The 57,671-nt window shown below is 61.1% G+C and carries 48 protein-coding genes (1 of these 48 running past the window's edge); 25 read left to right on the forward strand and 23 right to left on the reverse strand.

Annotation, left to right across the window (positions count from 1 at the left end):
* Positions 1-102: 102 nt before the first annotated feature.
* From ACRQEC_RS08550 to gatC, 4 genes are all read right to left on the reverse strand, one after another.
* Positions 103-1,287, reverse strand: a complete 1,185-nt coding sequence (locus tag ACRQEC_RS08550) for an NAD(P)-dependent malic enzyme (protein WP_284890515.1) — start codon at positions 1,285-1,287, stop codon at positions 103-105.
* Between the two features lie 144 nt (positions 1,288-1,431).
* The gene (gatB, locus tag ACRQEC_RS08555) at positions 1,432-2,931 is read right to left on the reverse strand and encodes an Asp-tRNA(Asn)/Glu-tRNA(Gln) amidotransferase subunit GatB (protein ID WP_301575442.1); all 1,500 of its coding nucleotides are present in this window, start codon (positions 2,929-2,931) and stop codon (positions 1,432-1,434) included.
* Between the two features lie 3 nt (positions 2,932-2,934).
* Positions 2,935-4,464, reverse strand: coding sequence for an Asp-tRNA(Asn)/Glu-tRNA(Gln) amidotransferase subunit GatA (gene gatA, locus ACRQEC_RS08560; protein ID WP_026429254.1), 1,530 nt, complete (start codon positions 4,462-4,464; stop codon positions 2,935-2,937).
* A complete protein-coding gene (gene gatC, locus ACRQEC_RS08565; RefSeq protein ID WP_301575443.1) occupies positions 4,465-4,761 on the reverse strand; it encodes an Asp-tRNA(Asn)/Glu-tRNA(Gln) amidotransferase subunit GatC in 297 nt (98 codons plus the stop codon).
* An 80-nt stretch (positions 4,762-4,841) separates the two neighbouring features.
* On the opposite strand from gatC, the gene ACRQEC_RS08570 reads away from it, so the two are divergent.
* Complete coding sequence (locus tag ACRQEC_RS08570) at positions 4,842-6,083, forward strand: phospholipase D-like domain-containing protein (protein ID WP_087069777.1); 1,242 nt, start codon at positions 4,842-4,844, stop codon at positions 6,081-6,083.
* 125 nt (positions 6,084-6,208) lie between these two features.
* Here the strand turns inward: ACRQEC_RS08570 and ligA are convergent, their stop codons facing one another.
* Positions 6,209-8,827 carry an NAD-dependent DNA ligase LigA gene (ligA, locus tag ACRQEC_RS08575; protein WP_301575444.1) on the reverse strand — a complete coding sequence of 873 codons (2,619 nt, stop codon included), beginning with the start codon at positions 8,825-8,827 and terminating at the stop codon, positions 6,209-6,211.
* 236 nt (positions 8,828-9,063) lie between these two features.
* Between ligA and ACRQEC_RS08580 the strand changes: the two genes are divergently transcribed.
* Positions 9,064-9,324, forward strand: coding sequence for a WhiB family transcriptional regulator (locus tag ACRQEC_RS08580; RefSeq protein WP_016441656.1), 261 nt, complete (start codon positions 9,064-9,066; stop codon positions 9,322-9,324).
* Positions 9,325-9,435: 111 nt separating this feature from the next.
* On the opposite strand, the gene ACRQEC_RS08585 is transcribed toward ACRQEC_RS08580, so the two are convergent.
* A complete protein-coding gene (locus ACRQEC_RS08585) occupies positions 9,436-10,893 on the reverse strand; it encodes a sensor histidine kinase (protein WP_301575445.1) in 1,458 nt (485 codons plus the stop codon).
* A 150-nt stretch (positions 10,894-11,043) separates the two neighbouring features.
* On the opposite strand from ACRQEC_RS08585, the gene ACRQEC_RS08590 reads away from it, so the two are divergent.
* From ACRQEC_RS08590 to ACRQEC_RS08605, 4 genes are read left to right on the forward strand one after another with little or no spacing between them, the layout of a single operon-like run.
* Positions 11,044-12,690, forward strand: a complete 1,647-nt coding sequence (locus tag ACRQEC_RS08590) for an amino acid permease (RefSeq protein WP_301575446.1) — start codon at positions 11,044-11,046, stop codon at positions 12,688-12,690.
* A complete protein-coding gene (locus tag ACRQEC_RS08595) occupies positions 12,671-12,886 on the forward strand; it encodes a hypothetical protein (protein ID WP_301575447.1) in 216 nt (71 codons plus the stop codon). The genes ACRQEC_RS08590 and ACRQEC_RS08595 overlap by 20 nt, the downstream gene beginning before the upstream one ends.
* A 3-nt stretch (positions 12,887-12,889) precedes the next feature.
* On the forward strand, positions 12,890-14,122 hold the full coding sequence (locus tag ACRQEC_RS08600) for an MFS transporter (RefSeq protein ID WP_301575448.1): 1,233 nt from the start codon (positions 12,890-12,892) through the stop codon (positions 14,120-14,122).
* A complete protein-coding gene (locus tag ACRQEC_RS08605) occupies positions 14,119-14,622 on the forward strand; it encodes a hypothetical protein (RefSeq protein ID WP_301575449.1) in 504 nt (167 codons plus the stop codon). The genes ACRQEC_RS08600 and ACRQEC_RS08605 overlap by 4 nt, the downstream gene beginning before the upstream one ends.
* A 25-nt stretch (positions 14,623-14,647) precedes the next feature.
* Here the strand turns inward: ACRQEC_RS08605 and ACRQEC_RS08610 are convergent, their stop codons facing one another.
* Positions 14,648-15,142, reverse strand: coding sequence for a hypothetical protein (locus ACRQEC_RS08610; RefSeq protein WP_301575450.1), 495 nt, complete (start codon positions 15,140-15,142; stop codon positions 14,648-14,650).
* Between the two features lie 243 nt (positions 15,143-15,385).
* Here ACRQEC_RS08610 and ACRQEC_RS08615 point away from each other — a divergent pair, with 243 nt between their 5' ends.
* The 7 genes from ACRQEC_RS08615 to ACRQEC_RS08645 all read left to right on the forward strand — a co-directional run bounded on the left by ACRQEC_RS08615 (position 15,386) and on the right by ACRQEC_RS08645 (position 19,587).
* Positions 15,386-15,817: a hypothetical protein gene (locus tag ACRQEC_RS08615; RefSeq protein ID WP_435730495.1), complete on the forward strand. Its 432-nt coding sequence runs from the start codon at positions 15,386-15,388 to the stop codon at positions 15,815-15,817.
* 58 nt (positions 15,818-15,875) lie between these two features.
* Complete coding sequence (locus ACRQEC_RS08620; protein ID WP_301575452.1) at positions 15,876-16,121, forward strand: type II toxin-antitoxin system RelB family anti-toxin; 246 nt, start codon at positions 15,876-15,878, stop codon at positions 16,119-16,121.
* Positions 16,114-16,503, forward strand: coding sequence for a hypothetical protein (locus ACRQEC_RS08625; protein ID WP_301575453.1), 390 nt, complete (start codon positions 16,114-16,116; stop codon positions 16,501-16,503). Before ACRQEC_RS08620 ends, ACRQEC_RS08625 begins: the two co-directional genes overlap by 8 nt.
* Positions 16,504-16,602: 99 nt before the next feature.
* Complete coding sequence (locus tag ACRQEC_RS08630; RefSeq protein WP_301575454.1) at positions 16,603-17,061, forward strand: DUF2505 domain-containing protein; 459 nt, start codon at positions 16,603-16,605, stop codon at positions 17,059-17,061.
* A gap of 111 nt (positions 17,062-17,172) precedes the next feature.
* Complete coding sequence (locus ACRQEC_RS08635) at positions 17,173-17,973, forward strand: thymidylate synthase (RefSeq protein WP_284897313.1); 801 nt, start codon at positions 17,173-17,175, stop codon at positions 17,971-17,973.
* A 9-nt stretch (positions 17,974-17,982) separates the two neighbouring features.
* The gene (locus ACRQEC_RS08640) at positions 17,983-18,549 is read left to right on the forward strand and encodes a dihydrofolate reductase (protein ID WP_301575455.1); all 567 of its coding nucleotides are present in this window, start codon (positions 17,983-17,985) and stop codon (positions 18,547-18,549) included.
* Positions 18,550-19,587, forward strand: a complete 1,038-nt coding sequence (locus ACRQEC_RS08645; RefSeq protein WP_435729930.1) for an SGNH/GDSL hydrolase family protein — start codon at positions 18,550-18,552, stop codon at positions 19,585-19,587.
* A gap of 33 nt (positions 19,588-19,620) precedes the next feature.
* On the opposite strand, the gene ACRQEC_RS08650 is transcribed toward ACRQEC_RS08645, so the two are convergent.
* Entirely contained in the window at positions 19,621-20,994 is a 1,374-nt protein-coding gene (locus ACRQEC_RS08650) for a class II fumarate hydratase (RefSeq protein ID WP_301575467.1), read from the reverse strand.
* 315 nt (positions 20,995-21,309) lie between these two features.
* Here ACRQEC_RS08650 and ACRQEC_RS08655 point away from each other — a divergent pair, with 315 nt between their 5' ends.
* Positions 21,310-22,056, forward strand: a complete 747-nt coding sequence (locus ACRQEC_RS08655) for a hypothetical protein (RefSeq protein WP_301575457.1) — start codon at positions 21,310-21,312, stop codon at positions 22,054-22,056.
* Between the two features lie 47 nt (positions 22,057-22,103).
* Here ACRQEC_RS08655 and ACRQEC_RS08660 read toward each other — a convergent pair whose 3' ends face one another.
* A complete protein-coding gene (locus tag ACRQEC_RS08660; protein WP_301575458.1) occupies positions 22,104-23,513 on the reverse strand; it encodes an MFS transporter in 1,410 nt (469 codons plus the stop codon).
* A gap of 2 nt (positions 23,514-23,515) precedes the next feature.
* On the reverse strand, positions 23,516-24,457 hold the full coding sequence (locus ACRQEC_RS08665) for a nucleoside hydrolase (protein ID WP_301575468.1): 942 nt from the start codon (positions 24,455-24,457) through the stop codon (positions 23,516-23,518).
* Between the two features lie 130 nt (positions 24,458-24,587).
* Between ACRQEC_RS08665 and ACRQEC_RS08670 the strand changes: the two genes are divergently transcribed.
* Positions 24,588-25,697, forward strand: a complete 1,110-nt coding sequence (locus ACRQEC_RS08670; protein ID WP_301575459.1) for a hypothetical protein — start codon at positions 24,588-24,590, stop codon at positions 25,695-25,697.
* Positions 25,698-25,712: 15 nt separating this feature from the next.
* Here ACRQEC_RS08670 and ACRQEC_RS08675 read toward each other — a convergent pair whose 3' ends face one another.
* Complete coding sequence (locus tag ACRQEC_RS08675) at positions 25,713-26,729, reverse strand: LacI family DNA-binding transcriptional regulator (RefSeq protein ID WP_301575460.1); 1,017 nt, start codon at positions 26,727-26,729, stop codon at positions 25,713-25,715.
* A 232-nt stretch (positions 26,730-26,961) separates the two neighbouring features.
* Here ACRQEC_RS08675 and ACRQEC_RS08680 point away from each other — a divergent pair, with 232 nt between their 5' ends.
* The 4 genes from ACRQEC_RS08680 to ACRQEC_RS08695 all read left to right on the forward strand — a co-directional run bounded on the left by ACRQEC_RS08680 (position 26,962) and on the right by ACRQEC_RS08695 (position 31,942).
* Complete coding sequence (locus ACRQEC_RS08680; RefSeq protein WP_301575461.1) at positions 26,962-28,260, forward strand: ABC transporter substrate-binding protein; 1,299 nt, start codon at positions 26,962-26,964, stop codon at positions 28,258-28,260.
* A gap of 66 nt (positions 28,261-28,326) precedes the next feature.
* On the forward strand, positions 28,327-29,310 hold the full coding sequence (locus ACRQEC_RS08685; RefSeq protein ID WP_301575462.1) for a carbohydrate ABC transporter permease: 984 nt from the start codon (positions 28,327-28,329) through the stop codon (positions 29,308-29,310).
* Positions 29,307-30,185 (forward strand): carbohydrate ABC transporter permease, encoded by an 879-nt coding sequence (locus ACRQEC_RS08690; protein WP_301575463.1) that lies wholly within the window; start codon positions 29,307-29,309, stop codon positions 30,183-30,185. Before ACRQEC_RS08685 ends, ACRQEC_RS08690 begins: the two co-directional genes overlap by 4 nt.
* Before the next feature lie 2 nt (positions 30,186-30,187).
* Complete coding sequence (locus tag ACRQEC_RS08695; RefSeq protein WP_301575464.1) at positions 30,188-31,942, forward strand: glycoside hydrolase family 32 protein; 1,755 nt, start codon at positions 30,188-30,190, stop codon at positions 31,940-31,942.
* Between the two features lie 100 nt (positions 31,943-32,042).
* Here ACRQEC_RS08695 and tal read toward each other — a convergent pair whose 3' ends face one another.
* The 4 genes from tal to nrdD form a co-directional block, all read right to left on the reverse strand.
* A complete protein-coding gene (tal, locus tag ACRQEC_RS08700; RefSeq protein WP_301575465.1) occupies positions 32,043-33,143 on the reverse strand; it encodes a transaldolase in 1,101 nt (366 codons plus the stop codon).
* Positions 33,144-33,178: 35 nt separating this feature from the next.
* On the reverse strand, positions 33,179-33,589 hold the full coding sequence (locus tag ACRQEC_RS08705; protein ID WP_026429197.1) for an OsmC family protein: 411 nt from the start codon (positions 33,587-33,589) through the stop codon (positions 33,179-33,181).
* Positions 33,590-33,729: 140 nt separating this feature from the next.
* On the reverse strand, positions 33,730-34,359 hold the full coding sequence (nrdG, locus tag ACRQEC_RS08710; RefSeq protein ID WP_301575466.1) for an anaerobic ribonucleoside-triphosphate reductase activating protein: 630 nt from the start codon (positions 34,357-34,359) through the stop codon (positions 33,730-33,732).
* A 162-nt stretch (positions 34,360-34,521) separates the two neighbouring features.
* On the reverse strand, positions 34,522-36,681 hold the full coding sequence (gene nrdD / locus ACRQEC_RS08715; RefSeq protein WP_026429199.1) for an anaerobic ribonucleoside-triphosphate reductase: 2,160 nt from the start codon (positions 36,679-36,681) through the stop codon (positions 34,522-34,524).
* Between the two features lie 542 nt (positions 36,682-37,223).
* On the opposite strand from nrdD, the gene ACRQEC_RS08720 reads away from it, so the two are divergent.
* The 5 genes from ACRQEC_RS08720 to ACRQEC_RS08740 all read left to right on the forward strand — a co-directional run bounded on the left by ACRQEC_RS08720 (position 37,224) and on the right by ACRQEC_RS08740 (position 45,742).
* Positions 37,224-39,695, forward strand: a complete 2,472-nt coding sequence (locus ACRQEC_RS08720; protein ID WP_284890535.1) for a carbon starvation CstA family protein — start codon at positions 37,224-37,226, stop codon at positions 39,693-39,695.
* 12 nt (positions 39,696-39,707) lie between these two features.
* Positions 39,708-39,905 (forward strand): YbdD/YjiX family protein, encoded by a 198-nt coding sequence (locus tag ACRQEC_RS08725; RefSeq protein ID WP_051278537.1) that lies wholly within the window; start codon positions 39,708-39,710, stop codon positions 39,903-39,905.
* Positions 39,906-40,606: 701 nt separating this feature from the next.
* Complete coding sequence (locus ACRQEC_RS08730; RefSeq protein WP_284890628.1) at positions 40,607-41,683, forward strand: IS110 family RNA-guided transposase; 1,077 nt, start codon at positions 40,607-40,609, stop codon at positions 41,681-41,683.
* A gap of 424 nt (positions 41,684-42,107) precedes the next feature.
* Entirely contained in the window at positions 42,108-44,717 is a 2,610-nt protein-coding gene (locus ACRQEC_RS08735; RefSeq protein WP_284890596.1) for a sodium-translocating pyrophosphatase, read from the forward strand.
* The gene (locus ACRQEC_RS08740) at positions 44,714-45,742 is read left to right on the forward strand and encodes a glycosyltransferase family protein (RefSeq protein WP_284890598.1); all 1,029 of its coding nucleotides are present in this window, start codon (positions 44,714-44,716) and stop codon (positions 45,740-45,742) included. Before ACRQEC_RS08735 ends, ACRQEC_RS08740 begins: the two co-directional genes overlap by 4 nt.
* Positions 45,743-45,963: 221 nt before the next feature.
* Here the strand turns inward: ACRQEC_RS08740 and deoC are convergent, their stop codons facing one another.
* Genes deoC through ACRQEC_RS08765 form a run of 5 tightly spaced genes read right to left on the reverse strand, consistent with a single transcriptional unit; the run spans position 45,964 to position 51,930 of the window.
* On the reverse strand, positions 45,964-46,671 hold the full coding sequence (gene deoC, locus ACRQEC_RS08745) for a deoxyribose-phosphate aldolase (RefSeq protein WP_284890600.1): 708 nt from the start codon (positions 46,669-46,671) through the stop codon (positions 45,964-45,966).
* Positions 46,672-46,702: 31 nt separating this feature from the next.
* The gene (locus tag ACRQEC_RS08750; RefSeq protein ID WP_284890601.1) at positions 46,703-47,722 is read right to left on the reverse strand and encodes a glycyl-radical enzyme activating protein; all 1,020 of its coding nucleotides are present in this window, start codon (positions 47,720-47,722) and stop codon (positions 46,703-46,705) included.
* A 46-nt stretch (positions 47,723-47,768) separates the two neighbouring features.
* On the reverse strand, positions 47,769-50,180 hold the full coding sequence (locus ACRQEC_RS08755) for a glycyl radical protein (RefSeq protein ID WP_284890602.1): 2,412 nt from the start codon (positions 50,178-50,180) through the stop codon (positions 47,769-47,771).
* Entirely contained in the window at positions 50,177-50,941 is a 765-nt protein-coding gene (locus ACRQEC_RS08760; RefSeq protein ID WP_284890603.1) for a YczE/YyaS/YitT family protein, read from the reverse strand. The genes ACRQEC_RS08755 and ACRQEC_RS08760 overlap by 4 nt, the downstream gene beginning before the upstream one ends.
* A 2-nt stretch (positions 50,942-50,943) precedes the next feature.
* Positions 50,944-51,930 (reverse strand): carbohydrate kinase family protein, encoded by a 987-nt coding sequence (locus tag ACRQEC_RS08765; RefSeq protein WP_284890604.1) that lies wholly within the window; start codon positions 51,928-51,930, stop codon positions 50,944-50,946.
* A 326-nt stretch (positions 51,931-52,256) separates the two neighbouring features.
* On the opposite strand from ACRQEC_RS08765, the gene ACRQEC_RS08770 reads away from it, so the two are divergent.
* Positions 52,257-53,048, forward strand: a complete 792-nt coding sequence (locus tag ACRQEC_RS08770; RefSeq protein WP_284890606.1) for a DeoR/GlpR family DNA-binding transcription regulator — start codon at positions 52,257-52,259, stop codon at positions 53,046-53,048.
* Positions 53,049-53,056: 8 nt separating this feature from the next.
* Here ACRQEC_RS08770 and ACRQEC_RS08775 read toward each other — a convergent pair whose 3' ends face one another.
* From ACRQEC_RS08775 to ACRQEC_RS08785, 3 genes are all read right to left on the reverse strand, one after another.
* Positions 53,057-53,791 carry a YczE/YyaS/YitT family protein gene (locus ACRQEC_RS08775; protein WP_284890607.1) on the reverse strand — a complete coding sequence of 245 codons (735 nt, stop codon included), beginning with the start codon at positions 53,789-53,791 and terminating at the stop codon, positions 53,057-53,059.
* A 255-nt stretch (positions 53,792-54,046) separates the two neighbouring features.
* Positions 54,047-56,530: a DEAD/DEAH box helicase family protein gene (locus tag ACRQEC_RS08780; RefSeq protein ID WP_284890608.1), complete on the reverse strand. Its 2,484-nt coding sequence runs from the start codon at positions 56,528-56,530 to the stop codon at positions 54,047-54,049.
* Between the two features lie 175 nt (positions 56,531-56,705).
* Positions 56,706-57,671, reverse strand: part of the annotated coding region (locus ACRQEC_RS08785; protein WP_435734870.1) for a hypothetical protein (this coding region is incomplete at its 5' end). 1,254 nt of the annotated region lie beyond the right edge of the window; 966 of its 2,220 annotated nt are in view.

Consider the following 57,671-nt stretch of genomic DNA (forward strand, 5'->3'; position numbering starts at 1 on the left):
GGCTCTCGGCGACGGATAACAAGCTTACAAGCCCACCCCGCTAGACGCAAATCAAACCAAAGAGACACCCACCACACACCCGAGAGAACCGGGCTGAGTCTCCTAGGCCACCGCCACACTCTCGCGAACCGCCTGCGCCACCGCGGCGGCAGCCCGCTCGTCGAAGGCGGAAACGATGATGTAATCCGGATCGGCATCCTCCCCGACCAAGTCGGCAAGAGCCTTCGCCGCAGTCAGCAGCATCGTGTCGCTGACTTCGGTGGCATGAGCGTCGAGCAAACCGCGGAAGATCCCGGGGAAAGCCAGCACGTTATTGATCTGATTCGGGTAGTCTGAACGCCCGGTTGCCACCACCGCGGCGTGCTCGCGCGCGATTTCGGGAGCGATTTCCGGGGTGGGATTGGCCAGGGCGAAAACGATGGCATCTTTGGCCATGGTGTCCAGAGCTGCGCCGTCGAGAATATTTGGGCCGGAAACGCCGATGAACACATCCGCACCGTGCAGGGCCGCACGCACATCGCCGTCGATCTGCCGGGGATTGGTACGGCTCGCAACCCAGGCGTGACCGGGGTTAATTTCACTGCGGAAGGGACCGAGCGTACCGGCGCGGTCCACGGCAATGATGTCCCGTACCCCGTATTCCAGCAGTAGGCGAATAATCGCGGTGCCGGCGGCGCCGATTCCGCATACCACCACGCGTGCGTCTGCCGGTTTTTTCCCGACCACACGCAGCGCGGTGATGAGGGCTGCCAGCACCACAACGGCGGTGCCGTGCTGGTCGTCGTGGAAGACCGGGATATCGAGTTCCGCGCGCAGGCGTTTTTCGATTTCGAAGCAGCGCGGGGCGGAGATGTCTTCCAGATTGATGCCGGCATACGCGGGTGCGATGGCGCGCACCGCCGCGATGATTTCCTCGGTATCGGTGGTAGCCAGGGGCACCGGCCAGGCATCCACGCCGGCGAAACGCTTGAAGAGCGCGGCCTTCCCCTCCATAACGGGGAGGGAGGCCAGCGGACCGATGTCGCCCAGGCCGAGCACCGCGGTGCCGTCTGTCACCACGGCCACGGTATTGGATTTCACCGTGTAGCGGCGGGCCAGTTCCGGCTGGGCGTGAATCGCTTCGCAGACTTTCGCCACCCCGGGCGTATACACCCGGGCCAGGTCCTCGCGGTTCTCGATGGTGGACGTCGCGTGGGTTTCTAATTTGCCGCCTTCGTGGGCCGCAAAAATCTCGCGTTGGGAGGGAGGCGGCGCGAACTGCTGGGCCGCACCCGAAGGTGATGCCACGTCAGATTGTTGCTCTGTCCCTGCTTGTGTTCGCGCCACCTGCGCCTCCTTCACGAGATATGTCCGGTTTCGTCCGGGTTCGTTGCCGCGCTTTTACCGGGCCAATTCACCGCCGCGCCTTTATCGGCCCGGTTCACCGCCGCTTTACTCGGCCGCGGCGCGCTCCATAATGAGAGCGCGCACGGCACCGGCGTCGGCCTTACCGTGGGTCGCCTTCATGACGGCACCGATAATGGCACCGGCGGCCTGCACCTTTCCGCCGCGAATTTTTTCGACGACGTCAGGGTTGGCAGCCAGGGCTTCATCCACAGCCTTCTCCAGGGCCCCGCTATCGGAAACGATCTCCAGATTGCGCGCGGCAACAACCTCCTCCGGGCTGCCTTCCCCGGCGAGGACTCCCGCCAGCGCCTGGCGGCCCAACTTGTCATTGAGGCGCCCGCTCTGGATCAGGCCGTCCAGCTCGGCAACCGCCTCCGGGGTAATGGGGGCGTCCTCGAGTTCGACGTCGTTATCCTTGGCGTAACGGGCGATATCGCCCATCCACCATTTGCGGGCGCCGGCGGGCGTTGCCCCGGCCCGGACGGTGGCGTCCACCAGATCCACCGCGCCGGCGTTGATAAGATCGCGCAATTCCTCCGGGGAAAGCTGCCATTCCTCGGTGATACGGGCGCGCTTCGCGGCCGGTAGTTCGGGCAGCCCCGCGCGCACCTCCTCCACGTACGCGGGAGTGCAGATCACCGGAACCAGATCCGGTTCGGGGAAGTAGCGGTAGTCATCCGCGTCGGACTTCACGCGCCCGGCAATGGTGCCCTGGATTTCTTCCTTGTAATGGCGTGTTTCCTGGAGAATCGTGCCGCCGGCAGCCAGGATGGCCGCCTGGCGGGAGATCTCGTAGCGAATGGTGTTTTCGATTCCGCGGAAAGAATTGACATTCTTCGTTTCGGTACGGGTACCGAAAGGAGCATCCGGGCTTTCCCGCAGGGACACATTGACGTCCGCGCGGATATTGCCGCGTTCCATGCGACCCTCGGAAATGCCGAGCGCCCGCACCAGTTCGCGGATCCCGCGCACGTACGCACCGGCGATCTCCGGGGCGTTCTTCCCCACTCCGGTAGCCGGATCGGAAACGATCTCAATGAGCGGCACCCCGGAACGGTTGTAATCCACCAGTGAATAGCGCGCCCCCTGGAGGCGCCCATCGGCCCCACCCACGTGGGTGTTCTTCCCGGCGTCTTCTTCCAGATGCGCGTGTTCAATGGGGAAACGGTAGGGGGTGCCGTCAGCCAGCTCGATATCCAGGTAGCCGCCCAGGATAATCGGCTGGGCGTTCTGGGTGATCTGGTAGGCCTTGGGCAAATCCGGGTAGAAATAGTTCTTGCGTTCGAAACGCGAGAGCTCGTTAATGCGGGAATTGAGGGCCAGGCCCAGCTTGACCGCGTATTCCACCGCTGCCTCATTGACCACCGGGAGCGAACCGGGAAGCCCGAGGGAGACCGGCTGCACATCGGTATTGGGTTCAGCACCGAAAGCCACGGGTGCGGCGTCGAAAATCTTGGTGTGTGTGGACAGCTCCACGTGCACTTCCAAACCGATCACCGGGTCGAAACGCGCGACGGCGTCCTCGTAATTCATGAGTTCATCCATGCTTTATTCCTCCCAATCCCGCGCGGGGCAGGCAGCGGGGACGTTGTGGCCGAGCGCGGCGTCGATGGCCGCGGCCACCCGGTACATGAGGGCGTCCGCCCGGGCCGGGCTGAGAATTTGCAAGCCCACCGGCAGCCCTTCCGAGAGTCCGGCCGGCAGCGAAATACCCGGAATTCCGGCCAGGTTGGCGGGAATGGTGGCGATGTCGTTGAGGTACATGGCCAGCGGGTCGTTCGTTTTCGAGCCGAAGGGGAAGGCCACCGTGGGCGAGGTGGGCGATACGATCACGTGGCACCGGGAGAAGGCCTGCTCCAGATCACGCTGGACCAGGGTGCGTACCCGCAGCGCCGCGCCGTAGAAGGCATCGAAGTTCCCGGCGGAGAGCACGTGGGTGCCCAGGATAATGCGGCGCTTGACTTCCTCACCGAAACCGGCCGCGCGGGTAGCGCGCATCACGGTTTCCGCGGTGACCGGCCCTTCTTCGGGTTCCACCCGCAGGCCGTAGCGCATCCCGTCGAAACGAGCCAGGTTGGAGGAAACTTCGGCGGGCATAATGAGGTAGTAGGCGGCCAGCGAATAGTGGAAACTGGGGCAGGAAAGCTCCACCGTTTCCGCGCCGAGTTCGCGCATGCGCGCCACCGCGTTTTCGAAAGCCTCGAGCACGCCGGGCGCGTAGCCCTCCCCGTGCATTTCTTCCACGAGCCCTACCTTGAGGCCCGCGAGCGGGCGCTCCGGATCGCTTCCGGCACCGTCCCAGCTGCCGGCTTCGCCGTGGCAGGCCGCCACCAGGCCGGAAGGAGTATCGGGAAGCGAGGTGGAATCGTGGGGATCGTGCCCGCTGAGCAGCTCCTGGAGCAGCGCGGCATCTTCCACGGTGCGGGTCACCGGCCCGATCTGGTCCAGCGAGGACGCCATGGCGATCAAACCGAAGCGGGACACCGCCCCGTAGGTGGGTTTCGTTCCCACTGTTCCGGTGACCGCGGCGGGCTGGCGGATCGACCCGCCGGTATCGGAACCGAGGGCGAGCGGCACCATAAACGCACCGACGGCCGCGGCGCTACCGCCGCCCGAACCGCCCGGAATCCGGTCCAGATCCCAGGGGTTGCGCGAGGGCCCGAAAGCGGAATGCTCCGTGGAGGACCCCATCGCGAATTCGTCCATATTGGTTTTGCCCACGATAGGGAGCCGGGCTTCTTTAATTTTTACGACGACGCTCGCATCGTACGGCGGGCGCCACCCTTCCAAGATTTTCGACGCCGCGGTGGTGGGGATCCCGCGGGTGCAAATATTGTCCTTCACCGCGATAGGGATACCGGCCAGCGGGTGGAGTTCTTGGCCTTCCGCGCGGGCGGCATCCACCCCGCGGGCCACTTCCAGAGCGCCCTCCCGATCTACGTAGAGGAAAGCGTTCACCTTGGGGTTGAGTGCCTCGATGCGATCCAGGCAGGCGGTGGTGAGTTCCACGGAGGTGATCTCCCCCGCGCGCAGCAGCGCGGAAAGCTCCGCGGCAGACTTGAGCAACAAGCTATTCATTTATTCCTCCCCCATAATGCGCGGGACGAGGAATTTACCTTCTTCGGCGGCCGGGGCCGCGGCGAGGACTTCCTCACGATCAAGGGTTTCCCCCGGAATATCGGGGCGTTTGATATTGGCCAGCGGGAGCGGATTGTAAGTAAAGGGAATATCCGGGCTAACAACTTCGGATACCGCCTTCACTGCATCCTCGATGACGGAAAGCTCACCGGCCATTTTTTCGGCCTCGGCATCCGTCAGGGCGATGCGGGATAGCTCCGCTAAGCGCGCTACCTCTTCCTTAGAAAATGACGACATGGCTCAAGTCTACGCGGTTGCACCGCGCGATGGCGCACCCGCGGATTAGTGAGAACCGGGGAGCGTCTACAATTGGCGCTATGACTGAGTGGACTTCGCGCCGGGTGCTGCGCACGGCGGGTATGCTCGCGGCCGCGGCGCCTTTGGCCGCCGCGGGCGCCGTCGTCGTTGTAGATGAAATGCGCAAACGCCGCACCCCACCGGTCAGTTCTTATCCGCATCTGCCCCCGCAAGAAGTGCAGGTCGGGCGCGACCACGCAATCTTGTATACGGGTGCCGCGGATGTATACCGCGCGATGCTCGCCGATATTAATAATGCGCGGGATCATATTTATTTCGAGTGGTTTATTGTCAAAGCGGATCATGTGGGGCACCGTTTCCGCGACGCGCTAATCGCGGCGGCGCACCGCGGGGTGCAGGTTCATGTGCTGCTGGACACCTGGGGGAATCTCAATCAGCCGCCCTCGTTCCGGCATCCGCCGCGGATCGCGAATCTGCACTGGATGAATTTCCCGCTGGTGCGCACCGGTATTTTGACCGGGCGGTCGCGCGATAAAGGGCGCGATCACCGCAAAATCTTGACGGTGGACGGGCGCGTCGGCTACGTGGGTGGCTACAATATTGGCGGCCTGTACGTGACGGAATGGCGCGATACCCACCTGCGCGTGGAAGGCCCCTCGGTGTGGGAGCTGGACGTGGCTTTTGTGGATATGTGGAATGCCTACCGCAAACGCGATCATCCCACCCTGCGCCGCGCGCTCACTCACCACTGGGATTCGCGCATGCGGGCGGTTACGAATTCCCCCGCGCATAATACTTATCCTATTTCTTCGCTGTATTTGGATGCGCTAGCACGCTCCTCGCAGCGGGCCTGGATCACCATGGGGTATTTCATTCCGGATGCGCCCATGCTCGATGCGCTCACCGACGCGGCCGAACGCGGCGTGGACGTGCGGATTCTTATCCCGCAGTACTCCAATCATATTTATACGGATTGGGTGGGGCGGCCGCATTACGAACGGCTGCTGCGCGCCGGGGTGCGTATTTTCCTCTACCAGGATGCCATGATTCACGCGAAAACCATGACGATGGATTCCACCTGGTCCACCGTGGGGACCGCGAATATTGACCGGCTGTCCCTGCGGGGGAATTTCGAAATTAATATGTCGATTCACGATGCCGGTTTCGCGGCCGTTATGGAGAAGATTTTCGAATTCGACCTGCGGAATACCCGCGAACTCACCCTGGGGGAATGGGATCAGCGCGGCACGCTCGCGCGGGTGACCGAAAAGGTCATGGCTCCGCTGGCGCCGCTGCTGTAGTGGCGTTGTGGTAGTGACGTTGCTGTAGTGGCGAGGGGCGCGCACGGCCGCAACGGGTACGACGCCGCAGCGCCGTCCCGCCGCGTCGCTACTGTGCGGCCTGCGGTTTGTGCGTTGTTTCAGTTCTATGCGGGCAGCTGGCCGGTGCGCAGCAGCTCGGTGAATTCCGCTTCGCTCAGGCGCGGGATACCGAGTTCTTCGGCTTTGGCGGCCTTCGACCCGGCGTTCTCCCCCACCACCACCGCGGTGGTTTTCTTGGAGACCGAACCGGCCGCTTTCCCGCCGTGCGTGACGATCGCTTCCTTGACCGAATCGCGGGTGTAGCCCTCCAGGGAGCCGGTGGCCACAATGGTCATGCCCGCCAGGGTTTGGGGGACCTGCTCCGCGGCCGCGGTATCATCGGCGAAAACTACCCCGGCGGCTTCCCACCGCTCAATAATGTCCAGATGCCAGGGCACCTCGAACCATTCCTTAAAGGAGCGGGCGATAATCTCCCCCACACCGTCTACCGCGGAGAGTTCCTCCACGGAAGCGGCACGCAGCTGCTCCAGATCCGGGAAAGCCGCCGCGAGCGCGCGGGCCGCGGTGGGGCCGACGTGCCGGATGGAGAGGGCTACGAGTTTGCGCCAGAGTTCTTTGCTGCGGGCTTTTTCCAGCTCGGTGAGCATGGTGAGGAGGGCTTTGCCGGGTTCGCTTTCTTTGGTGATGACGCGTTGGCCGGCGCTGCTTCCCCACGCGGGTTTGGTCCAGGCGGCGCGCACGTAGCGGTAGTCGCCGGTGGGTTGGCCGGCGTTGCGTATTTCTTTCCATACCCAGGTGGTGGCTACGTCGGCGGCTTGTACCGCGAAAAGTCCGGCTTCGCTGTGGAGCACCGGTTCTTGGGGTTCGGGAACGCCCAGGCTGCGGGCTACCGCGGGCGGGATAATCACCTCGGAGTCGAGGATGGCGCCGTCGCCGTCCACAATGCCCAGGTCGCGTGCCGTTTCGCGCGCGAGGCGCAGGGTTTTTTTGCGCCCGTCCGCGCCTTCGATTTCTAGGCGGTGGCCGCTGGCGAGGGCAATGAGTGCTTCGCGGCGCCGGGCGTCCGGGTTGGTAAGCCAGAGGGCGGTTTCTTCGCCGAGGGCTTCCACGTCCAGCGCTCCGCGTGAGCCGATATGGACCACGCGTTCGGCCAGTTGGGCGGGGCAGGATTGCGCATTGGGGCAGCGCATATCCACATCGCCTTCCTGGGCGGGGGCGAGGGTGGCCCCGCAGGAGGGGCAGGCGCGCGGCATGACCCATTCGCGTTCGGTGCCGTCGCGCTCGAGGAGGACCGGGCCGACCACTTCGGGGATAACATCCCCGGCTTTGCGCACGATCACGACGTCGCCGATGCGCACGCCTTTGCGGGCTACTTCTTCGCGGTTGTGGAGGGTGGCTTGGGTGACAACCGAGCCGTCCACGAGCACGGGTTCCATAATGGCGTAGGGGGTGGCACGCCCGGTGCGGCCCACATTGACCTGGATATCCAGGAGGGTGGTTTCCACTTCTTCGGGCGGGTATTTATAGGCGATGGCCCAGCGCGGGACGCGGGAGGTGTAGCCGAGCCCGGCCTGCGCCGCGCGGTCATTGACTTTGAGGACGGCGCCGTCGATCCCATGGATGAGATCGTAGCGGTGGGTGGCCAGGTCTGCCACGAAGGCCTCGATATCCTCCCAATTTGAAACGAGTTTGGTGTAGGGGGAAATGGGCAGGCCCCAGCGTGCGAATGCTTCGTATACGCCAGCCTGGGTGGAGAGCGTTTCGGCCAGGGAGGCCGGCACGCCCGCGAGCGCCCCGATGCCGTGAGCGATAAAGGAGAGCGGGCGGGAGGCGGTGACGGCCGGGTCTTTTTGGCGCAGTGAGCCGGCCGCGGCATTGCGCGGGTTGGCGAATTCGCGGCAGGAGCGGATGATGCGGTTGGCTTCGCGCACCGCTGCGGTATCCCCAGCCTGTTCCGCGGCCGTGCGCTCGCGTTCGGCTGCTTCGCGGCGCTGGCGCTGCTCGGTATTGAACTGGGCGAAATCGGCGAGGGGGAAGAATACTTCCCCGCGTACTTCCATAACGTCCGGAATATCGCTGCCGCGCAGGCGCTGCGGAATGGCGGCAATGGTGGCGATATTGCGGGTGACATCTTCCCCGGTCACGCCGTCCCCACGAGTGGCGGCCACGGTGAGCGCGCCGTTGTCATAGCGCAGGTTGATCGCGAGGCCGTCGATTTTTGCTTCCGCGGTGACGGCGGTGCCGGATTCCCCAGCTACTCCCGGGAGCGCGGCGTACCAGGCGCGCAGATCCTCAAGGGAAAAGACATCCTGGAGGGAGTAGAGGCGTTCGCGGTGCCGTACCGGCGCGAAGGGCTGAGCATCAGGCACGGGCACGGAGCCGAGCTCCGATTCGGCACTGAGCTCCGGGGTGGCGCCTTGCTCCGATCCAGCGCCAAGCCCCGCTCCGGCACCGCGCTCCGATTCAGCACCTTCATCCGCCAGGGCACCCGCGGCCAGAGTGGCTGCGCCGTCGTTCTGCACCGGTGCCCCGACGGCGCGGCTGGGGGAATCCGGTGCCTCGAGCTCCGGGTAGCGTGCTTCCAGATCGCGTAGCTCGTGAATGAGGCGGTCGTAGTGGTCATCCGTCATGAGCGGATCGGCCCCGGAATGGTAGGCGATCTGCGCGCGGGTTAGCGTGGGGGCAATCTCATTCCAACGGCGGCGGGCCTCGTCAATGCTCATGCCCCTATTGTCTCTCACCGCCGGGTCACCTCAAACCCCCAGCGCGCGGCGGGCCGCCCCATAGTCGTTTAAGCCTGGAATAACAAGTGAGTAGCCCGGAAAGGGCGGGCGTTGAAATATCACACCGGTAGGCTCTTTACCGCGGCTGCGCTCTTTGCAAAGATATATGGGTCTCACATACGGCTATATCCCGCAGAGGCGGGAATGCCCCGCACTGGCGGGGAAAAGGAGGATTCATGGATTGGCGTTCGCGTGCCGCGTGCCTGACGGAAGACCCGGAGCTTTTCTTCCCGATTGGTAGTTCGGCCTCGGCCCTGGCCCAAACGGATCGGGCCAAGCGGGTATGCCAGGAATGTACCGTCCGTGACGACTGCTTGAACTACGCCCTCGAACACAACCAGGATTCAGGCGTATGGGGTGGCACCTCCGAAGATGAACGCCGCCGGCTGCGCCGCCGCACCGCCCGCGCCCGCCGAGTGCGCGAACTTGCCTCCTAAGGCGAACCGGCCCAAAACCTACCAGCCCACGTGCTTTGCGCGTGGGCTGCGTCGTCGTACTTAGCGCTCTGCGTCCTCGTACTTAATCTTTACGCGCGCCGGGAGGGGAAACTATTTCTCATCCGTGGGCGGCAGCCCGGCCGTCACATTAATCGTGAGCGTAACGGTGGTCCCCCCGCCTTCCCGCGCCTCCCATTTAATGGTGCCGTGCAATTCGCCTTCCACCATGGTGCGCACAATCCGGGTACCCAGGCCCTGCTTGACGCCGGTGGTGGGCACGCCCACGCCGTCGTCGCTCACCTGCACCGTGAGGACGTCCCCTTCGCGGTCCGCGCTCACCACGATATGTCCGCCGTGCGGCAGGCCGTGCTCCACCGCGTTGGAGACCAGTTCGTTGAGGACAACGGCCAGGCGGGTGGCGGTATTGGCGTCCACCATCCCGAATTCGCCGCGCACCTCGGAAGAAACACGCACATCCGTGGAGGCAATATCGGTGGCCATGGTGATCAGCGGGGTGAGGACCTCGGAAAAGTCCACGATTTCATCCACGGTTTGGGAGAGGATTTGGTGGACGAGGGCGATGGTTTCCACGCGGCGCTGGGCTTCGGAGAGTACCTCGATCACCTTTTTATCGTCGGCGCGGCGCGCCTGCATCCGTAGCAATGCCGATACGGTCTGCAAATTATTTTTGACGCGGTGGTTGATTTCGCGGATCGTGGTGTCTTTGCTGACCAGCTCCAATTCGCGCCGGCGCAGCTCGCTAATATCGCGCGAAAGTACCACCGCGCCCACGTGCTTGCCATCCTTCCACAGCGGCACCGCGCGCAAGGACAGCACCGCCCCGCGCAATTCGAGCTCCGTCATCCACGGGGCGCGCCCGAGCAGCACCACCGGCAGCGCATCATCCAGGCGGGTTTCCGCGTCAATACTCGAGGTAATTTGCTCGGCAAGCAGCTGGCCTTCGAAAGTGGAACGAATCCCGAGGCGGTGCAGATTAGACACCGCATTCGGGCTATTGAAAATTACCGCGCCGTCGGCATCGATATGGGTGAAGCCGTCCGTGACGCGCGGGGCGCCGTGGCGGAACCCGCTCGGGGTGCCTTCCAGGGGGAAAAGGCCCTGGGTGACCATATCGAGGAGCTGCTCTTCAATTTCCTCGTAGGAAGAATGCCGCAGCACCGTTTCTTTGCGCGAACGCTGAGAATACACCAGGGCGAGAACCGCGAAGGGATCCTCACCGGCCCGGCGCACCGGGTAGCCTTCGTAACGCAGGCCGTGAATATAAACGGTGCCGCGCTGCCCGGTGGCAATAATCTCCCGGAATTTCTCCGAATCAGCCGGATCGAAAGTCATATTGACCACGTCATTATCGAGCGCGGTGGCATTGGTGGCCGGGCGGCAGGCCGCCGCAATAATAAAGCGTTCATCCTGGAGCGGGGTAACCAGCACGAGGTCCGCGAAGGAAAAATCGGAGAGTAACTGCCAGTCCCCCACCAGCTGATGCAACCATTCGCGTTGCGAAGCGGAGAGCGTTTGGGACCGTTCCAAGATATGACCGAGAGATGGCATACCCCTAAGAGTAGTCGCTCGCGCGAGTACACTAGTAGTTCCGCGTTAGTTATATTCACGGCAGTGCGAGGGCCGGGCTGCGCCGGCGGTGGAGGCCGGGTGGGGCGGCGCCGCGCTGCGCCGTCGTTCTATCCACGAAGGGAAGCCCGCATGGCCGCACGCCACCACGCTTCGCCCGGCGCCCGGGCCCGCACGCGCACCGCAGCTAACCGCACCAACGCACGTACCCGCGCCACCTCGCACCACACCGCACTGGCGCGCAGCCTCACCTCCCCGCAAATCGCGATGATTGCGCTGTCCGGGGCGCTGGGCACGGGGCTGTTCCTCGGAGCGGGGGCTACGATTTCACTGGCCGGACCGGCCACGATTATTTCCTACGCGCTGGCCGGGCTGCTGGCGCTGTCGGTGGTGTGGGCGCTGGCGGAAATGGTCAGCGCGCATCCCGTTCCCGGCGGGCACGGCACCATCGCGGGGGCTTATCTGGGGAACCTGGGGGCTTTTGTGACGCGCTGGAATCTGGCGGTCACCTATATTGTGGCGGTGGGCGCGGAGGTGACGGCCGGCGCGAAATACCTCCAGCACTGGCTGCCCCAGCTCAATAGCGCGGTGGGCACGGTGGCCTGTTCCCTGTTTATTGTGGGGCTGAATATGGCCACGGTGCGGCTGTACGGCACCGCGGAATACTGGTTCTCCATGATTAAAGTGGCGGCCATTTCGGTTTTTATTCTGCTGGGTCTCATTATTATTTTTGTGGGGCTGCCCGCGAGCGAACCGGTGGGGCTGGTCAATCTCACCGAACACGGCGGTTTTATGCCGCTGGGTGCCGGCTCGGTTTTTATTGCCGCGTGCATGGCGGTTTTTTCTTTCGGCGGGATTGAGACCGTCTCGGTCACGGCCGCGGAATCGGGCAATCCCCGTTACGATATTCCGCGCGCCGCGCACACTATGATTTGGCGGCTGCTGCTCTTCTACGTGGGGGCGATTGCGGTGGTGGTGGCGATGCAGCCGTGGACGGTGACCGCCGAGCCGCTCCACGATATTTCCCAATCGCCTTTCGTGCACGCGTTGGACGCCGCCGCGATTCCTGCCGCCGGGCATATTATGAACGCGGTGCTGCTGGTGGCGGCGCTGAGCGCGGCGAACGGCTGCCTCTACACCTCCTCGCGCATGATTCACGCGCTGGCGACTGACCGCATGGCCCCCGCTTTTGCCGCGCGCACCACCCCGAAGGGCACCCCGCGCGGTGCGGTGACCTTGGCGATGGTGGGAATGGTGGTCGCCTGCATTTTGGCGCTCACTTCCCCGCAGGCCGGCTTCTCGTATTTGTACGGCTGCGCTACGGTCGGGACCCTGCTCACCTGGGCTTTAGTGATGGCCACTCATATTGCTTTTCGACGACGCCGCAAGCAGCTGGGACTCGAGCTCCCACCGGCTCGCCTCTGGGGCGCCCCGGTGACGAATCTGGCGGTCATGGCCGGCTGCCTGGCTATTTTTGTGGCGCTCTTCTGGCTCATGCCGGTAGCCTGGTATGCCGGGCTGCCCTATCTGGGTATCCTTCTTCTTATCTATGTTTTTCTGGATCGGGTGCGCGGGCTGCCCGCGCCGCGCGATCTGGCCGGTGAGGAAGCGGCGCGGGGTGCCGCGGCCTCGCATGGCGGCGATGCTACGCGTGGTACCGAGGCCACGCAAGGCACCGACACTGCGCGTGGTACCGAGGCTGCGCGTGGTACCGAGGCTGCGCGTAATGCCGCGACCGGGAGCGAAGGAGCTACAACTAATGGAGTCAGCGAAAACTAAACGCTGGATGTGGGCCGGGGCGAGCTCTATTGCTGCCGGCCTCCTCCCCCTTCTTCTCACCGTCATTCTCCAGCGCGGCTGGTGGGTGCCGTGGGCACTGCTGCTGGTGATTGGCTGCATCGAAATTGCGTACGGGTTGCTGGTGGGTAGGCGTGCTGAGGTTCGTGCCGACACTAATACCGAAATAAGGATGTAGATATTGGGTGTTGCGATGAAAGCTACCACCGCACTCAGATTGGTGTGGCATAACCGTTCGTTAGCGCCCATGGCCTTGGCTATTATTGCTGCCGGCTTGACCTTCTATGTTCCGGTCAGCGTAGTTTTCCTGACTTCTCGAGGGCAGTCCCTCGAAGATATTTTCATTTTCGAAAGTATTCTCTTAGCGAGCATCCTTGTTGCAGAAGTACCCAGCGGGCTTATATCGGACAGAATTGATCGCCGGTGGGTTATCCTTTCCGGTTTCTTATTCAACGGGTGTGCGGAAGTTGTATTTGCGCTAGGTAACTCGTTCACCGCATTCACCGCGTCTTTTGTGCTGAGCGGCCTAGGAATTGCGATGCTGACCGGCACGCAGGATGCCTACATCTACGAAGCCCTTGGCGACAATGCAGATCGGGACTCAGTTGCGGTGTGGGGACACTTCGGCGCCCTTGAGTTAGTGGCCGGGGTCTTTGCTTCGTTCGTGGGTGGAGTGCTCGCAAAGATTGATGTTGCTTTGCCGGCTTGCGCTGCCGCTATCGCTGCTTGTCTAGCCGCGGTAGCGGTTCTTTTCCTCCCACCACAGCCGGCTTCTACATCTGAAAAAGCCACGGATGAAACGGCACTTGTTTCCTTGAAGCGGGGAATTAGCTTACTGTTCAGTTCCCCGGTGCTGCTGTATACCGCTGTTGCTTCGGCAGCGGTCTTTGTGCTCTTCAATTCAGTATTTACGCTCAACCAGCCAATTTTTGATCGAGTTGATGTGCCGCTTGCCTTCTGGGGTTTCATCGTTGGCGGTGCGCAATTAGCTGCGGCAGTTTACGATCATTTCTCCGGGGTGATCGTTGAGCGAGTCGGCAGGCGAGTAGGCCTTCTCCTGGCTTTCGGATACGGCGTCATTGGATTTATCTTGATGATGATTCCGCACATCATATGCGTAATCAGTGGTTTCACACTGGTGGTTATCAGCATGTTCGCGCGTGGACCGATCACTCGGGCAGTCGCTAACAAAGAGATTCCGAGCGAGCGCCGCGCGACGGTTTTAAACGTTGCGAGCACACTGGGAAGTCTCATTGGAATCTTGCTCAACCCGGTCATCGGCTGGGGTGCAGATCAAAGTCCGGTGGTGACAGTGGGCGGAATCGCCCTTGTTCTTTTCTTCGTCATGCTGACGTGGATTCCAATCGCAAATCGCTACGTTCAGGTCAAGGAAACAGATGAGGAGCAGCGGTGAAGAATCTTGGCTGGAAGTCGTACCTATCCGTGGCTCTGCTGATCTTTGTGTGCCATGCCGCGTATCCCATCGTGGACCTCATTCAGCCCGATAAGCGCTACTACGCCGGGTACTTGGCTTTCGGATCAATACTCGCTTGTAGCCTCCTCGGTTTGATTCTTCCGCTGCGCCTGGTATCCCGAAAATCCTTAGTTTTGTGCGGGGGCGCCATATTCATTGGGTTGGTAGCAGGTCTGGCAATGTGGCCGCTGGCGTGGAATTGGTTTCCGGATATGCCGCGCTTCTTCGGCGGTTATCTCCTTGTGAATTGCGGAGTTTATGCCTTTGTCGGCTTCTTTTCCTGCCGCCATCGCAAGGAAAGGCTCCGCTACGCCCACGTCCTGCACCAGGCGGCGCAGAAATCTACCCCGCACACTCCAGAACAGGCGCCGTGCATTACCACGCCGGATGCAACGACACCCGATGTACCGACACCGGACGCATCAGCCCCTGGCTTATAGCCCGAGCACCAACTAGATCATCCCGCTAGATAATCTTTCCAAGTATATGAAACGCTTCCTCCAGGTAGGACTCGGTGTGCTCGAGGATGATCTTCCCACCGGCTGCAATGCGAAAGCGAACCGCCGCAACCTCGGGAGAAGCGGGGTCCACTTCTTCGCCGTTGAAACCAAGCCATTGCACGGTGATATCTGAGGGCTCAATCTGTTCTGCGGTCGGCACACATTCCGTATACGGGATATCAAATGCCTTCCCGTACGCGGCGACGCACACATCGCCCTCATCCCGATATACCGTGAAAATCTTTTCCCCGGCAGCAGCCTGATTGACGATAATGTGCGCATCCTCGGGAATCGTAGGAGTTCGGTCAATATAGAATCCTGGAACGATATTCCAGTAGAGCGCGCCTATAGCCCCAAGCCACGCAACGAGCACGGCAAAAACAACCATACAAGCCGTTCGAAAACGCAGGATATTCCTGATCGTTCTAGGACTTAGTATCGTCGTTATATCAGTAGCCATATCACCTCCGCTGGGCGCGTATGCCGCAGGCGCTCTCCGCTGAGCAACGCCTGCGTCGTTTTCCGTTCGAACACCTCGTGTCAAGATTAGTGTAGTGTTCGGAAGGCCGACTTATGCCACAATGAGGACATGCATAAGTTCCGGTTGGCCGACCCGAAAAACTTGCGCTCCCGTTCCAACAGGGGCGCAAGCGAGTCTGTGCGCATATACGAATGGGCACATCCCGGGAATGAGTTTTCTGGCGTGAACATCGAGTGGTATACGCCCGGAAGCTGGCTCTCGAACGACTTAGCTGACATAGGAAATATGCTCGGAACGGACACAAGCAGGGATTTCTCTATGGCTCTCATAGCAGGCCATATTGACGACCTCCTTGAAAGTGCCAAACTCGGGGAGCTCAACAGAGATCAGGCCTCGATCTGCAAACGGCAACCGGGCGTCGTAGAAATACGCCTCCCAGAGCCAATTGAACTTGAACAGATAAGGCTTCTTATCCGCATTTATTATGGTGAGCCACCCGAATGGGGTGGACTCGTTTCTCTATGTTTGGGAGCGAAAGACGACTCTCCGAATTGGAAAACACAACAAAACGCAAGTATTGATCTCGCTCAACAAAGAGGAGAATTTTGGTTAGAGAAGAGGGGTGAGAACCGTGAGGATCCTTCCCACTGTTAGGCGACGCTCATATGAGCAAGCTCGGAGAAATCGCCTATTTCTCGAAGCTCTCGGCTCGGTGCGTGAAAGCAAGGGAATCTCTCAAGACCGCGTGGCCCAACTCCTCGGTGTAACACCGGAATGGGTCTCCGAGTTGGAGTCCGGGGTCATCAACCCTACGATACAGCGACTGCATTCCTACGCAGTCGCTATCGGTGTTTCCATCGACTACGACGTGAAAGACCTAGACGAGCAGGACACCACTTTCGGTTGGGATGGAAGCCTCAATACTGGTGAAAAGAAACGGATCAAGGACAATGCTTAGAGACAACATCACGGATATTAGTTTTATCGAGGTTTCGGGCAAAACGACCAGATATTACAACGACAGCCAGCGTGATCTTGGAAGCCATTTGGACGTACATACGCGGTTTATCGATCTCGATGAAGACACTGCAGGCGTTTCGACCGCTGATGTCACCATGAATCTTGTCGCCACATTCCAAGGTAAAGAAGTGTACCTGTCCGAGGTCACGGCACGCGTGCGTATTGAAAATCTGGAAGACAAGAACCAGGACATTACCTCAGAACTCATTGATCTTGTATGGCCGATTATGGCCACAAAACTACTGGACGTCGCGCAGGCTGTGGGGCTTTCCCTCACCGGCCTGCCGATGTTCAAACCGGAAAAAAGCGCTCAGCGATAGATCTCCACGCGGGCAGCTAGAGCCCCCGCCTCTCCGGCTCTGCGCTGAAAAACCCGGCAGAGCTTCCCTCTCGCCGCGCTCATGCGGGAAAATATAGCCATGCAGTTTTCCCATACCTACGAGATCAGCGCCCCCGCGAGCGCCGTCGCCACCGTCCTCATGTCCGAAGAACTCGCCAACCGCCGCCTCGCCGCGCTCCACACGCAACCGTCCTCCTTCACGCCCGGCGCCGAGCGTGCGGTCATGACGGTGCAGGTCAGCGCCGACCAGCTTCCCGCGCAGGCGCGGCGTTTCCTTTCTTCCGGTTTAGCGGCCAGTATCGTATTCACTCGCAGTGGGAACGACGTCGCAGCGCAGCTGGAAGCCAAACTTCCCGTCCACGCCAGCGCCGATTTCCAGGTTTCCGGTTCCGGGCCGGCCACCGTCACGGTCACCGGTGAGGTGCGGGTCTCCATTCCTTTCGTCGGCAAGACAATTGAAGAGAAGGTGGCCCAGTACGCCGCGAAAGTGGTGGAGCGCGACGCCGCGCTTATCCGCGAGATCATCGCGCAGGGCTAGGATGCTCGCCCGGTATGCTGCCCTTCCCGGGGAAGCCTTGCCGAAGCGGCTTAGCCGGGTAGTTTTTTCGGAGCCAATTTTTCTGTCGTAGTAGCCACGTAGGATGGGTTCATGATTAATCGCCAATATGAAGATCTGCTTGCCGATATCCTCGCCAATGGGACTCGCAAGGGGGACCGCACCGGCACGGGTACCCTCTCTGTCTTCGGGCGCCAGCTGCGCTACCACCTGGCTGATGGTTTCCCGCGTATCACCACCAAGTTCGTGGCCATGAAGCCGATCAAGGGGGAACTCCTGTGGTTCTTGCGTGGCTCTACCAATATTGAGTGGTTGCAGCGCAATGGCATCACCATTTGGGATGAATGGGCTGATGAGAATGGTGAGCTCGGCCCGGTCTACGGCTACCAGTGGCGTAGCTGGCCCGCGCCGGATGGCCGGCATATCGATCAGATCTCCCAGCTTCTGGAAACCCTGCGCAGCAATCCGGATTCGCGGCGCATGATTGTTTCCGCGTGGAATGTGGCGGATCTGGATAAGATGGCGCTCCAGCCTTGCCATGCTTTCTTCCAGTTCTATGTAGCCGATGGCAAGCTGTCCTGCCAGCTCTACCAGCGCAGTGCGGATATGTTCCTCGGAGTGCCTTTCAATATTGCCTCGTATTCTCTTCTCACCCATATGATTGCCCAGCAGGTCGGCTTGGATGTTGGTGATTTTGTGTGGACGGGCGGGGATTGCCATATCTACCTCAACCATCTTGATCAGGTGCGTGAACAGATTTCGCGTGAACCCTATCCCTTCCCCACTCTGGAGCTGCGCAAAGCTGATTCCCTCTTCTCCTATGAGATGGATGATATTTCGGCCACCCAGGGCTACCAACACCATCCCAAGCTCACCGGCGCGGTCTCGGTCTAGGAGGAAGCCATGCTCATTGCACAAATCTGGGCGGAAGCCCGTGATCACGCCCTCGCGAAAGGCTTGCGCCTGCCCTGGGATGTTCCAGAGGATTCGGCCTTTTTCCGGGCGGCGGTGCGCGGGCGGCCCGTGATTATGGGGCGGAAAACCTGGATTTCTGCGGGGCGGCGGCCCATGCCACACTCCCCCACCATCGTGGTGAGCACCCAAGAAGATTTCGAGGTTCCCGGTGCGCAGCTGGCCGCGAATCTTGAGGAGGCGTTCACGCTGGCCCGCGCTACCGGGGCGGATGCCGCCTGGGTATGCGGGGGCGCCGGGGTCTATGCCGAAACTCGGGACTGCTCCCAGGTGCTTATCCGCACCGTTATCGATGCCGATGTAGATGCCGATATTTTCGCGCCCGCTATTGGCCCGGGCTGGGAGCTGCGGCTTAGTTCGCCGGGAGCAGCTCATGACGGCTGGCATACCTCGCGTACCGGGCTGCGCTACCGGTACGAAGTCTGGGCTCGCCCCGGTGTTGTTATCCCGGAGGATCTACTTCCTGCTACCTCGGATGCGGCCTGGCAGGTGGCCTAAATGCCGCGTGCGGGCGCCGGCCGCGGGCTGTGCAGCGCACGCATCGCGCGTGCCGAGCGGTCTCGCTCCGGCCAGGTCCAGGCCAGCGCTTCACTCACCTTTCGCACGCGCACCGCGCGGGCCGCTGCCGCCCTTGCCGCCCTTGCCGGCCTTGCCGCCGTGGCGCTCAGCTGCGCGGCATGCACTCCCGCCGGTAAAGCGGGCGGGCAGCCCTCTCCCACTCCGCGGCCCATCACCGCCATCGTGCAGCTCGGCGATTCCTTTTCCTCCGGTAACGGGGCCGGCACCTACGAAGAAGATACCTGCCGGCGCTCCCCCGATAACTACTCCGCCCCGCTCGCCCGCGAACTCGGCGCCAGCTATACCAACGCCTCGTGTTCCGGGGCGCGAACATCCGATATCGCAGAACAAGTTAGTGCCGTCACCCCGGCCACCTCGGTCGTTTTCCTCACCGCCGGCGGCAACGACGCCAACTTCGCTCAGATCATCAGTTCCTGCTTCGTGCTCCGCACCCCGAACAGCTGCGAAGAAGCCATAAACACAGCCACCGCAGCCCTCCCGGCTATCGAAGAAGCCACCCTGGAGATCCTGCGGTCCATCGATGCCGCCTCCCACGGCCAGGCCACCGCTATCCTGGTGGGCTATCCACGGCTCTTCGCGGAACGCTCCTACCTCATCCCACCGGTCGTGGAAAGCTATGATGCCGGGGCCGCGCTCACCCAGCTCCAAGACGCCGCGGACGCCATGCAAGAACGCGTCATCGCCCAGATGCGGAAAGAAACCGGATCCGACCGTTTCCTCTTCGCCTCCACCCAGGCACTATTTGCCGGGCACGAACCGCGTGCCCACGCCTTCCGCGGCAGCGAGGACAGTGACGACAGTGCAGAAACCTGGCTCGTCTCCCCCTTCACCGCTACGGATATTCGGGCCTGGATGCATCCCACCGCGCGCGGCTACCGCGAAATACACGCCTACCTGCGCGAACTCCTCGCCCAAGCCGGCTTCGCCGTCCCCGAAACCACACCGGCCACGCCCTAACGGCGCGCCTAGTCAACCTGTCGTGCCGCGCACCTAGCTCGCTTCCGGTTCGGTCATTGCAGCCGGATTCACCCACGTGTCAAAATCAGCCGCACTGACCTGCCCCGAAGCAAGCGCGACCTCCCGCAGCGAAGCCCCGCTGGCCTGAGCGGCGCGGGCCAGCTTGGCTGCGGCGTCGTACCCAATATGAGGAGCGAGTGCGGTGACCAGCATGAGATTGCGGTCCAGGTGCGCGGAGATGACGTCCGCGCGCGGGGTGATGCCGGCCGCGCAGAAACGTTCGAAGGTGCGCAGGGCGTCGCCGAGCAGGCGCAGCGCCTCCAGCACCGAAAACACCATGACTGGTTTGTAGACGTTGAGCTGGAAATTGCCCTGCGAACCGGCGAAAGCAACTGCGGCGTCGAAACCGAACACCGCGACGCAGACCTGGGTGAGGGCCTCCGCCTGGGTCGGATTCACCTTGCCCGGCATAATCGAGGAACCCGGCTCGTTATCGGGGATCGCGATTTCGCCGATGCCGGTGCGCGGGCCGGAAGCATACCAGCGAATATCGTTCACGATCTTCATGGCGGCGGTGGCCAGGGTGCGCAGGCTCGCCGAAAATGCTACGAGGTCATCGTGGGCAGCCAAGGCCGCGGGGAGATTATCCGCGGGACGGAACGGTAAACCGGTCGCCTCCTCGAGCAGCTCGCAGACCCGCGCCGCGAAACGCGGATGCGAATTCAGGCCGGTGCCCACCGCGGTCCCGCCCAGCGCCACCCGGTGCAGGCCCCGCGCCGCTGCCCGCACCCCCGCGAGCGCGCCCTCCAGTTGCGCTGCCCACGAACCCACCACCTGATCCCAGCGGATCGGGGTGGCGTCCTGAAGATGGGTGCGCCCCACCATCACCACGTGCGGGAACTGGCTCGCGCGAGCGCGGAACGTGGCCGCCAGGGCCTCCACCGCCGGGATGAGATGGCGGTGTGTTTCCCGAGCCACCGCCACATACATCGCGGTCGGGAAGGCATCATTCGAGGACTGGCCCTTATTGACGTGGTCATTGGGGTGCACCGGGCTTTTCCCGCCGCGTTGCCCGGTGGCGATCTCATTCGCGCGCGCGGCAATCACCTCATTGACGTTCATATTCGTTTGGGTGCCCGAACCGGTCTGGAAAACCTTGAGCGGGAATTCCGCGTCGAGCACCCCCTCGGCCACCTCGCTAGCCGCCGCGGTGATAAGCGAGGCGAGCTGCGGATCAAGCACCCCGAGCTCGGCATTCGCGCGGGCGGCAGCGCCTTTGAGCAGCCCAAAGGCGTGGATGAGGGGGCCGCCCCAGGTGTAGCGTTCCCCGCCGATGGGGAAATGCTGGAGCGAGCGGGCGGTCTGCGCGCCCCAGTAGTGCGCGGCGGGCACCTCGACCGGGCCCATCGAATCCGTTTCCGTGCGGGTGAGCTGAGCTGCGGCGGCGGGCTGCGTTGCGACGGCGGTGCCGGCCGCGCCGGTGAGCTGATCCTTTGTCATGATTCCAAGGGTAGCGCCTGCTATGTGCGCGCTGCCTCCGCCTGCTTGCCCGCGCCGCCGCGCACGCCACCCACGCTCGCCCTGCGCCGTCTCGCCTACGCCACCAAAGTGGCATCGCTCACGCCCGCGGTGTTTGGCCTGGAAAGCCGGCCGCGGGCGGGCCGCGAAGATCTGCGCGCGCTATGTTTATTAGGTAAAGTCAAGCGCGGACGAAGGAGGGTCATGGCTACGGAGCGACGGCGCGGTTCTCGGGCACTTGATACTCCCGCGCGCGGCAAACGCGCCTCGGCGCCCGCCACTTCTGCCACCACGGAAAAGGCTGCGCTCCGGGAAGACCGTGACCGACTGCGCGCCGAGTGTGAAAACCTGCGCGCGGAAAATACCCAACTGAATACCGATAATTTCCAGCTGCGCCGCGAGCATGAGGGCGCCCGCGCGGAGGCGGCCACTCTCCAGACCCGCGTAGCCGAGCTGGAGGGCCTGGTGGTGGATCTGCGTCGTCGTGAAAAAGAATTGGAGGCGGGCGTGGTCTATGCCTCGGGCGTGGAGCAGAGTGCCGTGACCGCGCAGGCCCGCAGCGAGGACGCGATGCGGCGTGCGGCCCGCCTGGTTGCGCGCGTGCGCGGTTTAGAGCAGCAGGTGGAAGAAGAACGACGGCGCTACGCGGCCCTCGAGGCGGCGGGGCGGGCTCGGGAGGCGCGCCTGACTGTGGATTCGGCGCGCACGTCGGCCGCGCATGAGGAACGTTATACCAGCCAGATCAGCACCCTTGAAGTGCAGCTGCGCGAGGCGCGGGCGCAGTTGGCCGCCACCCGCACCCAGCTGGAGACCAGCGAGGATGAGCTGGCCGAGGCGCAGGTGGAGCTGAGCGAGGCACAAACCCACGCGCAAACCCAGCGCTACCTGAGCCTCGGGATGGGCGGACTCGCGGCAGCGCTGGGTATTGCTCTGCTCATTATTCTTTTATAAGAATCACGCTATAAGAATCACGCACCTAGCGGTGCCGTGCGAACGGGCTACGCCTCCTCGCTCGTGACCTTTCCCCACCCATCAGCAGGGAAAAGCTGGCGGCGGAAAGCGAAGAAAGCCAGCACCCCCGCTAGCCACGTGGCACCCACGATAACGAAGAGCAGCGTGAGGCTGTGCGCGGAATCGGCCAGATATTGGGCCTCGGCCACGCCTTCCGGGCGGGCCGCCGCCGGCATCATCGAGCCCAAAATCGCGATACCAATCGAGGGTGAAATATTCATGGCCAGGTCGTTCATCCCCACCGCGCGCCCCGATTCGGAGACGTCCACGGTTCCCATCACGGTATTCACCACCGGCGCGTAGGCCAGGCCCAAGGCGCCGAAGAGGAACACCGCCGAAACGATAATTCCCCACAGGCCCTTATCCACCGTGAACGCGGCGAGGAAAGCACCGATGGCGGCGGATCCGCCCGCCAGCACAATGCCCATCCCACTACCGATTTTCGCCACGATCGCACCGCTTATCACGCCCATGACGGTCGCAACAACGTAACCGGCGAGCAGCACGAAGCCCATCTCCAGGGCCGTCTTGCCGTGGAAAATACCACCGGCGAGGTTGAAGAGCGGTGTCATGGCGTAATTACCGAAGTAGAAGAGCAGCACCAGGGAAACCGCCATGAGGTAGCGGCGATTCTGGAAGAACTCCGGGGTGACGAAGGGGTTCTTGGCCTTGGAAATGTAGATGATGAAGACGGCCAGGAGCACCGCGAAGGCACCCAGGTAAAGCCAGTTCATCGAGTTGAAGTACATGACCAGGGCCGTGACCGTAATGCCGGCCAGCAGGAACCCGGGAACGTCGATCCGCTGGGCCTGTCCGGAAACATCCGGGAGGCCCCGCCACAGGGTGGGGATGAAGAGCACCGAAATGAGCGGGATCGCGAAGAGCCACACCCAGGACATGGTGATGAGCCATCCGGCCGCCAGTACCCCGATGGCCGTGGAGAACTGGTAGGCCGCGGTGAAGACACCGAAATACAGCACCTTCTTCACTCCGGGAACATACTTGGTGGTGACCACCAGGTAGACGGATCCGGATACCTGGGTGCCCGCGGTTTGAATCGCGCGGGCAATAATAACCACCCAGATGGAGGATCGGGATGCCACCAGCCCCAACACCGAACCGATCACGATAAGCACAATGCCCACCATCATCATTTTGCGCAGGGAAACGAAATCACCGAGCGATCCGTAAATCACGCACACGATGCCCAGCACGATGCCGGGAATTGAGGTGATGAGCGGAGCGTATTCGACCGCATTGAGCTGCGTGCCGATGTCTTGGAAAACCAGGTTGAAGCCCTGGATCGTGAGAATTGAGGTAATGAAAATAATGATGAGTTGCGGCAGCGTGCGCACGGCAGCCGCGGTATCAACCTGAGATCGATCACGCGCGTCCACGATCAAATGCCTTTCAACAGCGAGGTGATGCGGGACATGAACTCGGAGAGGAAACGCTCCACGTCCACCGCGATGGCCACATCTGCGGTCTTGACCGGATCGTTGAGCCGCTCCTCATCGCAGATCGTGCGCCCGCGCACCGGTTCGTGCAGATCAACCTTGATATTGCAGGAGAAGAGCGTGACCAGCGAAGGATCAATCGCCACGGCCACGGCCAGCGGATCGTGCAAGCCGCAACCACCCAGATGTGGGGCGGTGGTTTCATACGCCTTGATATAGAAATCGGTAATATCAGCCAGGGCTGTTGCCGCCGGAGTTCCCAAGTCTCGCCACTGCTGGGTGTGTTCATACGTGAGCAGTGTTTGCAAGGTGACATCCAGGCCGATCATCGTGACGTGAGCACCCGAGCGGAAGAGCAGATCAGCAGCCTCCGGATCTTGGGAAATATTCGCTTCCATCACGTCATTGCAATTCCCGGGAACCGTGAGCGCACCGCCCATAATGACGATGCGGGCATTATCTTTGAATGTGGGGTCCAGTTCAATGGCACGAGCTAGGTTGGTCATGGGCCCGGTGGCAACAATAACGACGTCGCTACCGTATTCACGCACCGCTTCCACCATGAATTCGGAGGCCGGCGTGGTTTCTGCCACCCGATTCGAGGCTGGAATCTCAATCTCCCCGATGCCGTTTTTACCGTGAATAAATTCGGAAATCTCGAGGACCTCAAAACCGTCCTTTTCGCGAGCGTGCGGGATACCCGGATAGACCGGCACCTCCGGATGCCCAAAAAGATCGAGGAGGTCAAGATCGTTTTTTACACCGGTATCCAGGAGGACATTCCCGTAGGTGCCGGTGATGCCAATTAATTCGACTTCCGGTGAGCCGAGAGCGTAGGTGATTGCCAGGCAATCATCAACACCGGTGTCCAGGTCCAGAATCATCTTCATTGTGGTTCCTCCTTAGATTCGGTCAAAGCCTTCGTGCTGACCGTCATCACCACCCGGCACCCTTGCCGGATAGCATGAGTATACGAAACAAAAGCCGGTTATGGGCTCTTTAATGAAAGGGATAATGATGGTGTTTTCTGCCGCACTCACCTTCGGCGGCGAATTCACATCTCTCCCGTCCCGCTCCGGTCCGCGCGCACTCCCGGTTCCGCCCGACGCGGTGCTGGTGCAATCGGGGCGTCAGGCTCTCGGCCTCATCGCCCAGGCCCTCGCCGCCCGCGGCATCCGCAGCCTAATCGCGCCCGGATTCCTGTGCGCCACCGCGATTGAACCTTTCCAGCTGGAAGGCATCGGGGTCCACTGGGTGCAGGTCGGCCCGGACCTCCTCCCTGCCCCGGCCCGCCTCGCCGAACTCCTCACCGAGCCGCAGCGCTGCGCGGTCCTCATCTCCACCACCTTCGGCGCCTGGCCCACGCCAGAGTTGCGCTCCATGCTCGAGGGGTGGGAGCGCCGCGGTGGCGCCGTCGTCGCCGATCTCACGCACGCGCCCTTCAGTGCCGCAACTGCGCGAAAAGTTTCAACGCGTTATGCGGTGGCGTCTTTGCGGAAGTGGTTTCCGATTCCCGACGGCGCCTGGGCGCTCGGCGCCGCGCTTCCCGCCGCGGCTGCGGAAAATGCGTTGGCGCGCGAGGCGACGCGGTGCGGGCTGCTGCAATTGCGCGGGGAGGAGCACGACGGCGCAGCTGAGGCCGCCATCGATGCCGCTCTCAGCCCGAGCCCGATGAGCGGGGCGGCCCGGGATATTCTTGGCCACCTCGATGCCGCGGCGGCGTTGGAGCGGCGGCGGGCCAATGCCCGGGCTTTGCGCGCGGCCTTGGTGAGAGAGGGAGTTCCGGAGGCGGCGCTCTTCGGCGATGGCGAAGGAAGTGACCGGGCTATGAACGGCACGGCAACGAACAGCGCGGCGGACAGTAGCGAATCAACGAGCCACGCACCCTACGCCCTCGCCCTCCGTCTGGACGCGCTACCGTCAGGCTGGCCCGCCACGGATGATTCGCATAGCATTCCCGAACGCCTCGCCGCCCGCGGGGTGTACACACCCGCTTTTTGGCCGCGGCTCAGCCGCAGCGTGGACTGGCCGCATATCCTCGCCCTGCCCATTGACCAGCGCTACTGCCCCGGCCAGATGCCCGAGCTCGCCCGGCGGGTGGCGCAGGTATTGCGGGCAGAATAAGCCCGAGCCCCGCCCCTAGATTCGGCGTACCGATTCGCGCATGCGTAACGGCATATCCACCAGGTGAATATCGCGGTCCCCCGCGCCTTCTTCACCCAGGAGCCGGGTGGCAGTTTGCCCGATCTCCCAGTAGGGAATTGCGATGGTAGTGAGGGCCGGGTGAACGTAGAGCGCAATTTCGTCGTCGTCGAACGAAGCAATCGAGAGATCATCGGGCAGATGCATGCCGCGCCCCAAACATTGTTGAATCGCACCCAAAGAAATACGGTCGTTGAGAGCAAGAATCGCGGTGCACTCCGGGCCGTTATCCAGCAGCTCACCCATCGCCTCGTAACCGAGATCCGGGTCCCACAGCGTACCCGGGAAAATCTTCACCGGCTTGAGGCCCGCTTCCTCAAAAGCATCCAGGATTCCGTCAAAACGATGGCCGATGGTGGCGGAGATGCGCGGCTCGCGCAATTCGTCATCCATGCCGATAATCGCGATGTTGCGATGCCCCGCCTCGATAAGAACATTAGCCATGCGCCGCCCCGCCTCGTATTCGGCCGGGAGCACCGCCGGGAAACTTCCTTCCCGATCCGGCACCGCATTGCACACCACCACCGGCAGGCCACGCACGATCTCCGGCACGGTGATCATCTTCGCGCCCATTTCCGCGAAGATAAGCCCATCAACATTGCGATTGAGCATCTCACGTACCGAGTTCTCCGCGCGGCTCGCGCTATCCCCCACTTCCGCGAGGAACACAATTTTCTCCGCTTGGTCAGCGGCGTCGAGGATACCGCGCAGCATGGCCGAAGCGTAGCGCGTGACGGTAACGTCCCGGCTGATCACCCCGTAAATCCCGGTGGTATTGGTCCGCAAAGAACGCGCGGCCGGGTTAGGGCGGTAATTGAGAGCAGCCGCTGCCTCAATCACCCGATCCCGTACTTCTTGGGAGAGACGCGCGGGGCGATCATTGAGTACCAAGCTCACCGCGGTGGGTGAAACACCCGCTCGTTGTGCCACCTGAGCGATCGTCGCTCGCTTCATTCAACCTCCTCGCGCTGTTCTTCCCACCTGTGGGCCACAGCCTGAGCTAAGGGTATCTGATCACCAAGGTGACCAAGCTCACCCGCGCCTCCACATTGCGCATACTCACCGGCGGCCCTATAGTTTCTGGCAAGTGCTAAATGCATTTATCACGGTGCAAAGGTGCCGCGTGATGGTTCTTAGCACTCTCCCGCTTCCCGGGCGGGGCGCCAAACAAACCCAAGGAGGGGTGATGAGTAAAAGATTCCGGAAACTCACCGCACTAACATCCGCCGCTGCACTCGCTTTCACGCTGAGCGCCTGCAGTAAGGGCGGTACCTCGTCCCAAGGCAATGTCACGGACGGGAAACAAGAAGTCACCATGTGGACTCATAACGCCGGCAACGAAGAGGAGCTCGCCGCCATCGAGCAAATCGTTGCCGATTACAACGCACAATCCGATAAGTACCAGGTCACCATGCAGGCTTTCCCGCAGGCTTCCTATAACCAATCCGTGGTGGCGGCCGCTTCCTCCAATAGCCTCCCGTGCATTATGGATATTGACGGCCCCAATGTTCCTAACTGGGCCTGGGCCGGCTACCTTGCCCCGCTCGAAGGCATGGATGACACCCTCAATAAATTCCTCCCCACCACGGTGGGCCGCTACGATGACAAGATCTACTCCTACGGCTACTACGACGTGGCCCTCTCCATCATTACCCGCAAGTCCATCCTCGATGAATTCGGTATCCGCACCCCCACCGTGGATCAACCCTGGACGCGTGATGAGTTCACCGATGCGCTCGCCAAGGTGAAGGCTTCCGGGAAATACGCGGTACCTTTCGACATCAACACCGCTGATCAGGGCGAATGGTATCCCTATGCCTACTCCCCCTACTTGCAAAGCTTCGGCGGGGATCTTATCGACCGCTCGAAGTTCGAAAGTGCGGAAGGAGCCCTCAACGGCCCGGAAGCCCTGGAGTGGGCGAAGTGGATGCGTTCCCTGGTCACCGAGGGCTACACGCCGGCCAATGCGGGTTCGGATCCCACCCAGGACTTCATTAACGGCAAATCGGCTTTCTTGTGGATGGGTTCGTGGGCGGCGCAGCCCACCGAAGAGGCTTTTGGCGACGACGTCGTCTTCCTCCCGCCGCCCGATTTTGGCAAGGGTCCGAAGATTGGCGGCGGTTCCTGGCAGTGGGGTATGTCGCCGTCGTGCCCGGCCCCCGAGGGAGCGCTGGATTACATGAAGTTCGCCGCTCAGGATAAGTACGTGGCTTCGGTTTCGGTGGCTACCCGTAATATCCCGGCAACCGATGCCGCCACCGCGGAAGTTCCGGCCTTCGCCGAGGGCGGGAAGTACTCCATCTTCCGGGAGTTCTCTAAGAAGTACGCGGTGCTGCGCCCCGAAACTGCCGGCTACCCCTTCATCGCTACCGAATTCACCAAGGCAACCCAGGACATCCTCAACGGCGGGGATCCCAAGAAGATCCTCGACCAAACCGTGGCGAATATTGACGCCAACCAAAAAGCCAACGGCTTCTTCAAGTAACACCTGATGCGCGAGGCGCGTGAGCTACCATCGGCAGCTCACGCGCCCTGCCGAAAGGCCAGTGATATGACTTCTGCACCCCAGGCCACCGCGGAGAGTAAGCACGCGCTCCGGCCGGCGCCAGCATCTTCTCAGCGTGCCAAGCCAGCTGCTGCGCCGTCGCGAAAATACCGGCGCGAAACCTCCGCGCAAGCACGGGCCGGGTGGGGAATGCTGGCGCCCGCGGGAATCCTCATGCTGCTTTTCCTTGTGGTTCCCATCGTCCTGACCTTCGTTCTCGCGTTTACCGACGCGCGTCTCATCTCACCGCGCCCGATGCAATTCATCGGCCTGGAAAATTTTGAGCGGCTCTTTGGAACCGAGGTCTTTTGGGCGTCCTTGCGTAATACCCTCATTTTCGCTCTCGTTATTGTACCCGGGCAGTCGGGCCTGGCGCTTATTATGGCGCTACTCGTAAATAAGAAGTTCCCGGGCTTGAATTTCTTCCGCACTGTTTTCTTCCTGCCCATGGTCACCTCCATGGTGGTGGTCTCCATGCTGTGGCTCTTCATGTACCAGCCCGATGGCCTGCTCAACGCATTGCTGGCCAAGATTGGTATTTCCGGGCCGGATTGGTTGGGCGATCCCAGTTGGGCCCTCTTCGCCATTATCGTAATGTCCGCCTGGCAGGCCGCCGGGATGCATATGATTATTTGGCTTTCCGGCCTGCAAACAATCCCGGGTGAGCTTTACGAAGCTGCGGCTCTGGACGGGGCCTCAACCTGGCAGCAATTCAAACACGTGACCTGGCCGGGCCTGCGCCAAACCCGCACTTTTATTCTCATTACGATCACCATCGCAGCGTTCTCGCTGTTCACCCAGATCAATATTATGACGAAGGGCGGGCCCCTCGATTCCACCTCAACGGTGGTCTACCAGGCGGTGCGCACCGGATACGACCAGCAGCAAACCGGCTATGCCGCCGCGATTTCCCTGGTCTTCTTCGTCCTGGTTCTCGCCGTCAATCTGGTGCAACGCTATCTCACTCGCGATAAGGAGGCCCGCGCATGAGCACCGCGACGTCATCTCGCAGTATCCCCCGCGCCATTGGAATCTGGGCGCTGCGTATTGGGCTGGCCGCTATTTTCGGCCTGCCGCTCCTCTTCATGGTGGTCTCCAGTTTCAAACCGGATACCCAAATTTTCGGGGATATGGGCGGCCTGGAGGCTTTCCTCCCGGTGGGTGACCTCAGCTTCGATAATTACTCCGGAGTCTTCAACCGGGTACCTTTCTGGCGCTTCCTCCTCAACTCCATCATTATCTCGGTGTGCATCGTGGTTTTCGGGCTCATCGTCAATTCCATGGCGGCCTTCGCGCTCTCCCGCCTACAATTCCGGGGCCGCAAGATTTCGCTGACGCTGGTGATCGCCACCCTCATTGTTCCCTTCGAAACTCTGGCGCTGCCGCTGTTGTGGTGGGTTAATAAGCTCCCGTGGTTGGATGCGAACGGCTTCTCGCAGAGCTGGCTGGATACCTACCAGGTCCAGATTGTGCCCTTCATTGCCAATGCGCTCTCGATTTATCTCTTCTACCAGTACTTCGATTCCATTCCGCGCGAGCTGGACGAAGCGGCGCGCGTGGACGGGGCAAGCTGGTTCAAGATCTACCGTTCTATCGTCATGCCGCTTTCCGGCCCGGCGACCGCAACGGTCGCAATTCTGACGTTCCTGCCGGCGTGGAATTCCTACCTGTGGCCACTCATGACGGTGCGCTCGGAGGAGTTGCGCCCGGCGATGATCGGGATCGACTATTTCCAGCAGCTCAACGTATCCTGGGGCCAGATCATGGCGTTCTCCACGCTGATCACCGTTCCGGTCATCATGCTGTTCCTGGCTTTCCAGAAACAATTCGTCAATTCTATTGCCGCTTCCGGTATTAAGGGATAACCATGTCGCTTTCCTTTGAGTTCACCGCCGACCACGATGCGGCGCTGGCCCGGGCCCGCGCCGCGAATGCCCAGCTCGCCTCCGCCGTGAACCCGCGCTGGTATCCGCGTTTCCATATCGCGGCACCGGCCGGCTGGATCAACGACCCGAACGGCCTGGTCCACACCGGCGAGGAACTCCACGTTTTCTTCCAGCACCACCCCTATTCCACCGAGTGGGGGCCCATGCACTGGGGGCACGTGGTTTCCCGCGACGGCGCCACCTGGGAGCGCCGCCCCCTCGCCCTGGCTCCCTCACTGGAAGCCGACCGCGACGGCGTCTTCTCCGGCTCCGCGCTCCAGGCCCCCTGCGGGCACCTCGAAGTGTTCTATACCGGGAACCGCAATGTGGCGGAGCCGCCCGCCGGCGACAGCCTGACCACGAGCGAACTACCCGCCGGCGCCGGCGATCCCGATTCCGCCGGAGAACCGCCCGCCGGCGATACCGATTCTGTCGCCACAGCACCGCCCGCCAGCTGCGGGCAGTCGCAGTGCCGGGCGATCTCACGCGACGGAGTGACTTTTGAGAAGAAGGGCGTCGTCGTTCCTACCCCGGAAGGCGTGCGCGATTTCCGCGACCCGAAGGTCTGGCGCCACGGCGATACGTACCGCATGGTCGTGGGCGTGCAGAGCCGCGACCGCCGCGGCGAAGTGTGGATGTACACCTCCCCCGACCTGGCCCGTTGGACTTTCGACCGCGTGCTTTACCGCCACCCGGACCCGCGGGTGTTCATGCTCGAATGCCCCGATTTCTTCCCGCTCGGCGACACCTGGGTGCTGATTTTCTCGCCCATGGGCATCCGCCCGGAAGGTTTCGCGCATTGCAATGTCAATAGCGCGGGCTACCTGCTAGGCAGCTGGCGGCCCGGGGAAAGTTTTGAACCCGGCACGCCGTACCGCACCCTCAATTGGGGTCACAGTTTTTACGCGCCGCAGACCTGCCTCATCAACGGCCAGCGCACGCTTGTCGGCTGGATGGGCAGCTTCGGGCGCGCCCCGGCCTCCGCCGCCGACGGCTGGTCCGGCCAGCTCACGGTACCGATGAGCGTCCGCCTCGAGTCCGGTGAACTGTGCTTGCGGCCCACGCCCGCACTCGCGCGCCTGCGCGGCCGCTGTTTATGGAACGACGACGCCGCCCTTTCGGCCAGCGCGCCTACCATCCTCGCCCGGGATATCACCGCGGCGGATATTTCCGTGACTCTGCTTGCAGGTGCATGTGAACGGCTGCGCCTGCGCATCGGTTCGGATACCAGTTCGGTGAGCATCATCGTGGATCGCAATAGCGGCACCATCGGGGTGGATCGCGGCGGCGCGGTGGGCAACCTGGGCTACCGGGCCGCGCCCTGGGCTCCGGCCTACCGGCTCTGGGGTGAGCGCGCCGGCGAGATTGCGGGCGAATCTGCCGCCACGGGCGCCGCTGGCGCAACGAGTGCAGCAGCAGCCGGCACAACTAACGCCGCGGGCGCAGCGCCGCTGGCTCCGCTCGCTGAGCTGAGTTTCCGGGTTCTCGTGGATGCCGGCTCGGTGGAAGTGATCGCCGGGAACGGCGAGCGGGTGCTCTCCTCACTGGCTTTTGTTGAGGGCAAACGTGATATCACCCTCCTGGCTGAGGAGGGTGATATCACGGTCGCGGCCTCGATATGGGAGATGACGGATGCCTTCCCCCAGGCGGATTCGGCGCTAACAATCGACGCCGAAGCTGGAAGCTCGGCGAACTAAGCGCTTGTGCGTGGTGCCAGGCGGTTCCGCACTGGCACCACGCACTGACCACCACGCAGCGAACTAAGCGCGGGCGGGCGACCCTACCGGGCAACCGGCCCTACCGCGCAGCCGCGAGCGCGGCGCTGACGGTTTCGCTCAGTTCCTTCCAGGAGACGATGAATTTCTCCACGCCTTCGCTCTCAAGCTGGGCGGCCACATCGCCCATATCCACGCCCACCGCGGCAAGCTCTTCGAAGACCCGGTGAGCCTGGCCGTAGTTATCCCGCACGGTATCCCCGGTGATATCCGCGTGGTCCGCGGTAGCCTCCAGAGTTTTCTCCGGCATGGTGTTGACGGTGGCCGGTGCCACCAGCTCGGTGACGTAGAGAGTATCGGGATAATTCGGGTTCTTCACCCCGGTGGAAGCCCACAGCGGGCGCTGGGCATGCGCGTGATCCGCCGCGAGCGTAGCGAAACGTTCGGAGGCGAATTTCTTCTCGAAGATTTCGTAGACGAGCCGGGCGTTCGCCACCCCGGCCTTGCCGCGCAGCGCCAGGGCTTCCTCGGTGCCAATCTTTTCCAGGCGGGCATCCACTTCGGTATCCACGCGGGAAACGAAAAGTGAGGCCACCGAGTGAATATCGCTGAGCGCATGCCCGGAACGCTGAGCCTTTTCCAAACCAGCGAGGTAGGCATCCACCACTTCGCCGTAGCGCGCCAGGGAGAAAATGAGTGTAACGTTCACGGAGATCCCGTGTCCGATCACCTCGGTAATAGCCGGCAGCCCTTCTTTGGTGGCCGGGATTTTGATCATGGCGTTCGGGCGGTCCACCCGGTCCCACAGCTGGCGGGCCTGGGCCACGGTTGCCGAGGTATCATGCGCGAGTTCCGGGGAGACCTCGATGGAGACCCGCCCGTCTTCCCCGCCGGATTCGTCAAAAATGGGGCGGAAAATATCGCAGGCGTCCTGGACGTCCTTAATGATGATGTCGAAGATCGCTTCGTCGCCGTCCTTGCCGGCCGCGGCGGTGGCGGCCACCTGCTCGGTATAGCTTTCCCCATTGCGCAGGGCCGCGGCGAAAATCGTGGGATTCGTGGTCACGCCACGCACGGTATGCGTCTCGATAAGGGATGCGAGGTTCCCGGAAGCGATACGCTCCCGGGATAGATCGTCCAGCCAGATACTCACTCCGGCGGCGCTCAGGCTAGCGGTACTCATATTCGTGTCCTTTCTTGGTGGAGCCCGAACGGCTCTTAGTTATCCGCGGCGCTGCGGATCTCCAGGTCATGCGGGGCGGGATGGTCGAGGGTGCGGCCCACCGTGCAGGATCGCTCAATGGCCAGGTTCACGCGCCGGAGCAAGGCACCGCGCTGTTCTTCAGGCATATCGGCGAATTCCACCTCCAGAGCAGTGTGGAAAGCGGTGTAGCGGTTATTTGCCCGGTCCGCATCCGCGCTCACCGTGAAGGTGGCGCTATAGTCCTCCCCGAGGAGCTGCTCGAAACGAGAATCCGCGCTGAGGGCCTGGCAACCGGCCACCGCCAGCTGCATGAGTTCCCCGGGAGTGAATTGTTCGGGACCTTTCCCGATTTCCACGCTGGCACCGCGATCATTAACGGCGGTGAAATGAAGATGCCCGATACGCCGGGCAGAGAGCTGAGCCATAGCTACCTCCTTGTTTCTTTCACTTTACGGGAAAGCGCGGCCCCGTGGTGAGCGCGCTTTCCACCAGCGGAAAAACGACGACGCCGCCGCTGCCGCGGCATACTCCGAGCGGCACACTCTCAGCAGCACCCGCCATACGGCTAGTCGTAGTCCCCGTTTTTCCAGAGCCGCACCGGGGCTTCGCACCCGGCTTCCATAGCGGCAAAAGTTTGGGGTACGTCGATAATGCGCTGGTTCTTGGATCCGCGGAAGGTGAGGTCGCGAATGAACTGGGATTGGATAAAGGGCCCGTCTACCAGCACATCCACGTGAGAGAGAAGCTCACGTTTATCTTCGGTTTCTTCCAGGAGCTGCTCGAAGGTGTACCCGCTCCAGCTCCAAATCGTTTTGCTCGCCCCGAAGCGCTCCCGGAAACGCCGGGCCAGGGGCAGCAGCACCGGGGTATTGAGGAAGGGCTCGCCGCCCACGAAAGACACCCCGGCCACGTAGCTTTTCGCGCAATCCTCCAGGATGCGCTCTTCTAGTTCTTCTGTATAGGGCGTGCCGTAGCGGAAACTCTGGGCCGCAACGTTATAGCAGCCCGGGCATTTGAAGGGGCAGCCGGATACGTAGATGGCGCAGCGCACCCCTTCCCCATCCACCATGACGAAAGGCTTGTAATCAGCAACATAGCTGCGCGATAAGCGCCGCCCATCCCAGGCGCCGGGGCGCTTGGGTTGGTGCACCCCCGGAGCTTCCGGAGGTGTGGAGAGCAGGCGCAATTCTCGCATTCTTCCTTACCTTCTCACGGTCCCTGAGTCGCAATACTCCCCGCGCCCGGCACATTCGCCGAGTGCGGGGAGCCTTGCGAGAGTGCGCCCGCGACAAGCTAGGCACACCGGGCGCTGGGCGCTAGGGTGCTCAGGCCGCGCGGCACCGAACACCCACCGCGCTTAAGCGCAGGGACCGTCCATGTGCTTGACGCGGGAAATGATTTCCTCGTGCCGGCCGTGCACCATGGGGCGCTTGACCGGGTTACCGAGGTACCCGCAGGTGCGCTTGACAACATCGCAACGGTCGGGATCATCATTGCCGCAATTCGGGCACTTGAAACCTTCCGCCGTGGGATCGAATTCCCCGTTGAAGCCGCACTCGTAGCACTTATCAATAGGAGTATTGGTGCCCAGGTAGGCCACCTTATCGTAAGCGTAATCCCAGACCGCTTCCAGAGCCGCGGTGTTGTGGGTCAGCTTGGGGTACTCGCAGTAGTGGATGAAACCACCCTTGGTGTACTCCGCGTAGGGCGCTTCGAAGTCGATCTTCTCAAAGGGAGTGATCTTCTTGCGCACATCGTAGTGGAAGGAATTCGTGTAGTAGTCCTTCGCGGTGATATCCGGAACCGCACCGAAACGCTCGCGATCCATGGAGCAGAACCGGTTGGTGAGGGATTCAGCCGGGGTGGAGTACACGGAGAACCAGTAGGGGTACTCCTTCTTCCACTGGTCGGCGTACTGGCTCAGCCGGCGCACGATATCCAGGGTGAATTCCTTCGCTTCCGCGTTGTGCTCCCAATTCGGGCCGTAGAACGCGGTAGCCGCTTCGTACAGGCCAATGTAGCCAATGGAGAGCGTGGAACGCTGGTTGTGGAAGAACTTCGTGACGTCCTCATCGCCTTCTTCCGCGCGGATACCCAGGGCACCGTAGCGGTAGAGAATGGGGGCGTTTTCCGGAGTGGCATCCTCGCAGCGCTGGGCCCGGTAGACCAAAGCTTCCTTGACCACCTGCATGCGCTCATCGAAGATCTTCCAGAAACGCTGCTTATCCCCGCGCGCCTGCAGCGCGATACGCGGCACGTTGAGGGTGACTACACCCAGGTTATTACGCCCGGCGTTCACGGCCTCACCGGTTTCCGGATCCACCCACTTGGGCAGGAAGGAACGGCAACCCATGGGAGCCTTGTAATCACCTTCCAGCTCGGTGAGCCGGTCATAGGAAAGGACATCCGGGTACATGCGCTTCGTGGAGCATTCCAGGGCCAGCTGCTTAACGTCGTAATTAGGATCCTCAGGATTGAGGTTCACGCCGCGGCGCAGCCCGAAAACGAGCTTCGGGAAGATCGCGGTGTGGCCATCGGCCCCGATGCCCTTAATGCGAATGGTCAGGATCGCCTTCTGGATTTCCCGCTCGAAACGGTTGGTGCCCAAGCCGAAACCGAGGGTGACGAAAGGAGTCTGCCCGTTCGAGGAGTAGAGAGTATTGATCTCATACTCCAGGGACTGCATGGCATCGTAGATGTCCTTCTTCGTCTTTTCCCAGCAGTACTCATCGCGCTTATCTTCAGCGACCCAACGCTCGGCATCCTTGAGGTGCTTGGCGTAATTGAGTTCCGCGTAAGGGGCGAGCACTTCATCGCAGCGATCCACCGAGCAGCCACCGTACTGGCTGGAGGCCACATTCGCGATGATCTGGGCGATCTGCGCGGTAGCGGTGTTAATGGAACGCGGGGATTCCACCCGGGCGTTACCGATCTGGAAGCCATCACGGAGCATGCCTTCAATATCGATGAGGCAGCAATTGGTCATGGGCTGGAAGGGGTTGTAATCCAGATCGTGGAAGTGGATATCGCCCTTAATATGCGCATTGGCCACCGCCGGAGGCAGCAGGTACTTGAGGGCGTAGGCCTTGGCCACCGCACCCGCGGTCAGATCGCGCTGGGTGTTAAAAACAGTGGAGTCCTTATTGGCGTTCTCATTGACCACCGTCTTATCGCGCTGCATGAGCTTATCCAGAGAGCGCGAAATATCCATGGCCTGTTCGCGCGCGGTATCGCGATCGTGGCGGTACTCGATATAGGCGCGTGCTACCTGCGGATAGCGGGAAGCCATGAGCACGTTTTCCACTTCCGTTTGGATGGTGGGAACGTCAAGCTTGGCAGCATCAAGATGATCGATGACCGTGCGGGTGGCTTCCTCAACGAATGCGTAATCGTCGATGCCCTGGCTGTTCATTGCCAGCGCGATTGCGCGGTAGATCTTACCGGCGTCAAAGCTAACCGACCGACCGTCACGCTTGGTGACGACTACCCCCGTGGTCGTTGAGGTATCAATCAACATCTTGTGCCTCCGTAAAAATCGAACACTACATATAGTAGTCGGCCAGAATGACACCGGTGTGCTTCGTGCGCCACACGGATGCGTTTTTCGCCCCGCGCCCGCCGCGCCCAGCCCCGTAAAGGGCGACGCCGCGCCACTCTCGCCCCGCGCCCGCCGGATTTATGATGTGCAACACATTTTTTCGGCGCCGCGTTTCGCGTCCACCGGGCGAGCTTACCACTACCTATAGGGGCACCACCCGCCCACCACCCCTACATCTTGCGATCCAGAAGAAAATGGCTCCAAACCGCCATTTCCACCCCAGGCCGGCCCGCAGCCAGCTGGCGACGTCGTCGTACTTCATCACCGCGAGCCACAGTTTTAGTGGTCTAGCCCACAAATAGCGCGCTAACGCGAACGTAAGTTAACCCAATACTGTTGCACGCGTTTATTATCGGATGTGGTGGCGTACGCCACCCGGGTACTCAACCGAGGATCCGCTCGAGATGCCAGCGCTGCCGTCCACGCGGACCGCGCCGGCCCATATAAATGGAGTTTCAGCTATGAGTGCACCAGCCGACACTGCTCTTCCGAGCTATAGCGAAGAAGAGGAAAAATATATTATCCGGAACCGCCACGGTGTTCCGGTCGGAACAAAACCGCATACGAAGTGGACGCTGCCGCGCATCGCGGTGTGGGTCCTCGTAACAGCCCTCGGCGTTGCGGGCTGGTACATGCTCGCCTTCTATCGCGGTGAACAAGTCAATACCGCGTGGTTCGTGGTGACGTCGGTCTGCACCTACATGATCGCCTACCGCTTCTACGCGCTCTTTATTCAAAAAACCATTATGAAGCCCGACGATTCCAACGCGACGCCGGCCGAACGCATCAATAACGGACGCGATTTCGACCCGACGAACCGCGTGGTGCTCTACGGGCATCACTTCGCCGCTATCGCCGGCGCCGGCCCGCTGGTGGGCCCGGTGCTGGCCGCCCAGATGGGCTACCTGCCCGGCACCCTGTGGATTATCTTCGGGGTGTGCGTGGCCGGTGCCGTCCAGGACATGCTCGTCCTCTTCTTCTCCATGCGTCGCGGCGGGCGCAGCCTCGGCCAGATGGCCGTGGATGAAATCGGGAAGATCGGCGGGGCCGTGGCCGCGGTCATGATCCTCGTTATGCTCATGATCGTGCTGGCCGTGCTCGCCATGATCTGCGTGAACGCGCTGGCCGATTCGCCCTGGGGTGTTTTCGCCGTCGGTATGACGATCCCCATCGCGCTGTGCATGGGCCTGTGGCTGCGCTTCGTGCAGCCCGGCAATATCACAATGGTGTCCATCGTTGGGTTCATTGCGCTGCTCGGTGCGATTATCGGGGGCCGCTACGTGGCGGAATCCGATTTCGGCCAGGCGTTCTTGCACCTGTCCCCCACCACCCTCGTGTGGTGCATGATTGTGTACGGTTTCTTCGCGGCCGTGCTGCCGGTCTGGCTGCTCCTCACCCCGCGTGACTACCTGTCCACCTTCATGAAGGTCGGCACTATCGTGGTGCTGGCGCTGGGCATCCTCATCGTGCGCCCGCTGGTGGAAATGCCGGCCGTCACCGAATTCGCTTCGAATACGGACGGCCCGGTATTCGCCGGGGAACTCTTCCCCTTCCTCTTTATTACCATCGCCTGCGGGGCGCTTTCCGGGATGCACGCAACGGTCTCCTCGGGTACCTCCCCGAAGATGATCCAGAAGGAATCCCAGGTCCGCATGATCGGCTACGGCGGCATGCTCATGGAATCCTTCGTGGCGATTATGGCGCTCGCGGCGGCCTCCTCCCTCAATATGGGTATCTACTTCGGTATGAATACCTCCGAGCACACCACCGATAAGCTGGCGGGCACGGCCATCGTGCAGATGACCGATAACCGCTCCGAGCTCTCGGCGGCCGCGGTGCAAAACCTCGCGGTCACCGATACCCACGGTAATTCGGTGGAAGCCCGCTGGGAATCCTGGGATGAGAACGGCAATGAGAAGACCTACGTGGGCGCGGAAGCCTTCGATAAGGTCGCCGAGGACGTTGGGGAAACCTCCGTCACCTCGCGTACCGGTGGTGCGCCCACCCTCGCGGTGGCCATCGCCCATATTCTGCACCAGGTGGGTGGCGGCCAGGCCATGATGGGCTTCTGGTACCACTTCGCGATTATGTTCGAGGCGCTGTTCATTCTCTCCGCCGTGGACGCCGTGACCCGCGTGGCCCGCTTCCAGCTGGGCGACGCCCTGGGCAATGTGCTGCCCAAGTTCAAGGATCCCTCCTGGCGAGTGGGCGCGTGGATTACCACGGCCGTGGTGGTGGCGGCCTGGGGTTCGCTGCTGCTCATGGGCGTGACCGACCCGCGCGGCGGTATCCAAACCCTCTACCCGCTCTTCGGCGTAGCTAACCAGCTCATCGCCGCTTTGGCCCTAATTTTGTGCACCGTGGTGGTGGTCAATAAGGGCTGGGCGAAGTGGGCCTGGATCCCGGGCATCGCCGCAACCTTCGACCTGATCGTCACCTTCGCGGCGTCCTGGCAGAAGATCTTCTCCACCGACGCCGCCATCGGGTACTTCACCCAGAACACCAACGCGAAGGCAGCGCTCGCGAAGGCGCAGGCCGCCGGGGATACCGAAGCCATCGGCATCCAGTCCGCGATTGTGCGTAACACCTTTATCCAGGGCTGGCTCTCGGTCATCTTCCTGGCCACGGTGGCCTTCGTGCTGGTCTGCGCGATTATCAAGATCATCCGGGTGATCACCGCGAAGAAGTACGTGACCTCCGAGGATCCCTACCAGGAGTCCAACTTCTACGCGCCCACCCAGCTCTTCCCGACCAAGTTGGAGAAGAAGGTGGTGGCGGAATACGCCGCCGTGGGCGACCCGGCTTTGATTCCCGGTTACGATCACCGTAAGGGTGCGGGCGCGCACGGTACCGGTTCCGGTACGACGACGCCGCCAGCTGCCACGGCGAGCTCTGCCAGCGACTCGGATTCTTCCGGGTCCGCTCAGAGCTAGGAGATCAGGCCGATGTTCATGACCCAGCTCCGCGCCTTCGCGGCGCACGCTCGCGGCCTGTGGCGGGATTTCACCGGCGAATCGGCTTACGAGAAATACGTAGCCCGGCACGCCCGTGAACATCCCGATCACCCGCCGCTCGCCAAGCGCGAGTTCTGGCGCCAGCGCGCAGCCTTCGACGAGGAGAATGTCTCCACCGGCTGCTGCTAAGCGCTAGGCTTGGCGTTCATCGCCGGGCATTCGGCTTGGCGTTCATCGCCGAGCGCTGAGCTGGCGTTAGGCGCCGGGCGCATCCGCTAAGCCGGCCGAATGCGTCGGCTGGCGTTCATCGCCGGGCTGGAAACTGGCCATCTGCACCGCTCCCCGAACCTCGGACTTCGGTCCGCCGTTCGGGGAGCGGTGCTTTGTCCCCTTCCTTTGCGTCCCCTTTTCCTGCTTCACACAAAATGCAACGGCAACTACATTAAGTTTTCCAAATCATGCGCTGGCGTTGCTTTCTGTGAGCTCCCACCTTGAGACGTTGCATTCTGACCAGATTCCCTGCCAAGAAGTTGCTTTCTGTTGGAGCTCGTGTCGAGAGGTTGCTGTGAGACTTGTGTGTAGCTGATCTGGGATCGGCTGGCAGGATAGATCATAGCCACGGTGGCGTGCCTCACCAGGTTGCTGACCTGCCCGCACCAGGCCTAAACAGCCTGGAAAACACGCGGGAGTGTCTTGAGTGATGACATGGCCGCCACCATGGCTATGGCCTGTCCCGGCCGGTTCATACTGGCTTGATTAGAAGCACGTCCACCAAGAGTGTGACTCTCCACAGTGATGCCGATGAACCAACCCTGAAAAGGAAAACGAACTCCCGCCAGGGCGTCGGGACAGACACCCGATAGACACAACCAAGAAAGGGCTGTATCCACATGGCAATTGTCGCACACCACTACACATACGTCATCGGGGTGGACACCCACGCGAAAAAACACGTGTTCTCCATCCTGGAATGCCCCACCGGCATCGAGGTCATCAACCAGGCCTTCGCGAACACCACGCCCGGGCATACCCGAGCCGCCACCTGGATCGCGAAACACGCCACTAAGGACACCGCTAATGTGCTTATCGTGGTGGAAGGCACTGCCTCGTATGGGGCCACCCTCACCCGTTTCCTTCAAGGCAAGGGCTATACCGTGGTGGAAGCACCCCGCCCGGACAGGAAGGGCCGCTACCAACCTAAAACCGATAAGATCGATGCCTACCACATCGCCTGGCGGGCCTTGAAACTCGAGGAAAACGCCCTGACCATCCCCAGGCAAGGCACAGAGCGTGAAGCCTTACGTATCCTCATGGCAAGCCGGCGCCAACTCACACGCACGAAAACCGCGCAAATAAACGCCCTAACCGCACTCGTGCGGACAATCGATGTGGGGGTGGATGCCCGCCGGCCCCTCACTACCGCCCAGATTAGCGGCCTGGCTAGGCTAGAGAATGTTCCTGGTGAGGATATCCAGATGGTGATCGCTAAGCAAGAAGCCCGGCGTTGGGCTCAAAGCATCCTCGACCTTGGAAAGTGTTTGGAGGAGAATCTGGGGCAGATCAAGATGATTGTCCAGCTAGTGGCCCCACTTTTACTTGATTTACCGGGAATAGGGCCTTTTGCTGCCGGGCAGATCATTGTCTCGTTTTCCCATGCTGGGCGTGTTCGTAGTGAAGCGGCTTTCGCTTCCCTAGCAGGTGTGTGTCCGATTCCGGCGTGTTCGGGTAACACGGTACGTTATCGGCTTAGTCGGGGTGGGGATCGGGCGTTGAACCATGCTTTACATATGGCGGTGTTAGTGCGTATGAGGTCGGATGAGGAAACCCGGGCGTATGTGGATAAGCGCCTTGGTGAGGGCAAAACGAAACGCGAGGTTATACGTGTGCTTAAACGCTACCTGGCCCGGCGGGTGTATCGCCTCTTGACCAGGCATATGCGTGCCGAGGACACCATACTTGCCTCTTGACAACATATAGAAGCGTCATTTTGTGGGCTTCGCAGTCGAGGCGTTGCTTTTTATTCTTATTCGGGTTGAGAGGTTGCCTTCTATGTGCCGATGCGTCAGGACGTTGCTTTTTGTGATCGCCGAGAGGGTGTCCCCGCGCTCACGAACAAAGTGGTACTTGAGCTACAGCAAACACCCGATTTTCTGTCGTGCAGTACCACTCTGTCAGACCTGATGTTCTCCAGTACCACTACGCCCGCCGAGCCGGATCACCGCGGCGGCGGGACCTCGGGCCTAGGCGCCGGGCCGGCCAGCCCCTGCGCGGCCACAGTGGCGCGCCCGCGCAGGGGCGGCGTCGTCGTACCTGGTCCCAAGAACTAGCAGCCCAAGCGGCATAGGATAAAAGAGAGGCAAAGGAGCCTCATCATTTTATGTCGAGGTAATTATGGGACGTTGTTTTTCTGTATCCACACACAAGAACACCTCGCGTCCACGCCGGCGGCTGGCCCTGCTCGGGGCGCTCGCGCTGGCTCCCGTTGCCCTAGGTTCGTGCGCCGCCTCCGCGAGCGCGCCCGCCGGTGAGGCAACTGTGCACGGAGGTGAAGCAAATATCGTATTGCCTGATCTGTCGGGCGTGAGCGCGGCGGGCGGGGTGTCCGGCCGGCTGCTCCTCCTCATCGGGGTGGGCGTCTGCGTGCTGGGGCTGTGCTTCGGGCTCATCACGTATATGAATCTGCGCAAGCTTCCGGTGCATCGGGCCATGGCCGAGGTCGCCGACCTCATTTACGAAACTTGCAAGGCCTACCTGGTCAAACAGGGGCGGTTCCTGCTGGTGCTCTGGGCTTTTATTACCGCGGTCATCGTGGTGTATTACAAATTCCTGGTGGGCTTCACCTGGGGGAAGCTCGCGATTGTGGTGGCGTTCTCGCTGCTGGGCATGGGTGGCTCGTACGCGGTGGCGTGGTTCGGGATTCGCGTGAATACCCTGGCCAATGCACGCACGGCTTTCGCTTCGCTGCGCGGGCGGCCCCTCCCGCTGCACCAGGTGCCGCTGCGTTCGGGGATGTCCATCGGGATGGTGCTGATCTCCCTGGAATTGCTCATGATGCTGGTCATTTTGCTGTTCCTGCCCGCGGATGTGGCCGGGGCCTGCTTTATTGGCTTCGCGATTGGGGAATCGCTGGGCGCTTCGGCGCTGCGCATCGCCGGTGGTATTTTCACGAAGATTGCCGATATTGGTTCCGACCTCATGAAGATCGTCTTCAAAATTGATGAGGACGACCCGCGTAACCCGGGTGTGATCGCCGATTGCGTGGGCGATAATGCCGGGGATTCGGTGGGACCCTCCGCGGACGGTTTCGAAACCTACGGGGTGACCGGGGTGGCGCTGGTGACGTTCATCGTGCTCGCGGTGCATGACCCGGCGCTGCAAGCCACCCTGCTGGTGTGGGTCTTCACGGTGCGCGTGGCCATGATTATCGCCTCGGCCCTGGCCTACGGCCTCAACGCGCGCCTGGCCGCCACCCGCTACGCGAGCGCCACCACCCTCAATTTCGAAAAACCGCTGAGTTCACTCGTGTGGCTCACCTCGATTTTCTGCATTGCTTGCGTATACGGGATCTCCTGGCTCGTTTTGGGTGGGAACGACGGCGCATTGTGGCTCCCGCTCGCCACTATCGTGACCTGCGGGACTTTGGCGGGGGCGCTTATCCCCGAGCTGGTCAAGGTCTTTACCTCCACCACGTCGCGGCACGTGCGTGAAGTGGTGAAGAGCTCGCGCCAGGGCGGGGCTTCCCTCAATATTCTTTCCGGTGTGGTGGCCGGGAATTTCTCCGCGTTCTGGCTGGGCATCACCATCGTGGGGCTCATGGCCGGGGCTTTCGTGATCGCGGATGCCACGCTCGGTGAGTTCATGCTGGCGCCGGCTGTTTTCGCTTTCGGGCTGGTGGCGTTCGGGTTCCTCGGGATGGGGCCGGTGACCATCGCGGTGGATTCCTACGGCCCGGTCACGGATAACGCCCAGTCGGTCTACGAGCTTTCCCGCATCGAGGCGCTCCCCGATATCGACGCCGATATTCGCTCCGGTTTTGGTTTCGCCCCGCAATGGGATCGCGCCAAGCTCATGCTGGAGGAGAACGACGGCGCCGGCAATACCTTCAAGGCCACCGCCAAGCCGGTGCTCATCGGCACGGCGGTGGTGGGTGCTACCACGATGATTTTCTCGATTATTATCGGGCTGACCGGTGGGCTGACCAGCGGGATCGAGATGCTGTCCCTCATGCACGCCCCGTTCCTGCTGGGGATTATCAGCGGGGGCGCGGTGATCTTCTGGTTCTCCGGGGCGTCGATGCAGGCGGTGACCACGGGTGCGTACCGGGCGGTGGAGTTCATCAAGGAGTCCATCCATCTGGATAAAAATGCGGAGCGGGCTTCCCACGATGACTCGCGGCGCGTCGTCGAAATTTGTACCCAGTACGCCCAGCAGGGGATGCTCACGATTTTCCTAGCGGTCTTCTTCGCCACTCTTTCCTTCGCGTTTATCGAGCCGTACTTCTTTATCGGTTACCTCATTTCCATCGCCATTTTCGGCCTCTACCAGGCGATTTACATGGCGAACGCGGGTGGGGCCTGGGATAACGCGAAGAAGATCGTGGAGGTGGACCTGCACGCGAAGGGCACCGCGCTGCACGATGCCACCATCGTGGGCGATACCGTGGGTGATCCTTTCAAGGACACCTCCTCGGTGGCCCTCAACCCGATTATTAAATTCACGACCCTCTTCGGCCTGCTCGCCGTGGAGCTGGCCGTGAGCCTCAACGCCCAGAATCTCACCGCGGTGGTCACCGGCCTGGCAGTGTGCTTCGGGGCCCTCGCGCTCGTCTTTATTTACCGCTCGTTCTACAGCATGCGCATCCAGGCCTCCACGGAGGATCAGCTGCTCGACGAGCCCGATCCTGAATCTTCGCGTGAATCTTCACCTGTATCCGAACCGGCGCTCGAACCGCATTCCCGGTTTGACACCGGATCCGAACCCGAGAAGGGAGTCCTGGCATGAATATCGCCGTGCACTGGTCCGGCGCTCAGATCAGCCCGGAAGGAAAAATAGCCGGCCAGGATGCCGGCGCCACCCTGCTGCGCCGCCTCCTGCGTATTTTCCCCGACGCCGTGGTGCTTGACCCAAGGGCAGTATCCGCGGAAGATCTTGCCCCGGATACGGTGGTCATCACTATGGATGTGCATGACACCCCGGCCCTGTGGGCGCGGCTGCGCAAAGCTGGCCAGCCCGCCCCGCGCCTCATGAATTTTGTGTGGCTGCCGGTTTCCACCCTGGACAGCGCCGAGGAGATCGCCCCGGTGGCTCTCTCCTGCGCGCTCTTCCCCACCTTCGCCAATTCGGAGCGCACCGCCGGTGAGATCCGCGAGATGGTGAATAAGTGGACGGTGCCCCCGCTGGCCGGGCGGCTCAAGCTCGGCTGGGTGAATCTCGGTTTCCGCCTCGACCACGTGCAGGAGCGGCGCGAACCGGAGGTCCCGGTGGTGCTCTACCCCGCGATTTATCTCTCGGCGCGCAAACGCCCCGATTTCTTCATGGACGTGCTGAGCCGGGTGCGCGAACTCATCCCGCTCACGGTGGAGATGCGCCTGCACGAAGCACACCTGGTTTCCGAGAAGGCCATGCGCTATTCGCGCCTGCCGTGGATGCACGTGGGGCCGCTGACCGATACCCGCACCTCGTATTACCAGGCCCTCGCCCACACCACGGCCTTCCTGGCCACCGCCGCGGAGGAATCCTACGGGCTCTCCTACGTGGAGGCCCTGGGTGCCGGGGCGCTCGGGGTATTCCCCGACGTGCCCTGGGCCCGCGCGCTACTGCCGGAAAACTATCCCTTCCTCTATCCGGATGGCGATGAGGCGGCCGCGGCGGCCATGCTCACCCGGGTCCTCACCCGCACCGCGCAGTGCCGGGCGGATCTGGACGCGGCCTGCGGCGGGAGTTTCCGCGAGTGGATCGCCGCGCATCACTCCGATGATGCGTTCGACCGCGAAATCGTGGCCGCGGTGCAGCGCTGGTTCGGCTAGCGGCCCGCGCGACTCGACGTCCCGGCGGCTTGCGTCGCGGCCCGCGTCGCTTCACCGCACCAACGGCACCGCTCCGCGTAGCACCCACGGGCACATATAACGACGGCGCCAGCAGGGCACATCCTTCTGCTGGCGCCGTCATCACGTGATGGCGGGGGCGGGTCAGTACGCGCAGGAACGCCCCCGCCGGGGACTTCGGCTAATTGCCCAAAACGGTACGGCTACTCGCCGAGCACCACCGGCACGGAGCGGTAACCCACCCCGATGCGGTCCACGCCCATATCGATGAGATCGAAGTAGTGGGCCTGGTCGCGCACATTGCCGGAAGCCTTGACCTTGGCCCGGCCGTCGGTCACCTCGATGAGGTGCGCCATCACGTCGCGCGCCCCGCCAACCGTGGGCCCGCCGGTGTAGAAACCGGTGGAGGTCTTCACGTAGTCACCACCGGCGGCGATCACCGCTTCCACCCCGCCCTCAATGGCCTTCTTATCGAGAGCATCGGTTTCGAGGATCACCTTGGTGACCACGCCCGCCTCGCGGCACACCGCAATAGCCGGCTTGATTTCCTCGGCGGCCTGCTGCCACTTGCCTTCGCGCAGCAGCCCGTAGTTAATGACCAGGTCAAGATCTTGAATATCGCCGCGCGAGACATACGCACGCGCCAGCATTTCTTTATCGGCTGCGGTGCCCTGCCCGAAGGGGAAATCGGCGACGACGCAGATTCCCACCCCGGTCCCGGGCAGCAGAGGTGCTACCACATCCAGGGCCCAGGGGTTGATGCACAGCGTGGCACATTTGTAATTGATACCGGTATGCGCCAGTTCCACCACTTCCTCGGTGGTGAATTGCGGCTTGAGGATGGAGTAATCGATGTAGGAGGCGAGTTCGTCGCGCGTCATCTGAGCGGCTTTCTTCTCTGGCTGTGCCATGATTATCCTTTCTTTCTGCCCTCGCGGGCGGTTATGCCATGGCCCGGCGAGCCATGTGATTGGGTTGTGAAGATTCAGATTCAGATTCGGAAGAATCGGGTAGGGCGGATATATCCGCGTGGATCAAGGGAGTTTCGGGGAACTCCGTGCTCATTCCGGCCGCGCGGATCCGGGCGCGGTACTCTTCCACGAGTTCATCCGCGGGTGTTTCGGTATGCGCGAAGGGATAGGTGCGGCCCAGCCCGGTGTACTTTCCGGTGCCGAGGCGGTGGAAAGGAAGCACGTCATAGTGGCGCACTCCCACCGAGCGCAGGAAGGCGATATTGGCGTCGATCTGGGCGCTGGCCATCGTGACGTCCGGGATGAGCGGGGTGCGCACCATCGTGCTCGCCCCGTGGTGTTCCCCGAGATAGGAAATTGTTTCAAGAATCCTGGCGTTGCCTCCTCCGGTTGCACGCTGGTGTGCGTCGTCGTCCAGTAATTTGAGATCGCAAATAAAAAGGTCCATATGCGGTTCGACCAGCTGGATGGCGCGCAGCCGCACATTCCCGCAGGTCTCCACCGCGGTGGTGATCCCGCGCCGGTGGAGTTCTTCGCAGGCCTGAGCTACGAATTGGGCTTGTAGGAGCGGCTCGCCGCCGGAGAAGGTCACTCCCCCGCCGCTGCGATCGAAGAAGAGTTTGTCGCGGGCGGCTTCTTCCACCAGGTCGTCCACGGTGCGGCGCTGGCCGTACACGCTCAGCGCCCCGGTGGGGCAGCTTTCGGCCCATTCGAGGTTCGCGGGCTTGATTTTCTCCCGGTGGAGCACCACCGTGCCTTCGGGCCCGCGCGTCACTTCACCGTTCTCGGCCAGGTCGATGCAGATTCCGCAGTCGATGCATTTATCGGGAGCGAACATGACTTCGCGGAAACCGTTGATAGATTCCGGGTTGGCGCACCACCCGCAGGCCAGCGAGCAGCCCTTGAGGAAGATGACGGTGCGAATGCCCGGGCCGTCGTGAATCGAATACCGCTGCACGTTGAAAACCGTGGCGAGGCGAACTCGGGACATCTGCACTCCTTTCTTCTGCTCGGGCTCTGCTGAGGGATGAGCTGGGCTACAACTCTTGGACCGTGCGCGAAATAATTTCGTCCTGGATTTCGCGATCCAGCTCCACGAAGAAGGCCGAATATCCGGCCACCCGCACCACCAGCCCACGGTATTTCTCCGGTTCACGCTGCGCGGCCCGCAGGGTTTCCCCGGAGAGAATATTGAATTGGATATGCATCCCGCCCATCACGAAATAGGCGCGGATGAGGTCAATGAGCTTCTGGCGATCCGCCGGTTTCTTGAGCATGGCGGGAACGAATTTCATATTGAGATTCACCCCGTTGATGGCCGCGGAATGATCCCAGCTCGCCACGGAGGAGACCACCGCCGTGGGCCCATTGGTATCCATCCCGTGCTTGGGGGAAATCCCGCCGTCACCCAGGGGCGTGCCCGCAGCGCGCCCGGAAGGCAGCGCCCCCACCTGCCGGCCCAGCGGGGTATTCGAGGAGAGGGAGAACAGCCCGGGAATGAAATAGCCGCCGTGCGGGGAGCGGAAGCGGTATACCGAATCGGTGTACTGCGAGGTCACGAATTGGGCCAGGTCATCCACTCGGGTGAGGTCGTTACCGTATTTGGCCACGTTGAGGCAGCGATGCTGGATTACTTCATCGGCGAAATCGGAGGCGGTGGCCTCCAGCAGCTCCGCCGCGGTCATGACCTTGCGTTCGAAAACGAGTTCGCGGATAACTTCCAGGGAGTCCACCACGTCCGGCAGACCCACCCCGTTCACCCCGGTGGCGTCATAAACCGCGCCGCCCGCGGTGCAATCCCGCCCGCTTTCCAGGCAACCATCGAGCACGGTAGAGCAATAAATATGGGGTGTTTCGCGGGCTTGGAGCAGCTCGATGGTATTGAGGGTGGAGACCATCATTTCCACGAAGTAATCCACCTGCGCGGCATAGGCACGCTGCACCTCCGCAAAACTCTGCATCTGGGTGAAGTCCCCGGTGTGGGGGCCCAGCTGTTCCCCGCTCATGGGGCAGCGCCCGTCATGGAGGGCCAGCTCAAGGCATTTCGCCAGGTTGAAGTGGCAGGAATTGGTGCGCCCCATGGTATTCCCCTGCCCGGTGGGTTCCACGCAGCCCACAATCGCCCAATCTCGGGCATCTTTCAGGCTCATATGCCGATGCTCAACAAGGCCGGGGATAATCACGTCGTCGTTGAAGAAAGGATCCTTCCCGCCTTCGTTTTCCACGAGGATGCGCAGCACCCGGTCGAGGAAAGCATCGGGAGTTTTATGCGAGACGCGAATGGAAACATTCGGTTCGGAATTGAAAACGGCCTGTTCGGCATCCAGGCACATATAGGAGAGCTCGTTGACGGCATCCTCCCCGTTTTCATCCACGCCGCCCAGGGTGAGGGCCACCGAGGTGGAGAAACCGCCGTTATTACGCGCCGAAGAATAGGTGCAAGCCTTGATGATATCGATGTGTTTGACCCACAGTGCGTCAAGAATTGTTTGGGCTTCTTCGCGGCTCAGGCGCCCGGAATCCAGGTCGGCGCGCAGGTAGGGGTAGCAGTACTGGTCGAAACGTCCGGCGGAAATGGCCGAGCCGTTCTGGCTGCAATAGTCAATGAGCATCACGAACCAGTAGGACTGGCAGGCTTCCCAGAACGTGCGCGCGGGGCGGTAGGGTACCTGCCGGCAATTCTCCGCGATGGCCCGCAGTTCGGCGGCCCGCCCGGGATCCACTGCGCCAGCCGCCATGCGTTCGGCCAGCTCCGCGAACCGCTGCTGGAAAATACGCACGGCATCCACCACGATAAGCACCGCTTCGTAAAAAACGCGCTTATCAGAATAATTCGCGTCCCCGCGGGAAAGCTCCGCCAAACGCGTGCGCGCCTCGTTTTCCACCGCGATGAAGCCGCCTTCGATAATGCGCCGCACATTGGGGATATAGTGCCCGTAGCCGGAGCGCGCCCGCGAGCGGGTATCGAAGGGCCGATTATCGGCGGAAAGCACCCGGTTGGTTTCCTCGTCGAGGAGGTGGCGGGCCAGGTCCTCATTGGAGCGATTCACCCAGTAGGGATAGATCTCGTCCAATAATTCGCGTTTTTGTTCCGGGCTGACCTGGAGGGTATCGACTTTGCGCACCGGCATAAGATCGAGTTCCTTTTCGGAAAGCGGCCCGAATTCGGGGAACAGCGGGGCCGAGCGCGGTTTCGAGCCGTGGTTACCCACGATGAGTTCTGCGTCGTCGATAAAAATACTCATCTGAGCGAGGGTGTCGCGCAGGGCCTTGGCGCGCCGGATCACGGCCGGTTCGCCTTCGCTATCGCGGTAGGACTGCGTGACGATACGGGCGCGTTCCGTGCAGATGGCCGGCACGGCCGCGCGCATGCGTTCGTTGAGGAACGCGGTGCGCTCGGGAGCCAGAAAACTCAAGGTCGCTTCGCGCGTGGGTACGGTACTTGTCATGATGCGCTCCTTTGATGAAGAACAGCGGATGTGTGCGAAAGTTCTGCGGCGGGTTCCGGTTGTGCTTGTGCTTGCGTGGTGAGGTGCGACGGCGCTCCTACCAGCTTTCCGGCAACCGTGCGGTTGAAGAAATCAACGACGACGCCGATGCCGACCACCATGACCACGGTTCCCACCCCGATTACTCCGCCACTCAGATCGAAGCGGAAGAGCAGGAGGGCAATGATAATCACGGTGAAATCCTGGGCGATGCGGAAGAAACGGTAGGAGCGCTGCGGGAAGCGGCGCACCAGGACCGGGGCGATGCCGTCCGCGGCGCCCTGCCCGAGATCCGGGGTGATGTAGAGGGAAAGCCCGAAGGCGAAAAGCAGGAGCCCTACCGCCAGGTGGATGAGCATTCCGGGTACCGAGTAGGTGAAAACGTAGATGGAATCCAGGACCTTGGTGAATTCGGTGACGAGCACTCCGACCAGGGTGAAATTGAGGACGGTTCCCAGCCCGAAGATTTTACGGTCGAAGGGGATAATGATCGCGAGCAGCGCGATATTGACGAGCGGCACCACCCAGGAGAAGGACAGGCCGGTCACGTAGCTCACGCCCTGGAGCATGGCGGTGAAGGGATCCACACCAGCGTGACCTTTGAGGGCCACCGTGATTCCCATGGAGGTGATGATGACGCCGAGCAGGCACACCAGGCAGCGGCGCAGCAGGCTACCCGGGCGCAGCGTCCATTCGCGGGCGGAGAAGAATGTGTCACGCATGTTTAGGCCACCTTCGTTTCCGCGCAGGAGTTGAGGTGCTCTAACTCGTCAAGGAGCTCCGCAACGTCTGCCGCGGTGGGCATCGAGGGGATAGCTCCGAGCGTCTGGGTGGCAATACCGGCGGCCACATTGGCGTATTCCACGCTGGCCCGCAGGGCGTCGTCGTTAATCTTTTCGATACCGCCGTGGCGATCCAGCTGCGCGAGGAGGGCGCCCATCAGGGTGTCCCCCGCCCCGGTGGTATCAACTACGGAGCTGTAAACGGCCGGGATTTCCCCGTAGGTGGAGCGGGTAGCGTAGGCCACCCCGAGGTGGTCGGCGGTCATGACGACCAGCTTCGGGCCGCGCGCGAGGATATCCGCGGCAACATCCTTGAGATTGTCACTCCCGAAGAGAATGCGGAAATCTTCGCGGGAGCCCTTGACGATCTGGAATTCCGGGAGCAGCGGCAGCAGCAGGCTCCGGTAGTTTTCTTCCGATCCGTAGAGGGCCAGGCGGTAATTGAAATCAATGGACATGGGCACGCCCGCGGCCCGCGCGGTATCAATGAGTTTGCGCGAGGTGGCATTGAGCGGTTCGTGCGCGAAATTCACGCCGGAAATATAGAGCATGCGGGTACGCAGCAGCTGGCGGGCGCATTCATCCGTGATAACGAGCTCCGGGTAGGCGCTGCCCTGGATGGCGAAAGTAAAACTGCGGTCGCCGTTATCGAGGGAAATAAAGTTGTGGGAGGTGCAGGCCCCGTAACTGGTATTGAGCAGGCTGGTATCCACGCCGCTGCCGTCGAGGACTTCCCGGGCGTACTGGCCCATGAAGTCATCTCCCAGGCATCCGACCAGCAGAGTATCCAGGCCCAGCCGGGCCGCGGCGACGGCGCAATTAGCGCCGGTACCTCCTACATTTGCTTCGAAAGCGAATTTCGAGGCTCCGGTTCCGATGATCGGGGAGAAGTCGGTAACAATGTCCCCCACGCATGTCAATCCTCGCACTGTGCTCCTCCTTGAGCGTCGCGGCTGTTTCGTGGTCATTGGTATTAACCTACGTTCTCAGGGCGCGATGTTCGACAGTTTTCCGTGGAATTTCAAGGAAAAATCCGCAGGGTTCGGAGCGGATTTTCGCTGGCACGGTGGGAATATTCCCAGGCGTTTTCTCACGCGTTCCTCGCGTGGTTTTCTGGGGCGCTACCTGCGCGTACATCCGCACGTTTTCGTACGCCTTCCGCACGCGTTCCGCACGCCTTTCCCGTGCTTTCCCGCGACACGGCGCCGGCGGGCATATCCCCTGAGCTGGCCGAGCGCTTTGGTACTCTCAAAATATGGCAACGAAGCAATCCCTGAGCGAAGGCCCCTCGCGCTTGAGTGCGATCCGGGAGATTCTCACCGCAACCGGCCCGATGGCCGTCAAAGAGCTGGCGCGCCGCCTGGGATATTCCCTCTCCACTATTTATCGGGATGTTGCCGAGCTCCAGGCGCACGGTGAAGTGGTGCTGGCCCGCGGGCTGATTGTGCCGCAGCGTTCGGTGGCTACCGAGATTCCGCCGGAGGTGCGCGCGCACGTCAATTGGGATGCCAAGCAGGCCATGTGCGAAAAGGCCCTCAAGCTTATTAGCCCGGATATGACCCTCATTCTGGATGATTCTTCTTCAATTATCCCGCTGCTGGGTATGCTCCACACCCGGGTGCCGCTCACGGTGATCACGAATTCGCATCTGGTGGCCCAACATCTGGAGGGCGTGGCTGGCATCCAGATTTATCTGCTGGGCGGGCTGTATTACACCTGGTTATCGTCCTGCCACGGAGCTATGACCGTCACGGCGCTGCGCCATATCGAAGCGGATATGTGCTTGCTTTCCACCGTGGGCATGACAGCCCGGGGCCTCACGAATCCTTACGAGTACACCGCGCAAACGAAAATTGCGATGATGCAGGCGGCAGAAACCTCGGTGGTGCTCATGGATCACAGTAAATTCGGGCGCCGCACCATGTATTCCATTGCCGCGCTCGATGAGATCCCGATTCTTATTACGGATGTTGCACCGCCGGGCGAACCGAGCGCTGCGGAGCTTGCGGCCGCCGGGGTGGAGACGATTATTGCCACCGCACCCTGAAGCCCGCTTCAGGCCTGTGCCTCAGCTTCGATATCGGTGATAGCGGGGGCGGGGCGTGCCGTGTAGGACGCCGTCGTACCAACAAGACGGTACGCGACCGTACGGTTAAAGAAATCGACGACGACGCCAATCCCCAGCGCCATAATCGCGGTGCCAATGCCAATCACGCCACTGCTCAGATCGAAACGGAACAGCACGAGGGCGATGAGGACCACGATGAAATCCTGGGCCACGCGGAAGGTGCGGTAGGAGTGGCCCGGGAAGCGGCGCAGGAGTACGGGGACGATGCAGTCGGCGGCGCCTTGGCCGATGTCCGGCGTGATATAAAGCGAGAGCCCCAGCGCGAAAATCACCAGGCCGATAGCCAAGTGGGCAAGCATCCCCGGGATTGAATACGTGAAAACGTAGATGGAGTCGAGGATGCTGGTGAAGCTGGTGACGAGCACCCCGACCAGGGTGAAATTGAGGACGGTGCCCAACCCGAGGACTTTGTGGTCGAAAGGGAAGATGAGCGCGATGAGGGCAATATTGACCACCGGGACCACCCAGGAGAAGGACAGGCCGGTGATGTGGCTGACGCCCTGGAGCAGGGCGGTGAAGGGGTCCACGCCGGCGTGACCTTTGAGGGCCACGGTGATGCCGATAGCGGTGAGGATCACACCGATGAGGCAGACCAGCGAGCGGCGCAGCAGGCTGCCCGGGCGCAAGGTCCATTCGCGGGCGCAGCACAGTGACTCAAACATGACGAGCTACCTTCTCAATCTCAGGGAAGCCGCCGTGCCACACCGCGGCATCACCAGCGTAGTGCATGCGAGCCGGCAATTCCTGGGCCGTGGCGGAGGTCGCTTTACGAACATGAATGATTCGCAGTAGCTCCGGGAACTAACAACAAAAGATTTCCGAGCGTTCTACCCTACGGTGGGCACTCTGATCCAAATACGGCCAGAATGCTCACCGTAGGGCAATAAACTCAGAATTTACAGAGCTACCAGTCTATTTCACGCGTACCACGGGCGTGCAGTGTAAGCCTCAATAAACGAATCTGCGTTGAGCTTGTAAAGCTTGAGAAGCTTACCAACATCAGAAACGTTTCGATATGCCCCATTTTCGGATAGATCTTCAGCGAACTTTTCTATGGATTTCCTGAGGTTTGTAAGGCTTTGCCGATCCATCACCCTGCACCCCTGCGGGATCGCGGCATGAGAGTCAAACTCCGCAACCGGATTCACTAGCACCGGTATTGCCTTTCGGCCTGCATGGTTTTCTTCAAACCAGTCCATCGCCTGCGACAATTGCGCGGCATACCTTTTTGGAATTGGCTTATCCGATTTGACTTCGTTCTTCGCCTCAATCACATAGTACACACCCAGCTTCACTTCCCAGAGATTGTCCGGGCCATGATCCTTTTCTTGATCGGGTTGTTGGCCATGAAAACCTATGTGTTCAGCTAGATCATTCATTGCCTTTTCGAAGTCCTTGTAGTCGACCCCCCAATCGAGTTTCTTTAAAATAGAATCGAAACCTCGTGAAACGGCCTCTCCCGATGAATACTTTTGCAGGGTCTCTGCGGACTGTTCGGCCTGCTTACGAATTATCTCTTCTGCTTCTCCAATGCAGGTTAAATTCTCGGGATAAAGAAGCTGTTTGTTGAGGTCATGTGCCGATTTTTGAATCTTTTGCGCCCGTAATCTAGAAAAGAAATTGGTGTATTTAGCAAGCCGCTGCGTCTGTATTGCCTTAACCGCAGAGTTGGCTGGGAGCATATTCACAAGTTCTTGCTGATATCCAGCTGCTGTCTTGTAGTCTCGCTCGAGGGCCGCATTGAATGCGGCACGTTCGAGCTCTGCCGCACTCGAATTGACGCCGGGAGAGTATTTAACTCTCTCCAACCTATCTTTCATAAAGTCGAGCCATGCACGATCTCGATCAAGACACTGTTCGATAACATCACGAATATCATCTAAGTTAGACAACTTTGGAGCTATATATTTTCTTCCTATATCAAGCTGTTCCCGAGTTGCAGGCGACAAGAGATGATAGCTCTCAGGATGATTTAGACGTTCAATTAATCTCTTCCCCATAAGGAGAACTACGGCATAGTCTTCCTTTGACCGTGTTGCCCTTCCCATACCCTGCTCAAGACGTTGAATTTGAGAGCCAAGTAGCGCCTTAGAATTACCCATGTGCGCTTGCGCGAGACGTTCCGAAGCGTCAAGAGCCTCAGGAAGACCATCTACCACGAGAATACGACACACATCGCCGGGCAGATTGACACCATCATATCTATTGACCAATACCACAAGGCCTTTGCGAGAATTCTCCTCCAGTTCTTTTATCCCCGCGTCGATATTATCTTTATCAAGGACTAAAGCTGCGTCATCTTCCCACCGCTTTGCACGCTGCCAACTTGGAACAATAACGACAACATTTCGCTCTTCCGCAAGAGATACAATGAAATCTCGGATCTCTTCATCCGTCGCATTTGGGTCAATCTCTTCAGGAAGCAGGATCATTCGGTCCCCCACATCCCCTGCATCGAAAGAGAAAATTGGAGCTGAGACAGATTCAGGCTTAGCACCAAAATGCTTTATCAGAACCGAATCATCTGGGAGAGTGGCTGTAAGATAAACCCTGCGCTGAGCGCAAGCGAATCCGAGTAAAGTATCCGTCGGAAAGCATGGGGGAAATATCTCAATTGCATCACCAGTAACCACAGCGGTACATATTGGAAGAACATCGGCAATAAGCGGCCAGCTCCACATCAATTCATCACTTTCTGAAATCGGATGGATGATGGATGCGACTCGCTCCTGCTTACTTTGCCATGCCCAAAACGGAATCTCCTGTATAGCATCTGCGCGTTTCGCTTTCAGGTCTAGCAGTCCATGCTGCGATTGTTTCTTTAGATCCTCCTCAAACAGCTGGAGCAGCTCCTGATACTCTTTTTCAGTGTTAATACAGAGCTTGAATACGTCACTTGCCTGAGAAACGCAAGCGTGAGCGTCATCAATAACAATACCCGCCAATTGGGTTTTGGCGGGCCTACTAGCATTACCTCCGACACCAAAAACAGAAAAACCGTTAAAGAGCTTCTGAAAGGTCTCGACGAGAACTGCATTCCCCTGTTGGTAGTCCGATGAATTGATATTTTCAGCGACCTCAATGCCTAATTGTTGCGCTTCAGCCTGCACCTGGCGAATCAAAAACCTATTGGGAACGAGATACGCAACCGGTCGAATGCCCTCGTTAAGCCAGCTGCGAGCGATAAGCAACCCAACTAGAGTTTTTCCAGCGCCCGTGTTCATTTTAATTAATAAATCTCGCTCATTCCTACGGCCGTGCCACTCGGATAATACTCGCTTTTGCCCCTCCCGCAGTGTTTGAATTTTTTTGTCTAGGTCATTGAATAAATCCCATGGATCTGTGGGGGCATCACCATAAGATGGTAACCCCTTTCCTAAAGTAGTAAAATCTATTTTCACCTTCAGAATTCATCTTTCTACCGTAAAAATACAGTCGAGCTAGACATGTAAATACCTGTTCAAGTGAGCTAAATACTTAAACTGCGCCCATATTGAGTAAGCAAGGGGCTGGTAAGAAACCCGTCATAGATTTCCTACCAGCCCCTCACGTTAGCCATGCAGCTAGCTCAGTTGGTTACGCCTTGCGGCGCCGCGTCACCACGAGCCCGCCAGCAAGCAGCAAGAATGCCGCCGTACCAGCAAGACCAACGCTCGTTGCACCAGTGACCTGAAGAGTCTTCTTCACCTTCTTAGTCTTCGGCGCAGGCTTACCCGGATCGTTCGGGTTCAACGGGTCGGTGCCGTTCTTAATCTCGTCACCATCGTTAATACCGTCACCATCCGTGTCGGCCTTATTCGGGTTAGTCGGCTTACCACCATTCTTCACGCCCGTCACCTCATCACCATCAGTGAGACCATCACCATCAGTATCAGGGTTGAGCGGGTCAGTATTACCGGGCTTGCCGTCCTTATTGAACTTGTCATCCTTGAACGGGTTCTTAGTGCCATTCACCTCATCACCGTCATTGATCCCATCACCGTCGGTGTCCGGGTTCTTCGGATCAGTACCGATCACCTTTTCTTCACCATCGGTCAGGCCATCACCGTCGGTGTCAGGGTTGAGCGGGTCAGTGTTACCGGGCTTGCCGTCCTTATTGAACTTATCGTCCTGGAACGGGTTCTTAGTGCCGTTCACCTCATCCCCATCCGTGAGCCCGTCACCGTCGGTATCCGGGTTCTTCGGATCAGTCCCGATCACCTTTTCCTCACCATCGGTCAGGCCATCGCCGTCGGTATCGGGGTTCTTCGGGTCGGTCTTGGTAGCCTTGGAGTCATCGACCTTCGGGGTGCCATCCTCATTACGAGCAGGCTTACCGTTCTCGTCGATATCCGTACCGGCTTCCTCACCATCAGTCAGGCCATCCCCGTCAGTGTCCGGGTTCTTCGGGTCGGTGCCCAGGTCCTTTTCACGACCATCAGACACGCCATCACCGTCAGTATCCGGGTTCTTCGGGTCAGTCCCGTCCTTCTTCTCGTCCCCGTCGTTCACGCCGTCCCCGTCGGTGTCAGCGTTGTTCGGGTCCGTGCCGTCCTTGATTTC

Source organism: Actinotignum saccati (genome assembly GCF_051265055.1).
GTDB lineage: Bacteria > Actinomycetota > Actinomycetes > Actinomycetales > Actinomycetaceae > Actinotignum.

Coding starts and splice junctions, on each gene's coding strand:
- gatB (WP_301575442.1), bottom strand. CDS start 2,931: ATGGATGAACTCATGAATTACGAGGACGCCGTCGCGCGTTTCGACCCG.
- gatA (WP_026429254.1), bottom strand. CDS start 4,464: ATGAATAGCTTGTTGCTCAAGTCTGCCGCGGAGCTTTCCGCGCTGCTG.
- gatC (WP_301575443.1), bottom strand. CDS start 4,761: ATGTCGTCATTTTCTAAGGAAGAGGTAGCGCGCTTAGCGGAGCTATCC.
- ACRQEC_RS08570 (WP_087069777.1), top strand. CDS start 4,842: ATGACTGAGTGGACTTCGCGCCGGGTGCTGCGCACGGCGGGTATGCTC.
- ligA (WP_301575444.1), bottom strand. CDS start 8,827: ATGAGCATTGACGAGGCCCGCCGCCGTTGGAATGAGATTGCCCCCACG.
- ACRQEC_RS08580 (WP_016441656.1), top strand. CDS start 9,064: ATGGATTGGCGTTCGCGTGCCGCGTGCCTGACGGAAGACCCGGAGCTT.
- ACRQEC_RS08585 (WP_301575445.1), bottom strand. CDS start 10,893: ATGCCATCTCTCGGTCATATCTTGGAACGGTCCCAAACGCTCTCCGCT.
- ACRQEC_RS08590 (WP_301575446.1), top strand. CDS start 11,044: ATGGCCGCACGCCACCACGCTTCGCCCGGCGCCCGGGCCCGCACGCGC.
- ACRQEC_RS08595 (WP_301575447.1), top strand. CDS start 12,671: ATGGAGTCAGCGAAAACTAAACGCTGGATGTGGGCCGGGGCGAGCTCT.
- ACRQEC_RS08610 (WP_301575450.1), bottom strand. CDS start 15,142: ATGGCTACTGATATAACGACGATACTAAGTCCTAGAACGATCAGGAAT.
- ACRQEC_RS08625 (WP_301575453.1), top strand. CDS start 16,114: ATGCTTAGAGACAACATCACGGATATTAGTTTTATCGAGGTTTCGGGC.
- ACRQEC_RS08630 (WP_301575454.1), top strand. CDS start 16,603: ATGCAGTTTTCCCATACCTACGAGATCAGCGCCCCCGCGAGCGCCGTC.
- ACRQEC_RS08635 (WP_284897313.1), top strand. CDS start 17,173: ATGATTAATCGCCAATATGAAGATCTGCTTGCCGATATCCTCGCCAAT.
- ACRQEC_RS08640 (WP_301575455.1), top strand. CDS start 17,983: ATGCTCATTGCACAAATCTGGGCGGAAGCCCGTGATCACGCCCTCGCG.
- ACRQEC_RS08645 (WP_435729930.1), top strand. CDS start 18,550: ATGCCGCGTGCGGGCGCCGGCCGCGGGCTGTGCAGCGCACGCATCGCG.
- ACRQEC_RS08650 (WP_301575467.1), bottom strand. CDS start 20,994: ATGGGCCCGGTCGAGGTGCCCGCCGCGCACTACTGGGGCGCGCAGACC.
- ACRQEC_RS08655 (WP_301575457.1), top strand. CDS start 21,310: ATGGCTACGGAGCGACGGCGCGGTTCTCGGGCACTTGATACTCCCGCG.
- ACRQEC_RS08665 (WP_301575468.1), bottom strand. CDS start 24,457: ATGATTCTGGACCTGGACACCGGTGTTGATGATTGCCTGGCAATCACC.
- ACRQEC_RS08670 (WP_301575459.1), top strand. CDS start 24,588: ATGATGGTGTTTTCTGCCGCACTCACCTTCGGCGGCGAATTCACATCT.
- ACRQEC_RS08675 (WP_301575460.1), bottom strand. CDS start 26,729: ATGAAGCGAGCGACGATCGCTCAGGTGGCACAACGAGCGGGTGTTTCA.
- ACRQEC_RS08680 (WP_301575461.1), top strand. CDS start 26,962: ATGAGTAAAAGATTCCGGAAACTCACCGCACTAACATCCGCCGCTGCA.
- ACRQEC_RS08685 (WP_301575462.1), top strand. CDS start 28,327: ATGACTTCTGCACCCCAGGCCACCGCGGAGAGTAAGCACGCGCTCCGG.
- ACRQEC_RS08690 (WP_301575463.1), top strand. CDS start 29,307: ATGAGCACCGCGACGTCATCTCGCAGTATCCCCCGCGCCATTGGAATC.
- ACRQEC_RS08695 (WP_301575464.1), top strand. CDS start 30,188: ATGTCGCTTTCCTTTGAGTTCACCGCCGACCACGATGCGGCGCTGGCC.
- tal (WP_301575465.1), bottom strand. CDS start 33,143: ATGAGTACCGCTAGCCTGAGCGCCGCCGGAGTGAGTATCTGGCTGGAC.
- ACRQEC_RS08705 (WP_026429197.1), bottom strand. CDS start 33,589: ATGGCTCAGCTCTCTGCCCGGCGTATCGGGCATCTTCATTTCACCGCC.
- nrdG (WP_301575466.1), bottom strand. CDS start 34,359: ATGCGAGAATTGCGCCTGCTCTCCACACCTCCGGAAGCTCCGGGGGTG.
- nrdD (WP_026429199.1), bottom strand. CDS start 36,681: ATGTTGATTGATACCTCAACGACCACGGGGGTAGTCGTCACCAAGCGT.
- ACRQEC_RS08720 (WP_284890535.1), top strand. CDS start 37,224: ATGAGTGCACCAGCCGACACTGCTCTTCCGAGCTATAGCGAAGAAGAG.
- ACRQEC_RS08725 (WP_051278537.1), top strand. CDS start 39,708: ATGTTCATGACCCAGCTCCGCGCCTTCGCGGCGCACGCTCGCGGCCTG.
- ACRQEC_RS08730 (WP_284890628.1), top strand. CDS start 40,607: ATGGCAATTGTCGCACACCACTACACATACGTCATCGGGGTGGACACC.
- ACRQEC_RS08735 (WP_284890596.1), top strand. CDS start 42,108: ATGGGACGTTGTTTTTCTGTATCCACACACAAGAACACCTCGCGTCCA.
- ACRQEC_RS08740 (WP_284890598.1), top strand. CDS start 44,714: ATGAATATCGCCGTGCACTGGTCCGGCGCTCAGATCAGCCCGGAAGGA.
- deoC (WP_284890600.1), bottom strand. CDS start 46,671: ATGGCACAGCCAGAGAAGAAAGCCGCTCAGATGACGCGCGACGAACTC.
- ACRQEC_RS08750 (WP_284890601.1), bottom strand. CDS start 47,722: ATGTCCCGAGTTCGCCTCGCCACGGTTTTCAACGTGCAGCGGTATTCG.
- ACRQEC_RS08755 (WP_284890602.1), bottom strand. CDS start 50,180: ATGACAAGTACCGTACCCACGCGCGAAGCGACCTTGAGTTTTCTGGCT.
- ACRQEC_RS08760 (WP_284890603.1), bottom strand. CDS start 50,941: ATGCGTGACACATTCTTCTCCGCCCGCGAATGGACGCTGCGCCCGGGT.
- ACRQEC_RS08770 (WP_284890606.1), top strand. CDS start 52,257: ATGGCAACGAAGCAATCCCTGAGCGAAGGCCCCTCGCGCTTGAGTGCG.
- ACRQEC_RS08775 (WP_284890607.1), bottom strand. CDS start 53,791: ATGTTTGAGTCACTGTGCTGCGCCCGCGAATGGACCTTGCGCCCGGGC.